General features: G+C 67.0%; 52 protein-coding genes (1 of these 52 running past the window's edge). 18 read left to right on the top strand and 34 right to left on the bottom strand.

Annotated features, from left to right (window positions below; translation table 11 throughout):
- The 3 genes from ACOJB8_RS34990 to ACOJB8_RS34980 form a co-directional block, all read left to right on the top strand.
- Positions 1-1,378, top strand: partial view of an efflux transporter outer membrane subunit gene (locus tag ACOJB8_RS34990; protein ID WP_475016761.1) — the 3' portion only. Its footprint begins 128 nt before the window's first position; only the last 1,378 of its 1,506 coding nucleotides appear in the window; its start codon lies beyond the left edge, outside the window; its stop codon occupies positions 1,376-1,378.
- A gap of 148 nt (positions 1,379-1,526) precedes the next feature.
- Complete coding sequence (locus ACOJB8_RS34985) at positions 1,527-2,216, top strand: heavy metal response regulator transcription factor (protein ID WP_042265081.1); 690 nt, start codon at positions 1,527-1,529, stop codon at positions 2,214-2,216.
- A complete protein-coding gene (locus ACOJB8_RS34980; RefSeq protein WP_342950231.1) occupies positions 2,213-3,652 on the top strand; it encodes a heavy metal sensor histidine kinase in 1,440 nt (479 codons plus the stop codon). Before ACOJB8_RS34985 ends, ACOJB8_RS34980 begins: the two co-directional genes overlap by 4 nt.
- Before the next feature lie 30 nt (positions 3,653-3,682).
- On the opposite strand, the gene ACOJB8_RS34975 is transcribed toward ACOJB8_RS34980, so the two are convergent.
- Together ACOJB8_RS34975 and ACOJB8_RS34970 are read right to left on the bottom strand one after the other, a co-directional pair.
- Entirely contained in the window at positions 3,683-4,774 is a 1,092-nt protein-coding gene (locus ACOJB8_RS34975) for an AI-2E family transporter (RefSeq protein WP_069268711.1), read from the bottom strand.
- Between the two features lie 102 nt (positions 4,775-4,876).
- Positions 4,877-6,034, bottom strand: coding sequence for a metallophosphoesterase (locus ACOJB8_RS34970; protein WP_069268712.1), 1,158 nt, complete (start codon positions 6,032-6,034; stop codon positions 4,877-4,879).
- 446 nt (positions 6,035-6,480) lie between these two features.
- Between ACOJB8_RS34970 and ACOJB8_RS34965 the strand changes: the two genes are divergently transcribed.
- The gene (locus tag ACOJB8_RS34965) at positions 6,481-6,816 is read left to right on the top strand and encodes a hypothetical protein (protein ID WP_069268713.1); all 336 of its coding nucleotides are present in this window, start codon (positions 6,481-6,483) and stop codon (positions 6,814-6,816) included.
- Between the two features lie 115 nt (positions 6,817-6,931).
- Positions 6,932-7,528 carry an alpha-ketoglutarate-dependent dioxygenase AlkB family protein gene (locus tag ACOJB8_RS34960; RefSeq protein ID WP_475016746.1) on the top strand — a complete coding sequence of 199 codons (597 nt, stop codon included), beginning with the start codon at positions 6,932-6,934 and terminating at the stop codon, positions 7,526-7,528.
- 134 nt (positions 7,529-7,662) lie between these two features.
- Here the strand turns inward: ACOJB8_RS34960 and mdcH are convergent, their stop codons facing one another.
- Genes mdcH through ACOJB8_RS34920 form a run of 8 tightly spaced genes read right to left on the bottom strand, consistent with a single transcriptional unit; the run spans position 7,663 to position 14,665 of the window.
- Complete coding sequence (gene mdcH, locus ACOJB8_RS34955) at positions 7,663-8,601, bottom strand: malonate decarboxylase subunit epsilon (RefSeq protein WP_475016744.1); 939 nt, start codon at positions 8,599-8,601, stop codon at positions 7,663-7,665.
- Positions 8,598-9,275 carry a malonate decarboxylase holo-ACP synthase gene (locus ACOJB8_RS34950; RefSeq protein WP_475016742.1) on the bottom strand — a complete coding sequence of 226 codons (678 nt, stop codon included), beginning with the start codon at positions 9,273-9,275 and terminating at the stop codon, positions 8,598-8,600. The genes mdcH and ACOJB8_RS34950 overlap by 4 nt, the downstream gene beginning before the upstream one ends.
- On the bottom strand, positions 9,275-10,090 hold the full coding sequence (gene mdcE, locus ACOJB8_RS34945; RefSeq protein WP_475016740.1) for a biotin-independent malonate decarboxylase subunit gamma: 816 nt from the start codon (positions 10,088-10,090) through the stop codon (positions 9,275-9,277). The genes ACOJB8_RS34950 and mdcE overlap by 1 nt, the downstream gene beginning before the upstream one ends.
- Entirely contained in the window at positions 10,087-10,968 is an 882-nt protein-coding gene (locus ACOJB8_RS34940) for a biotin-independent malonate decarboxylase subunit beta (protein ID WP_342950236.1), read from the bottom strand. Before ACOJB8_RS34940 ends, mdcE begins: the two co-directional genes overlap by 4 nt.
- A complete protein-coding gene (locus ACOJB8_RS34935) occupies positions 10,965-11,267 on the bottom strand; it encodes a malonate decarboxylase subunit delta (protein ID WP_342950237.1) in 303 nt (100 codons plus the stop codon). Before ACOJB8_RS34935 ends, ACOJB8_RS34940 begins: the two co-directional genes overlap by 4 nt.
- Positions 11,255-12,211, bottom strand: a complete 957-nt coding sequence (locus tag ACOJB8_RS34930; protein ID WP_342950238.1) for a triphosphoribosyl-dephospho-CoA synthase — start codon at positions 12,209-12,211, stop codon at positions 11,255-11,257. The genes ACOJB8_RS34935 and ACOJB8_RS34930 overlap by 13 nt, the downstream gene beginning before the upstream one ends.
- 5 nt (positions 12,212-12,216) lie before the next feature.
- Positions 12,217-13,890 carry a malonate decarboxylase subunit alpha gene (mdcA, locus tag ACOJB8_RS34925; protein WP_342950239.1) on the bottom strand — a complete coding sequence of 558 codons (1,674 nt, stop codon included), beginning with the start codon at positions 13,888-13,890 and terminating at the stop codon, positions 12,217-12,219.
- Positions 13,874-14,665, bottom strand: coding sequence for a GntR family transcriptional regulator (locus ACOJB8_RS34920; protein WP_342950240.1), 792 nt, complete (start codon positions 14,663-14,665; stop codon positions 13,874-13,876). Before ACOJB8_RS34920 ends, mdcA begins: the two co-directional genes overlap by 17 nt.
- Before the next feature lie 217 nt (positions 14,666-14,882).
- Here ACOJB8_RS34920 and ACOJB8_RS34915 point away from each other — a divergent pair, with 217 nt between their 5' ends.
- Positions 14,883-16,184, top strand: a complete 1,302-nt coding sequence (locus ACOJB8_RS34915) for an MFS transporter (protein WP_069268720.1) — start codon at positions 14,883-14,885, stop codon at positions 16,182-16,184.
- Between the two features lie 21 nt (positions 16,185-16,205).
- Here ACOJB8_RS34915 and ACOJB8_RS34910 read toward each other — a convergent pair whose 3' ends face one another.
- On the bottom strand, positions 16,206-17,132 hold the full coding sequence (locus tag ACOJB8_RS34910) for a DMT family transporter (RefSeq protein WP_475016736.1): 927 nt from the start codon (positions 17,130-17,132) through the stop codon (positions 16,206-16,208).
- A gap of 135 nt (positions 17,133-17,267) precedes the next feature.
- Here ACOJB8_RS34910 and ACOJB8_RS34905 point away from each other — a divergent pair, with 135 nt between their 5' ends.
- A complete protein-coding gene (locus ACOJB8_RS34905; protein ID WP_069268722.1) occupies positions 17,268-18,137 on the top strand; it encodes a LysR family transcriptional regulator in 870 nt (289 codons plus the stop codon).
- Here the strand turns inward: ACOJB8_RS34905 and ACOJB8_RS34900 are convergent.
- From ACOJB8_RS34900 to ACOJB8_RS34875, 6 genes are all read right to left on the bottom strand, one after another.
- On the bottom strand, positions 18,125-19,174 hold the full coding sequence (locus ACOJB8_RS34900; RefSeq protein WP_475016734.1) for an ABC transporter ATP-binding protein: 1,050 nt from the start codon (positions 19,172-19,174) through the stop codon (positions 18,125-18,127). The genes ACOJB8_RS34905 and ACOJB8_RS34900 overlap by 13 nt on opposite strands.
- 37 nt (positions 19,175-19,211) lie before the next feature.
- Positions 19,212-20,855: an ABC transporter permease gene (locus tag ACOJB8_RS34895; RefSeq protein ID WP_342950265.1), complete on the bottom strand. Its 1,644-nt coding sequence runs from the start codon at positions 20,853-20,855 to the stop codon at positions 19,212-19,214.
- 55 nt (positions 20,856-20,910) lie between these two features.
- Entirely contained in the window at positions 20,911-21,930 is a 1,020-nt protein-coding gene (locus ACOJB8_RS34890; protein ID WP_475016732.1) for an iron ABC transporter substrate-binding protein, read from the bottom strand.
- Between the two features lie 42 nt (positions 21,931-21,972).
- On the bottom strand, positions 21,973-23,280 hold the full coding sequence (efeB, locus tag ACOJB8_RS34885; protein WP_475016730.1) for an iron uptake transporter deferrochelatase/peroxidase subunit: 1,308 nt from the start codon (positions 23,278-23,280) through the stop codon (positions 21,973-21,975).
- A gap of 2 nt (positions 23,281-23,282) precedes the next feature.
- The gene (locus ACOJB8_RS34880; protein WP_475016728.1) at positions 23,283-24,443 is read right to left on the bottom strand and encodes an NHL repeat-containing protein; all 1,161 of its coding nucleotides are present in this window, start codon (positions 24,441-24,443) and stop codon (positions 23,283-23,285) included.
- A gap of 94 nt (positions 24,444-24,537) precedes the next feature.
- On the bottom strand, positions 24,538-26,052 hold the full coding sequence (locus ACOJB8_RS34875) for a carbohydrate porin (protein ID WP_069268727.1): 1,515 nt from the start codon (positions 26,050-26,052) through the stop codon (positions 24,538-24,540).
- 321 nt (positions 26,053-26,373) lie between these two features.
- On the opposite strand from ACOJB8_RS34875, the gene ACOJB8_RS34870 reads away from it, so the two are divergent.
- Entirely contained in the window at positions 26,374-27,240 is an 867-nt protein-coding gene (locus tag ACOJB8_RS34870) for an arylamine N-acetyltransferase family protein (protein WP_475016725.1), read from the top strand.
- A gap of 46 nt (positions 27,241-27,286) precedes the next feature.
- A complete protein-coding gene (locus tag ACOJB8_RS34865) occupies positions 27,287-27,991 on the top strand; it encodes a methyltransferase family protein (protein WP_246089213.1) in 705 nt (234 codons plus the stop codon).
- Positions 27,992-27,998: 7 nt separating this feature from the next.
- On the opposite strand, the gene ACOJB8_RS34860 is transcribed toward ACOJB8_RS34865, so the two are convergent.
- The 7 genes from ACOJB8_RS34860 to ACOJB8_RS34830 form a co-directional block, all read right to left on the bottom strand.
- The gene (locus tag ACOJB8_RS34860; RefSeq protein ID WP_141710897.1) at positions 27,999-28,778 is read right to left on the bottom strand and encodes a hypothetical protein; all 780 of its coding nucleotides are present in this window, start codon (positions 28,776-28,778) and stop codon (positions 27,999-28,001) included.
- An 86-nt stretch (positions 28,779-28,864) separates the two neighbouring features.
- Entirely contained in the window at positions 28,865-29,020 is a 156-nt protein-coding gene (locus tag ACOJB8_RS34855; RefSeq protein WP_321927253.1) for a hypothetical protein, read from the bottom strand.
- Entirely contained in the window at positions 28,995-29,999 is a 1,005-nt protein-coding gene (gene cydB, locus ACOJB8_RS34850; protein ID WP_254319536.1) for a cytochrome d ubiquinol oxidase subunit II, read from the bottom strand. Before cydB ends, ACOJB8_RS34855 begins: the two co-directional genes overlap by 26 nt.
- A gap of 37 nt (positions 30,000-30,036) precedes the next feature.
- Positions 30,037-31,476, bottom strand: coding sequence for a cytochrome ubiquinol oxidase subunit I (locus ACOJB8_RS34845; RefSeq protein ID WP_475016722.1), 1,440 nt, complete (start codon positions 31,474-31,476; stop codon positions 30,037-30,039).
- Between the two features lie 407 nt (positions 31,477-31,883).
- Complete coding sequence (locus ACOJB8_RS34840) at positions 31,884-32,072, bottom strand: 4-oxalocrotonate tautomerase (protein WP_028205614.1); 189 nt, start codon at positions 32,070-32,072, stop codon at positions 31,884-31,886.
- 42 nt (positions 32,073-32,114) lie between these two features.
- Positions 32,115-32,891 carry a class II aldolase/adducin family protein gene (locus ACOJB8_RS34835; protein WP_475016720.1) on the bottom strand — a complete coding sequence of 259 codons (777 nt, stop codon included), beginning with the start codon at positions 32,889-32,891 and terminating at the stop codon, positions 32,115-32,117.
- 10 nt (positions 32,892-32,901) lie between these two features.
- Complete coding sequence (locus ACOJB8_RS34830) at positions 32,902-33,849, bottom strand: urea transporter (RefSeq protein WP_475016718.1); 948 nt, start codon at positions 33,847-33,849, stop codon at positions 32,902-32,904.
- A 196-nt stretch (positions 33,850-34,045) separates the two neighbouring features.
- Between ACOJB8_RS34830 and ACOJB8_RS34825 the strand changes: the two genes are divergently transcribed.
- On the top strand, positions 34,046-34,627 hold the full coding sequence (locus ACOJB8_RS34825) for a putative glycolipid-binding domain-containing protein (protein ID WP_342950252.1): 582 nt from the start codon (positions 34,046-34,048) through the stop codon (positions 34,625-34,627).
- Positions 34,628-34,645: 18 nt separating this feature from the next.
- Here ACOJB8_RS34825 and kch read toward each other — a convergent pair whose 3' ends face one another.
- From kch to ACOJB8_RS34805, 4 genes are all read right to left on the bottom strand, one after another.
- Entirely contained in the window at positions 34,646-35,827 is a 1,182-nt protein-coding gene (gene kch / locus ACOJB8_RS34820) for a voltage-gated potassium channel protein (protein ID WP_342950253.1), read from the bottom strand.
- A complete protein-coding gene (locus ACOJB8_RS34815) occupies positions 35,824-36,708 on the bottom strand; it encodes a mechanosensitive ion channel family protein (protein WP_475016715.1) in 885 nt (294 codons plus the stop codon). The genes kch and ACOJB8_RS34815 overlap by 4 nt, the downstream gene beginning before the upstream one ends.
- Positions 36,709-36,831: 123 nt before the next feature.
- Positions 36,832-37,368, bottom strand: a complete 537-nt coding sequence (locus ACOJB8_RS34810) for a GNAT family N-acetyltransferase (RefSeq protein ID WP_368619142.1) — start codon at positions 37,366-37,368, stop codon at positions 36,832-36,834.
- Positions 37,369-37,465: 97 nt separating this feature from the next.
- A complete protein-coding gene (locus ACOJB8_RS34805) occupies positions 37,466-38,389 on the bottom strand; it encodes a DMT family transporter (protein ID WP_069268737.1) in 924 nt (307 codons plus the stop codon).
- 123 nt (positions 38,390-38,512) lie between these two features.
- Here ACOJB8_RS34805 and ACOJB8_RS34800 point away from each other — a divergent pair, with 123 nt between their 5' ends.
- The gene (locus ACOJB8_RS34800; protein WP_475016712.1) at positions 38,513-39,931 is read left to right on the top strand and encodes an aminotransferase-like domain-containing protein; all 1,419 of its coding nucleotides are present in this window, start codon (positions 38,513-38,515) and stop codon (positions 39,929-39,931) included.
- 18 nt (positions 39,932-39,949) lie between these two features.
- Here the strand turns inward: ACOJB8_RS34800 and ACOJB8_RS34795 are convergent, their stop codons facing one another.
- A complete protein-coding gene (locus ACOJB8_RS34795; protein WP_475016710.1) occupies positions 39,950-41,254 on the bottom strand; it encodes an MFS family transporter in 1,305 nt (434 codons plus the stop codon).
- Between the two features lie 258 nt (positions 41,255-41,512).
- Positions 41,513-43,078, bottom strand: coding sequence for an MDR family MFS transporter (locus tag ACOJB8_RS34790; protein WP_475016708.1), 1,566 nt, complete (start codon positions 43,076-43,078; stop codon positions 41,513-41,515).
- 97 nt (positions 43,079-43,175) lie between these two features.
- Between ACOJB8_RS34790 and ACOJB8_RS34785 the strand changes: the two genes are divergently transcribed.
- The 3 genes from ACOJB8_RS34785 to ACOJB8_RS34775 all read left to right on the top strand — a co-directional run bounded on the left by ACOJB8_RS34785 (position 43,176) and on the right by ACOJB8_RS34775 (position 46,165).
- Positions 43,176-43,904 (top strand): TetR/AcrR family transcriptional regulator, encoded by a 729-nt coding sequence (locus ACOJB8_RS34785; protein ID WP_475016706.1) that lies wholly within the window; start codon positions 43,176-43,178, stop codon positions 43,902-43,904.
- 89 nt (positions 43,905-43,993) lie between these two features.
- Positions 43,994-45,529, top strand: a complete 1,536-nt coding sequence (locus ACOJB8_RS34780) for a cryptochrome/photolyase family protein (RefSeq protein ID WP_475016759.1) — start codon at positions 43,994-43,996, stop codon at positions 45,527-45,529.
- Positions 45,530-45,754: 225 nt separating this feature from the next.
- Positions 45,755-46,165, top strand: coding sequence for a response regulator (locus ACOJB8_RS34775; protein WP_069268743.1), 411 nt, complete (start codon positions 45,755-45,757; stop codon positions 46,163-46,165).
- A 108-nt stretch (positions 46,166-46,273) separates the two neighbouring features.
- Here ACOJB8_RS34775 and ACOJB8_RS34770 read toward each other — a convergent pair whose 3' ends face one another.
- Together ACOJB8_RS34770 and ACOJB8_RS34765 are read right to left on the bottom strand one after the other, a co-directional pair.
- Positions 46,274-46,897, bottom strand: coding sequence for a Fur family transcriptional regulator (locus ACOJB8_RS34770; protein WP_475016704.1), 624 nt, complete (start codon positions 46,895-46,897; stop codon positions 46,274-46,276).
- A gap of 57 nt (positions 46,898-46,954) precedes the next feature.
- Positions 46,955-47,581, bottom strand: coding sequence for a glutathione S-transferase family protein (locus tag ACOJB8_RS34765; RefSeq protein ID WP_069268745.1), 627 nt, complete (start codon positions 47,579-47,581; stop codon positions 46,955-46,957).
- Between the two features lie 217 nt (positions 47,582-47,798).
- Between ACOJB8_RS34765 and ACOJB8_RS34760 the strand changes: the two genes are divergently transcribed.
- The gene (locus ACOJB8_RS34760) at positions 47,799-49,475 is read left to right on the top strand and encodes an ATP-binding domain-containing protein (RefSeq protein ID WP_475016701.1); all 1,677 of its coding nucleotides are present in this window, start codon (positions 47,799-47,801) and stop codon (positions 49,473-49,475) included.
- A gap of 12 nt (positions 49,476-49,487) precedes the next feature.
- Here ACOJB8_RS34760 and ACOJB8_RS34755 read toward each other — a convergent pair whose 3' ends face one another.
- Positions 49,488-50,435, bottom strand: a complete 948-nt coding sequence (locus ACOJB8_RS34755) for a phosphoribosyltransferase (RefSeq protein WP_342950261.1) — start codon at positions 50,433-50,435, stop codon at positions 49,488-49,490.
- A 295-nt stretch (positions 50,436-50,730) separates the two neighbouring features.
- Here ACOJB8_RS34755 and ACOJB8_RS34750 point away from each other — a divergent pair, with 295 nt between their 5' ends.
- Both ACOJB8_RS34750 and ACOJB8_RS34745 read left to right on the top strand, forming a co-directional pair.
- Positions 50,731-51,255 (top strand): putative pterin-binding protein, encoded by a 525-nt coding sequence (locus ACOJB8_RS34750; protein WP_069268754.1) that lies wholly within the window; start codon positions 50,731-50,733, stop codon positions 51,253-51,255.
- Positions 51,256-51,307: 52 nt separating this feature from the next.
- Complete coding sequence (locus tag ACOJB8_RS34745) at positions 51,308-53,158, top strand: ATP-binding response regulator (protein ID WP_083245637.1); 1,851 nt, start codon at positions 51,308-51,310, stop codon at positions 53,156-53,158.
- Positions 53,159-53,195: 37 nt separating this feature from the next.
- Here the strand turns inward: ACOJB8_RS34745 and ACOJB8_RS34740 are convergent, their stop codons facing one another.
- Entirely contained in the window at positions 53,196-54,050 is an 855-nt protein-coding gene (locus ACOJB8_RS34740) for a helix-turn-helix domain-containing protein (protein ID WP_069268748.1), read from the bottom strand.
- Between the two features lie 321 nt (positions 54,051-54,371).
- Here ACOJB8_RS34740 and ACOJB8_RS34735 point away from each other — a divergent pair, with 321 nt between their 5' ends.
- Positions 54,372-55,013: a C39 family peptidase gene (locus ACOJB8_RS34735; protein WP_368619137.1), complete on the top strand. Its 642-nt coding sequence runs from the start codon at positions 54,372-54,374 to the stop codon at positions 55,011-55,013.
- Positions 55,014-55,118: the final 105 nt, after the last annotated feature.

Raw genomic sequence — 55,118 nt, 5'->3', positions numbered from 1 at the left:
CGATTCCGCCGATTCATACTGGCACGCGGCGCAGCCTTCGCATGCGCCGCTCGATCCGCAGTGGTGGAAGGCATTCGACAACGCCGAACTCGACACTCTGGAAACCGCGGCGCTCGCCGAGAACCAGACGCTGCGCGTGGCCGCCGCGCACTACGCGCAGGCACGCGCGACGCTCGCTTCGGTGTCCTCGCAGCAAAGCCCGCAGGTCGGGCTCGACGCGGGCCTCGCGCGCGAGCGCATTTCGGCGAACCGGCCGCTCACGAACTACGCGACGCCCAACACGTCGACCGTGCAGAACCAGGTCACCGTCGGCGCGACCGTGAGTTACGAGCTGGATCTGTTCGGACGCATCCGGCGCATGGTGGAGTCGGCGCAGGCGTCGACGCAGCAGGCCGGCGACGATCTCGCCAACGCGCGCCTCGTGCTCAGCGCCGAACTCGCCACCGACTATTTCGCCATGCGCGAACTCGACAACGAGATCGACGTGGTGAACCGCTCGGCGCAACTGCAGCAAAAGGCGCTCGATTTCGTGACCGCGCAGCACGATCTCGGCGCGGTTTCTGGTCTCGAACTGCTGCAGCAAAAGGCCCAGCTTGCGGCGACGCAAACTCAGGTGCATCTGCTCGAAAACCAGCGACAGCAGGAGCAGAACGCCATTGCCGTGCTGGTCGGCAAGCCCGCGCCCGAATTCACGATCGCGCAGAAGGTGACGCCGCTGCCGGTGCCGGCGCTTCCCACCGGGCTGCCGAGCGAGCTGTTGCAGCGGCGGCCCGACGTGGCCTCGGCCGAGCGGGCGATGGCCGCGGCCAATGCGCAGATCGGCGTGGCACGTTCCGCGTACTTTCCGGACATCACCCTTTCGCCCACTTTCGGCTGGGAATCGACGCGTTTTGGCGGCCTTTTCTCCGTGCCGAGCCTGATGTGGTCGGTGGGCGCGACGGCCAGCGAGGTGCTGTTCGACGGCGGCAAGCGCGCGGCGGGCGTGGATTTCGCCCAAGCGGGCTACGAGTCGGCGCAGGCGTCTTATCGTCAGACCGTGCTCACCGCGTTCCAGGAGGTGCAAAATGCGGTAACGGGCCTTTCGGTGCTGGAACGTGCCTCGACCGACGGTCAGTCGGCCGTGGACGACGCACGCAAGTCGTTCGAACTCGCCAACGACCGCTATCAGGGCGGCCTCGTCGCGTTCATCGACGTGCTCAACGCGGAGCAGCAGTTGCTTGCCAGCGAGCGCCAGGAAGTGCAGATTCACGGCCAGCAGGTCGCCACGGTGGTCTTTCTCGCGAAGGCGCTGGGCGGTGGCTGGAGCGCCGACGACCGCGAGCTGGCCTGCAGCGCGGGCACGTGCCGCGAAGTGCCGAAGGCCGAGGGCAGAAGCTGAGTCGCACGCAAGGGCTGAAAACGGGGCATACGAGAGCTACAAGAGGGCTTGAGCGGGCCCGGCACCAGGGTATATAAAAGCGCGCAACGGCGGTCGCGGGCCGCGTCGGCCGGCACCGCCAGGGCAGCGCGCGAAGAGGAGGGCGGGCATGAAAGTATTGGTAATCGAAGACGAGCGCAAGGTCGTCGACTACTTGCGTAGCGGACTCACGGAGCAGGGCTGGGTCGTGGATGTCGCCATGGACGGCGAGGAAGGCGCGTGGATGGCCACGGAGTACGACTTCGACGTGATCGTGCTCGACGTCATGCTGCCGAAGCTCGACGGCTTCGGCGTACTGCGCGCCGTGCGCACGAAGAAGGACACGCCGGTCATCATGCTGACGGCGCGCGACCGCGTGGACGACCGTGTGCACGGTCTGCGCGACGGCGCCGACGACTATCTCACCAAGCCGTTCTCGTTCCTCGAGCTCGTCGAGCGGCTGCGCGCGCTCACGCGGCGCGCACGCACGCAGGAATCCACGCTGATCTCGGTGGGCGATCTCCAGGTGGATCTCATCAGCCGCCGCGCGACGCGTGACGGTGTGCGCCTCGATCTCACGGCGAAGGAATTCCAGTTGCTTTCGGTGCTCGCGCGGCGGCGCGGCGAGATTCTCTCCAAGACGCTCATCACCGAGCTGGTCTGGGACGTGAATTTCGAAAGCAATGCGAACGTGGTGGAAACGGCGATCAAGCGGCTGCGCGCCAAGCTCGACGGCCCGCACGCGGCAAAGCTGCTGCACACCATACGAGGCATGGGCTACGTGCTCGAAGTACGCGAGGAAGGAGGCCAGACGTCATGAAACGCTCGATCTCGCTGCGGCTGTCGGCGATGTTCGCAGCGGTGTCGCTCATCGTGTTCACGCTCACGGGCGCGGGCCTCTTCTTCCTGATGCAGCGTCAACTCTTCAACGAATTGCGCGAAACGCTCGACACGCGTGCGCGCATTGCGAGCCTGATCGTTTCGCACGCACCGGACGTGCAGAAGTGGGCCTTCGTGCAGGAAAAGCTGCGCGACCTCTCGCCTGCTGACAGCCGCATGCATTACTACGTCGAAGGCCCCGATCCGCGCTTTCGTTTCGGTACGCCCATCGTCGGCAAGGTCACCGGCGACGTCGGCCCGAATCATCTGCTCGTGCGCCCACCCGGCTGCAGCTACGACATCATCACGACGACCTTTATCGTACCCGCGAGCGGCGACCGGCCTCAGGTGAAACTCGTGGTCGGCAGCGACTGCGTGCGCACCGAAGGCATGCTGCGGCGCTTCGGCATTGCGCTCGGCGTGCTGATCGCGCTGTCCACCATTGCAGTCGCGCTGCTGAGCCGCGCGGTGACGCGCTTCGGACTCGCCCCGCTCACGCGCCTCTCGCGCGAGGCCTCGCAGTTGAGCCCGTCGAACCGGCGCCAGCGTCTGCACTCGGACGAACTGCCCGAGGAGTTGCACGAACTCGCCACATCGTTCAATGGCGCGCTGGAGCGTCTCGACAAGGCCTACGAGCGGCTCGAATCATTCAACGCCGATGTGGCGCACGAGTTGCGCACGCCGGTGAGCATCCTGATTGGCCAGACCCAGGTGGCACTCACGCGCGACCGTTCGGTCGAACAGCTGCAACAGACGCTGCAATCGAATCTTGAGGAATTCGAACGATTGCGCGTGATCGTGAACGACATGCTGTTCCTCTCGCGCAGCGATCGCGGCGAACGCGCGACCGACCTCACGGAAGTGTCGTTGCGCTCGGAGATCGAACGCATGCTCGATTTTCTGGAGATGCCGCTGGAAGAGGCACAGCTGCGCGTGGAAGTGCAGGGCGATGCGCGGGCTTGGGTGAATACATCGCTGATCGGCCGCGCCGTGAGCAATCTGTTCGTCAACGCGATCCAGCATTCGCAGCCCGGTACGACGTTGCGCGCGACGGTCGCGCCGCAGAACGGTCACGTCGAGATCGCCGTGTCGAACCCCGGCGAGCCGCTCGATCCGGTCACGCGCGAGCATATTTTCGACCGCTTCTACCGCATTCAGGAGGCGCGCTCGAACAGCCACGAGAATCACGGGCTCGGGCTGTCGATCGTCAAGGCCGTGGCGGAAATGCACGGCGGCACGGTGTTCGTGCGCAGCGCGGACGGCATCAACACGTTCGGTTTTTCGGTTGCCGTGGACGGCGCCGAAGCGCCCGAAGCGCCTGTTGCCGGTGTTGCACGCCAGGGCCGCGCCGGCGTGCCGCTGCACGTTTCGCCATAGCGCAGCCCTAATGCTGCCCGAAAGCCGCGCTTAGACGGGCTCGTCTTCCACGGGCGTGCTTTCGTTTTCGATGTTGTGCTGGTCCTTGCGCAGCAGGTCCCAGCAGCTGATGAAAAGCGCGGCGACGAGCGGCCCGATCACGAAGCCGTTGATGCCGATGAGCGAAATGCCGCCGAGCGTCGAGATCAGCACGACCCAGTCAGGCAGGCGCGTGTCCTTGCCCACGAGCACGGGGCGCAGCACGTTGTCGACGGTGCCGATCACGACGGAGCCGAAGACGATCAGCCCGACGCCCTTCGCCACCGCGCCCGTGGAAAGGAAGTAGATCGCAATGGGCCCCCACACGAGCGCCGCGCCCACGGCGGGCAACAGCGAGAGCAGCATCATCACGAAGCCCCACAGCAGCGCCCCCTGAATGCCGAGCACCCAGAGCGCGATACCGCCCAGGCCGCCCTGCACGACCGCCACGGCCACGTTGCCCTTCACCGTTGCGCGGATCACCGTCGTGAACTTGCGCATGAGATGCAGCTTGTGCTGCTCGTCGAGCGGAATGGCGTCGCGCACGAGCCGCGAAATTTCGCGGCCGTCGCGCACGAGGAAAAAGAACAGATAGAGCATCACGCCGAAACTCACCAGAAATTGCAGCGTGTTCTGCCCGAAGGAGAAAGCACGCGTGGCGACGAACTGGCTGATCTCTGCGGCGCCCGCCGAAAGGCGCTGCTGCAGCCCGGGCAGATCCATGAGGTCGTAGCGCGCTAACAGGTTCTGAATCGACTCGGGCATGGCATGGACGATCTGCGTGAAGTAGGCGCCGAAGTCGAGGCTGCCGCTTCGCACCCCCTGATAGGCCAAGGCGACCTGCTGCACCAGCGTGGCCGTCACCAGCGTGAGCGGAAAGATCACGATGACGAGGCAGATGGTGAGCGTAATGAGCGCGGCGATATTGCGCCGCCGCCCGAGCCGGGCAACGAGCCGGCGCTGCACGGGCTGGAAGATCAATGCAAGTATGGCGCCCCAGAGCACCGTGCTGAAGAACGGCGCGAGGATGAAGCAAAGCGCGATGGACACCGTGAACAACAGCAAATAGAACGATGTCTGGTGAAGCTGCTTGTTGCCTTCCATGTGCGATGGATTCCAGTTAAAGCGGCAGGCGGACGAACGGCGGCATCGTCCGATGATACCGGCAAGGCCGCGCGGGCCGTCGGGCGCAGCGCGCCCAGGGGTTCACTGTGCGCCCACCAGCCGCACGCGCGTGATTTCCGAAGGCGCGCCAAGGCGCTTGGGCGGCCCCCAGTAGCCCGTGCCGCGGCTCGTGTAGACCCACAGGCTGCCGAGCTTTTCGAGGCCCGCAGTGAACGGCTGCTGCAGCCGCACGAGAAAATTCCACGGGAAAATCTGGCCGCCGTGCGTATGGCCGGAGAGTTGCAGCGTGAAGCCCGCATCGACGGCGGCGTGGGCCGTGCGCGGCTGGTGCGCGAGCAGCACGCGCGTGTTGACGTCGGCGGGCGCGCCGCGCAGCGCTTCGGCCGGATCGCTGCGGTGCGCGGGATCGAACTGGCCGCCCGTGTAGTCGGTCACGCCGGCCAGCACGAGCCGCGCGCCGCCATGCTCGATCACCACATGCTGGTTCATCAGCACCGTGAGGCCGATGCGGCGGAACTCGGCAATCCAGGCGTCCGCGCCCGAGTAGTACTCGTGGTTGCCGGTCACGAGATACACGCCATGATGCGCGTTGAGCTTGCCGAGCGGCGCGGTGTGCGCGGCGAGATGCGCCACGCTGCCGTCCACCACGTCGCCCGTGATAGCGACCACGTCGGCGTCGAGCTGGTTCACGGCGCGCACGATGGCGTCGACGTAGCCGTGCTTGATCGTCGGGCCGACGTGGATGTCGCTCAGTTGCACGATCGTGAAGCCGTCGAGCGCGGCGGGCAGGCCGCGAATCGGAACCTCGACGTTGCGCACGCGCGCGCGCCGCCGCGCGTTGAAGAAGCCGAACCCGGAGGAGAGGAACGCAAGCGCGATCACCGCGGCGGCGCTCACGGTGCGCCAGCCGGCGAGATCGATGGCTTTGGGCCACAGTGCCTCCACGGTCATGGCCGAGGCGAGCACGATGTCGCGCGCGATCGTCAGCATGAGCAGCGACGAGAAGAAGCCCATGGCGAGCATGCCGATCCAGGCGAGGCGGTCGCCGAGCGGCTGGCGCTTGAAGCGCCGCGCGAGCATGCCGGGCGGGATGAACAGCACCGAGAGCACGAGCCACAGCACGGCGAGCCACTTGCCGGCGGCTGGCACGCTCAGGTCGGGAATCAGGCGAAAGCCGACATAAACATGCAGCAGCACGCCGATGGCGATGAAGCGGACCAGAAAGGAGAGTCGGGGCATGGCGGCGCGAACGGATGGGAGCGGACCGGCGTGGGCTGGCGTGCCGGGCTCGGCGCGCTGCAGCAAAGCCCAACCATCGAGGCCCGGTCGAAACCCGGCCGACCGGGCAGTAGAGGTAGGCTGCGTTGCATTTTACCGGCGCAGCAGACTTCGTGCCGATAGATGGCGGCGGATTGGGGTTTGCGCGCCGCGATGCATCATCGACGGCTTTACCTCTCGTGCATCGACATACATGCATGCGTGTATGCGTGGGCCTTGACGCTTTCCCGCCCCCCGACTGTGGCAGTGCGGCATTTCCCTGGATTGCCAGCGCGATCGCACCCGTCGCACTATGTTCTCGTTGGGGCCGAGCGCACTCTATTAAACGTCCATTGAATCGGCCCTTGCGATGGACTATGCTCGAAATGAGGCCCGCGTGGTTTCGGGCGCTCTGGGGGAGACGGATCATGAAAGGAATCCGGCCGGTCGCACATGGGCTGCATGAGGGTTTGCATGGTCGTCACGTCGGGCACGAGGGCAGCCATGTCATGCTGCCGATGGTCGTTCTGTCGATCATGGCCATCGCGCTGTATATCGCGGTCAAGAACATCGACATTCTCGAAATTGGCCGAAGCGCGTTGTTCGATGTCGTGATGGTGTTCGTCGCGCTCGGTATTGCGGGCATGTTCGGCGTGCTGGGCGCCTGGCTGCGATCCCGCACCACCGACGAACCCGCCGAAGGCTTCTGCTTCGTCGGCGCGCTCATCGGCGCGGCGGTGTTCTACATCGCACTGCTCACCTGAATCGCCTGTTTGTCGTTTCTGTTGATTCGCAATCCTGCGGGAGGCGAGGGCGGGCGGCGGCCGGGTCCGCGCCATGCGAAACTGTGTGCTTTCTCGCTCGATAGAAGCACTCCCGATGTTCGATCTTTTCGACGATACGCCTGCCCCTGACGTGGCATGGCATCCGGCATGGCTCGCGCCAGAGGCGGCCGCCGACGCGCTCGCGCGCATCATCGCCGAGGCCGACTGGCGCCAGGAACGTATTCGCACGCCCGGCGGCTGGGTGGACCAGCCGCGCCTCACGGCCTGGCAGGGCGACGAAGGCGCGGTGTACGTCTATTCAGGCATCCGAAACATCCCGCAGCCGTGGACGAGCCAGGTAGCCGAGCTGCGCGACGCCATCTCTGCGCTTTGCGGCGTTCGCTTCAACAGCGTGCTGCTCAACCGTTACCGCACGGGAACGGACAGCATGGGCTGGCACGCGGACCACGAACCCGAACTCGGCCCCGAGCCGGTGATTGCCTCGCTGAGCCTCGGTGCGACGCGGCGCTTCGACTTGCGCCACAACGCGACGGGCGTGGTGCGTTCTTTTCAGATGACGAGTGGCAGCCTGCTCGTGATGCAGGCCAAGACCCAGGCGCAATGGCGGCATCGCGTGCCGAAGGAGCCCGCCGTGAGCGGCGAACGCGTGAACCTCACGTTTCGCGTGGTCACGCCGGGTTTGCGGAAATAGACGTCTAGATCGCTGTGGAAGGGTATTAAATCGCCGATGTTCAGTGCGCGGACTACGCTCGCGCGAGTGGCTGCGCACTAAAAATAAAATAAGAATTTATGCGCATAAACGCCAACTCGGCATTTGCGCAGCGATCAGCCGTCCTGGCCGAGCCGGCGCCGCACGATTGCGACGAGACGCTCCAGCGGCAAACTCGAGCCCGCGAGCGCGCTCACCTCGGAATAGTGCTCGCGCGCGATGTCCGTGAGCACCTGGCCGGGCGGCGCTTCGACCAGCACGCTTGCGCCCGACTCGATCATGACGGTGAGCGCGTCGTACCAGCGCACCGTGTAGCGCATATTGGTGGCGAGATCGGCGCGGACGGCGTCGGCGGTGTAGAGGGGCCGGCCGCCGCGATTGTCGACGTAGACGCTGCGCGGCGTACGAAACGGTATGTCGCGCGCCCACTCGGTGAGCGCATCGGCGGCATCGGCTAATAGTTCGCAATGCGAAGGAACGGCCACTGCGAGCCGTTGTGCCTTGCGCGCACCAGCTTCGAGCGCGCGGGCCGCAAAGGCTTCGAGCGCGCCGTCGGCGCCGGCCACGACGATCTGGCGCGGCGCGTTGACGTTCGCCACGTACACTCGCTCGCCGCCTTCGCTCGCATGCGCATCGGCGAGCGTTTCGACCTGCGTTTCGCTCAGCCCCGCGACGGCCGCGAGGCCATAGCCCGAGGGCCACGCGTTTTCCATCAACTCGGCGCGTTTGCGCACCATCCGCAGTGCGTCGCCAAACGCCAGCGCCTCGCAGCTTACCGCGGCCGCATAGGCGCCCACGGAAAGCCCTGCGCTGAATTGCGGCGCGAGTCCTTCGTGCGCGAGCGCACGCGCCACGGCCACGCCCGCGACCACGAGGCCGATCTGAACGGCAATCGTGGAGCGTAAGGCGTCGTCGCTATCGAGGGTGAGGACGTCGAAGCCGAGTGCCGCCGACGCCTCGTCGAGCGTCGCCCGCACGGCGTCGTGTTGCGGCAGCCTGTGGAGGAAGCCGGCGTTTTGCGCGCCCTGACCCGGAAAGAGCAGGGCGAGCGTCATGCGGCTTGCCACGGGTCGGCGACGAGTCGCGCGCCGCTGGAAGCGCGTGCCAGCACGCGCGGCTTGGGCGCCGCGAGTTCGGCGAGCGCGACACCGCCTGCGGGCGTTTCGAGTTGCGCGTCGATGCGTGTGCCTGCGCGGCTGGCGGCTTGCGCGAGCGTCTGCGCAAGCGACTCGATCGCCGCGCGTGAGACGCGTTGCGGCAGGCGAATCAGGATGTCGAGATCGCTCGATGCGGTGAGGGTGGGTACGCCCGTGGCGAGCTCGAAGCCGGCGCTGCCCGTTGGCCCCCAAACGTAACTGCGCAATGGCGAGGCGCCCGTGCGCAGGGTAGCAAGCGCGATGAACGCAGGCAGTGCGCGGCGTGCGCGAAGCGGCTCAACGCCGAGCAGATCCTCCGGACTGGCAGATGATTCGATATCCTCAGTATTGAGCCAGGTGCCGAAGCGCTCCGAACGTACGCTGCCGCGCACGCCCACAGCCACGAAACCCGCCGCCGCGCACGTGCGCCGCACGACCACCCAGGGCGCGCGCGCAAGCGCGCCGCGTACCCAATCCGGCTCGTCGCCTGATGGGGTGTGGCGCGCGATGCGCAGCAGGTCGTGCGCGCGCCAGCGCGAGTCGTCCACGCGCGGCGCATCGGCAGCGAACGGCGGGGCGGCGCACACGCGCATCAGCTAGCGTCCCACTGTTGCGCCAGACGCTTGCGCACCTCGATCGATGCCGCACGCGTACGCTGCGCCGACGCGCCTTGCAGACGATGCGCGAGGCCGCTCTTGTCGCCGCGTGCTTCCCGCACCCTCTGTGCGAGCACATCGCGCACGCGTGCAATCTGCGCATCGCTCGGCGCGTCGGCATCGACGCCTTCGATCAGTTCGTCGAGCAGACCGAGCTTCGCGAACGGAGCCATCGAATACGACATCGGCACGATCTTTTCGCCCAACTCGTCGAGGTCCTCGACGCTGCGCCGCGTGACCCGCGCCGCCGCTTCCTTGCCCATGGCGTGGACCATCGTGCCGGGCGCGTCGAGCGCGACGATGCGGTTGGCCTGATAGCCGTGCGCGAGGAACGCGCCCGACATGGCGGGCCCGACGATCAGCGCCACTACGGGATGCCCCGCGAGCCGCGCGCTCGCGTAGGCGTCCACGGCCGAGGCGCAGGCGAGGTGAATGCCGAGCATTTCCTCGCGATAGCCGTAGGCCTGGCTCTTCACATCGACGATCGCAATGATGGGGCGGCGCTTGCCGCTCGCGGCGTCCTCGGCAATCGCTTCGCGCACCGCCTTCGCGAGACGCCAGCCCTGTTCGAGGCCCACCACGTTGTCGCGCGCACGCGGAAAGCGGTTCGCGGGATCGGGTGCGACAGTGATGAAGCGCGCGGTCTCGTCGTCGAGCGGCGCGTCGGCATATTGCACGCACGCGCCTTGTGTGTCTACGCCCGCGAGGGCGCGCAGCCAGCGTACGCCGCGGCTCGTCGTCGTGTCGTTCATGCGTTTTCTCCGCGCAGGTTCAGGGGCGAAGCGGTGAACACCGCACGCATCGTTTCTGGGGTGACGCTGGCGGGATCGATCTGCGCGAGTTTCGCGAGCGTGGCATCCACATCCGCCGAGCGCGGCGTGTGGGGCGCGCCTTGTGCAAACGCCGCGCGCACGGCGGCGCGCACGTCGTCCACGGCGTCTTCGACGAGCGCATCGGCGAAACCTGTTTGCGCGCGCTGCTCGCCGCCGATCAATTGCCACACCTGACGGCGATCGCTCGAATCGAGTTCCTCGATGCCGGCTTCCTGCTCGATCACCTCAGGGCCATTCATGCCGAGGCGGCCTTGCTTCGTCATCACGAGCGTCGAACACAGGGCCGCCGCGAGCGACATGCCGCCAAAACAACCCACCATGCCCGCGATCACGCCGACCACGGGCACATGCGCGCGCAACGCTACGATGGCCGACTGGATCTCCGCAATCACAGCGAGGCCGAGATTGGCCTCCTGCAAACGCACGCCACCGGTTTCGAACAGGATGACGGGCCGCACGATCTTGCCGCGCTCGCAGTCGGCGAACGCCAGTTCGAGTGCGGCGGCGATCTTGCTGCCCGACACTTCGCCGATGCTGCCGCCCTGGAATGCCGATTCGATCGCGGCTATGACAGCGGGCTGCCCGTCGATGGTGCCGCGCGCGATCACTGCGCCGTCGTCGGCCTGGCAGACGATGCCCTGCAACGGCAGCCACGGCGATTCGATACGGTCGAAGGGCCCAAGAAGTTCGCGGAACGTGCCCGCGTCCAGCACGGCGGCCGCGCGTTCGCGCGCGCTCAATTCGATGAAGCTCTCGCGCAGCAGCGCGCCGGGCATCGGTTGATTCGTGCTGCTCATGACTGCGTCTCCTGCGCGGCTTCCACGGCTTCCGCGAGACGGAGCGCCACCACGCCGGGCGTGGCGCCGAAGTCGTTGATCTCGATGAGCGCCGCGCCGTCGTAGCGCGTGAAGAAGCGGTCGAGCACGCTCTTCCAGATGTGGCTATAGCCGTCCACGCTCGTATGCACGACCACGCGTGCCTGCATGTCGCTCGCGGGCTGCAGCAGCACTTCGAGATCGCCCGAGCCCACCACGCCCACGTGGGCGCGCGTCGTCACGGCGCGTTGCGCCGGATAGTCGAATGTCAGTTGTTCCATGAAACCGTCCTCCCGCCCATGCGGTGCTGAACCAGTCTGTCGATGAAAAGCGTCGCGGCAAGCAGATCGGCCGCGCCACCCGGCGATGCGTTGAGTGCGAGCAACGCGCGTTCGAGCGCATCGAACGCGGCGCGGCCGGCTTGCGTGGCAAGGCCGCCCGCGTCCCGTACGCGCTGCGCGCCCGCTCGAGCGGCCTCGCGCCCGGCGAGCCCCGCGCGATGCAGCACGCAGGTGTCGTCGAGCGAGGCCATGATCGCGAGCAAGGCGTCCACGCGCGCGTGGGCTTCGTCGTGGCCTCGCGCGCGCGCGGCGTGCAGTGCGGGCAGGCCCACGCGCACGACATGCGGAAAACCCTCTTGCGCTTCGCTGCGCGCACCGCCTACGTTGTAGCGCTGACGCACGCGCTCGCCGTTGCTTTGCACGGGCTGCGCGAGCAGGTCGTCGAAGCGCGCGATCTGCGCAGCCGTTTCACAGATGTGCGCCGCGTGGGCAAATTCGCTGTCGCTGCTTTGCGGCGTATGCACGATCGCCGCGCCCGCCACCAGCAGACCGACAATCCAGATCGCGCCGCGATGCGCGTTGCTGCCTTGCGTCGCGCGCATCATCGCGGCTTCGCCGGCACGGCCGATGCGTGCGAGATCGGTGCGCAGCGCGGTGCCGGGCGCGGCCCGGCGCGAAGCGCGCGCGAGCGCTTCGAACGTGGGTTCGAGCGCATGCGCCGAGCGCAGCATCGTCGCGAGATCGAGATCGCTGTGTGCGCCGCTACCGCGTGCGTCCACGAGCGCGGGCTTGGGCGTGAGGCGCGCCTCTTCGATCAGCGCGTCGCGGGCGAAGCGGGCGAGCTGCGCGTCGCAGGAGGACGGCCGCGAGTCGCTGGCGCACGGGAGCCGCCGCGCGAGACCCGCCGAGCCCTCGGCAAGCACCGTAAGAGGAAGCGTACGCATCGCGCTTACCAGCTACGGAATCGGGCCGGCGGCGTATAGAGCCCGCCCGACCACGTCACCAGATCGTCGATGCTGCGTGCCGCGAGCAGCGAGCGCTTGGCCTCGCCGCGCAAAATGCCGAGATCCTCGGGGAACTGCACGATGCCGCGGCGGCGCAGTTCGTCGGTTTTCAGCTGCTGGGCGCGCAGGCCGATCGGCGTCACGCCCGCCACGGCCGCGAGCGCGGCGCGGCGCTCGTCGATGCCCTCTGCGCGATGCAGGTGCGCAATGCCTTCTTCGGTCACGACATGGCTCACGTCGTCGCCATAGATCATCACGGGCGCGACAGGCATGCCGCTCTTCTGGCCCACGGCGATGGCGTCGAGTTCGTCGACGAAGGTCGGCTCGCCGCCTTTCTTCCACGTTTCCGCCAGTTGCACAACGAGCTTGTGGCCGCGCGAAACCGGGCCGTTGTCCTTGAGCAGCTTGAGCCATGCTTCGCTCGCATGGCGCCGACCACGCGGATCGTGGCCCATGTTCGGCGCGCCGCCAAAGCCCGCGAGCCGGCCGCGCGTGACGGTGGACGAATTCGCGTCCGCGTCGATCTGCAGCGTCGAGCCGATGAAGAGATCCACGGCGTATTGCCCCGCGAGCTGGCACAGCACGCGGTTCGAGCGCAGGCTGCCGTCGCTGCCCGTGAAGAACACATCGGGCCGCGCGGCGATATAGGCTTCCATGCCCACTTCGCTGCCGAAGCAATGCACGCTTTCCACCCAGCCCGATTCGATGGCGGGAATCAGCGTGGGGTGCGGATTGAGCGTCCAGTTGCGGCAGATCTTGCCCCTGAGGCCCAGCGATTCGCCGTACGTGGGGAGCAGCAATTCGATCGCGGCGGTGTCGAAGCCGATACCGTGATTGAGCGCGGCGATTCCATAGGGCGCGTAAATGCCCTTGATGACCATCATCGCGGTGAGCACCTGCAAGTCGCCGATGTGGCGCGGATCGCGCGTAAAGAGCGGCTCGACCGCGAACGGGCGGTCGGCCTGCACGACCACGTCGACCCACGAGCCGGGAATGTCCACGCGCGGCAGTTCATCGACAATTTCGTTGACCTGAACGATCACGATGCCCTGGCTGAACGCGGCGGCCTCGGCGATGGTCGGCGTGTCTTCGGTGTTCGGGCCGGTGTAGAGATTGCCGTGGCGGTCGGCTTTCTCCGCGCACAGCAGCGCGACCTGGGGAATCAGGTCGACGAACATGCGTGCGTACAGCTCGACATAGGTATGGATCGCGCCCACTTCGAGCTGGCCGTCTTCGAGCAGTTGCGCGACGCGCAGGCTCTGCGGCCCCGCGAACGCGAAGTCCACGCGGTGCGCGATGCCGCGCTCGAACAGCGTCAGATGCTCGGGGCGGCTGATGCTCGAAATGAGCAGGTGAACGTTGTTGACCTTGGCCGGATCGGCCTTGGCCAGCGAGCGCGAGAGGAAGTCGGCCTGCTTCTGGTTGTCGCCTTCGAGCGCGACGCGGTCGCCCGGGCGGATCAGCAGTTCGAGCGCATCGGTCATGCGCGAGGCGGGCAGGACGCCGTCTTCGAGCCAGCCCGACACGGCGGCGAGGCGGCGGGCCTTGTCGTCGCGGCGCGTGGTCCACGAACGCGGCGCGAGGTCAGGCGAGGTTGGCGTATCAGCTTGAGGCTTCATCGGCAGTTCGGCTCCGTGAGCGGGAAGAGGCGGCGCGCGGTTTTGCGGCGGCGGTTTGCACCGAAGGTGGCACTGAAGTTGCCACTGCAGGCAGCGCGGCGCGCTCGGTCAGGAAACGGTAGATGAGTTCGCCCGTGCCGAGCAGGTGCTCGGCCACGAGCTTTTGCGCGGTGAGCACATCGCCGCGCTTCACGGCGGCGAGAATTTCGGCGTGCTCACTATCGGATTCGCCCTTGTATTCGGGAAAGCCGAATTTCAGGCGCAGATAGCGTTCGCCGCGGCGATGCAGGGCGGTGAGCATCTCCATGAGCTGCGGGCGGCCGGCGGGCGCGTAGAGGTTCATGTGGAAGGCCTCGTTGCGCGCGACATAGAGCGACGGATCGCGTTCGCGTTTCGCGGCGGCGGCCAGCGCGGTCACTTCGCGCAGCGTGGCGCTCGTGTGATTCGGAATGGCGAGGCCGAGCGCGAGGCTTTCGAGCGCGGAGCGGATCTCGTAGATCTCGCGCGCTTCGTCGGCGGAGAGCGAGGCCACGCTCGCGCCCTTGTTTACCTCGATCTTCGCCCAGCCTTCGCTCGCGAGCTGGCGCAGCGCCTCGCGCACGGGGATCGCGCTGACCGAGAAATGCCGCGCGATCGCGTCCTGGCGCAGCGGCGCATTGGGCGCGAGCTTGCCCTCGACGATCGCGCTGCGCAGGGCGTCGGCGATCATGCGCGAGGTGCTGGTGCGAGGCGCTGCCGCGCCTTCCAGGGGAAAACCATTCGTTGCGTCGCTCATGAGATCAAATATTATATATAAAACGACCAAGGCGAAAGCCTCGAAAACCCGCAACGCTGAAACACCAGATTCACTATAGACGGGTAAGAAGAACGGGGGCTTACAGGGAGTTCCTGAAGAGGGCCGGCACTGCCGCGGCCTGCATTTCCGCGTTTCGCGGCGTGCGTGCGCATCTTGCTGCGTGGGCTGGCGAGGCATCAATGGAGAGAGGAGCATCATGAATTCGATCACCGAGTCCGCACGGCGAACTCGCACCAAGACACCGCTCAACCGGTCGCAGATCGCCGGTTTCTGGGGCGCCTGGGCAGGCTGGACGCTCGACGGGATGGACTCGTTCATCTACGCACTCGTGCTCACGCCCGCGCTCACGGAGCTGCTGCCGCGCTCGGGCTATGAGGCGAGTGCGGCGAACATCGGGCTTGCCGGCTCGATCCTGTTCGCGCTCTTCCTCGTGGGCTGGGGGCTGTCCTTCATCTGGGGGCCGCTTGCGGACCGCTTCGGGCGCACGCGCGTGCTGGCCGGCACTATCTTCATGTTTGCGATCTTCACGGGACTTTCGGCTACCGCGCAGAGCGTCTGGTCGCTCGGCATCTATCGCTTTCTCGCGGGCGTGGGCATCGGCGGGGAGTGGGCGCTCGCGGGCACTTACGTGGCCGAATCGTGGCCCGAAGACCGTCGCAAGATGGGCGCGGGCTATCTGCAGACCGGGTACTACGCGGGCTTCTTCATTGCGGCCGCGCTCAATTACACGGTCGGCGTGCACTTCGGCTGGCGCGCCATGTTCCTCACGGGTGCGGTGCCGGTGGTGGTGGCCATTCTCGTGCTCACGCGTGTGGAGGAGCCGGCCAAGTGGCAGAAGTCGGAGGCGAGCCATGTGCACCGCGGCCACCCGCTGCGTGAAATCTTCGGCGATGTCTACCGCCTGCGCACCGTGGTGGCGTGCGCGCTGCTGACCATCGCGATCATCGGGTTGTGGGCAGGCGCGGTTTATGAGCCGTCCGCCGTGATCCAGCTGGCGACGAAGGCGGGCGCGAACAAGTCCGAGGCGATCCGCACGGCTTCTATCGCCACGGGCATCCTGTCGATCGGCACGATTCTGGGTTGTCTCGCACTGCCGCCCATGGCCGAGCGCATCGGCCGCAGGTGGACGCTTGCCGTCTATTTCGCTGGCATGGCCGTGACGATCGCGGCGAGCTTCGGCTGGGCGTTCTACCTGCAGAACGGGCTCGTGCCGTTCATCGCGCTGCTCTTCGTGCTGGGTTTCTTCGGCGGCAACTTCGCGCTGTTCAGCCTGTGGCTGCCCGAACAGTTCGAAACGCGTGTGCGTGCTACGGCGTTCGCGTTCTGCACGTCGTTTGGCCGCTTCGTGGGCGCGGGCGTGAACTTCCTGCTTGGCGCGGCCGTGCTGCGTATGCATACGCTCGGCGTGCCGGTGGCGCTCACGGCGCTGGCCTTCGTTCTCGGGCTTCTGATCATTCCGTTCGCGCCGGAAACGAAGGGTCAAACGCTGCCTTCATGAGCCCGATATGCGGCGCGTTGGTTAGCGCCGCGCCTTCACGAGCCTCGGCGGCAACAGGCGCCAGCCGAGATTGACCCCGAGGCTCGCCGCCACGATCAGCGCCATGCCCGCAAGCTGCGGCACACTCAGTGCGCGACCGTAGACGATCGCATCGACGGCGATCGCAGTGAGCGGATATACGAACAGCAGCACGGCGATCACGGGCGTGGTCAACATCGGCAGCGCGCCGTAGATCAGCACGTACGATAGCCCCGTGTGCAGCACCCCCATGCCCACGAGCCAGCCCCATTGCGTGGCCGAGATATGCACGAGTTCGAGCGGCGCAAAAAATGGCGCGATGAGCGGCAGGCACACGGAGCCCACCACGCATTGCGTCAGCGTGAGCAGATGCGGGCGAAAGTTGCGCAGGCTCTTGGCGATCAGTGTGACGCTTGCATAGAGCACCGAACCGCCCAGCGACTCGCCAATGCCGATCATGTAGCTCGTGCGATCGGCCACATGGGCTTCGGCGAGCACGCCGGAAGCGAGCACGAGCCCCACGAATGCGATGCCGATCCAGCCCAGCCGGTCGGCGCCGAGCCGCTCATGAAAGATCGCCGCGCCCATCAGCACGACCCAGAACGGCTGCACATGGAACACGACCGTCGAAACGGCAATGCTCGTGCGATGGATCGCGTCGAAGAAAGCCACCCACTGCGTGACCATCAGCACGCCTGAAATCACCGCGAGCGCGAGCGTGCGGCGCGTGAACTGCCGCGGCGAGAGCCAGCCCTTGTACGCGCAGTACCCGGCGAGCGCGAGCATGCCGAAAAAGCAGCGGAAGAACACGAGCGTGAGGGCGCCGAGATGCGCCTCCTCGACGAACACGCCGATCGTGCCCATCAGGAGGCCGCCGCCCGCGAGCATGAAGACGCCTTGCTGACGGTTGCCGTGATGTTCGGATTGCATGGCCGGAGCGGGGGGATCGAAAGGGGTTGGAGACAGGGTAAGTATTCGCCGGTTGCGGGGCGCGGGCAAACGAATTAAATTGAAGAATTCCATCAACGCAGCTTATGAATAGGCCGCGACCCGGCCAGCCAGCGTATGAACCCCGAATTCGACATCGATTTGCTACGCACCTTCGCCGCCGTCGCGGATGCGGGCAGCTTCACGAAGGGTGCCGTGGCCGTGCATCGATCGCAGGCGGCGGTGAGCATGCAGGTCAAGCGGCTCGAGCAGATGCTGGGCACCACGCTATTTACGCGCGATACGCGCAATCTCGCGCTCACGCGCCCGGGCAACACGCTGCTCGAATATGCGCGGCGCGCGCTCGATCTGCAGGAGGAGGCGTGGGCGGCGCTGGTGCGGCCCGAGGTGACGGGGCGCGTGGTGCTCGGCGCGCCTGACGACTATATGGCGTCGCTGCTGTCACCGGTGTTGCGGCGCTTCTCGACGCTTTATCCGCATGTGGAGATCGAGATCGTCTGTGCGCAGAGCGTCGCGCTCGGGCCGATGCTGGCGGACAACAAGATCGACATCGCGTTCGTCACGCGTGACCGCAAGATGCGCGGCGAGTTCGTGCGCGCCGAGGAGATGGTCTGGGTGGGGTCCGCCACCGATCCCGCACCGCTTGCCATGTCGCCGTTGCCGGTGGGGCTCTACGAGCATGGCAGCGTGGCGCGCGCGCATACCGTGGCGGCGCTCGACGGCGCGCACATCCGCTACCGCGCTGCATATAGCAGTGCGAGCTTGATGGGTTTGACGGCGACGGTGGAGGCGGGCATTGCGATCGTCGCGCTCACGCGCTGCAGCGTGCCGGCGCGCTTCGCGATCCTCGGCGAGGCGCAGGGTCTGCCGAAGATCGAGCCACTGGAAATCGTGGTGGCGCGCAGTGTCAAATCGAACCGGCCGACTTGCGACTACCTCGCGCAGCAGATGGTGCAGGACCTTTCGGTGCCGCGTCAGCGCGGATAGACGCTCACTTCTCCGCCCACCGCGAGCCGCACGCGCTCGCCTTCGCGCGGCGTGCGATAGCCGGGCACGCGCGCTCGGACCGTTGCGTGCGCATCGATCAATTGCAGCGTGAGCGCGGCGTCCTGGCCCTGGAAGGTGATGGCCTGCACCACCGCTTCGAGCGCGCCGTCGCGCTGGTCGGTTTCGGGGAGCACGTCGATCTGCTCGGGGCGCAGCAGCACATCCACGGCGCCTTCTGCCGCATGCTGGTCTGGCTGGATCGGCAGCGCGCCGAGCACGCAATGCGCCCGCCCGTTGGCCACCGTTCCCCGTAGTAGCACCGCCTCGCCGATGAAGGCCGCGAGTTCGCGCGTGGCCGGGCGGCGATACAGCGTTTGCGGCGGCCCGCTCTGCAGCAGCTTGCCGCGCCACAGCACGGCGACCTCGTGGCCGAGCGAGAGCGCCTCGGCCTGGTCGTGCGTGACGAGCACGGCGGTCGCGCCGGCGGCGGCGAGCGCGCGCGCCACGGCTTCGCGCGTTTCGACGCGCAGCGCGGCGTCGAGCGACGAGAATGGTTCGTCAAGCATCACGAGGCCGGGCGAGGGCGCGAGCGCGCGAGCGAGCGCCACGCGCTGCTGCTGGCCACCCGAGAGCTGTTGCGGCGCGCGCAAAGCATAGGATTCCGGAAGACCGACGAGTTCGAGCAATTCGGCCACGCGATGCTGCGTGCGCCGCTGCGCACGCGGCAGGCCGAACACGATGTTCTCGGCAACCGTGAGGTGCGGAAAGAGCGCACCCTCTTGCGGCACGTAGCCGATATGACGTTGCTCGGTCGGCAGATGCAGCCGGTCTGCGGCGACGCGGCGGCCGTCGATCTCGATCGTGCCGGCGTCGGCGCGTTCGAAGCCGCACAGCACGCGCAGCAGCGTGGTCTTGCCGCTGCCCGACGGCCCGAGTAGCGCGACGAGCGAACCCGAGCGCACGGAAAGATCGATGCCGTGCAGGACCGGATGGCCGTCGAAGGCCTTTTTCAGGCCGGAAATGCGAAGTGTGCTCATGGGCTAACTTGGGGCTAACTTTCGGGCTAACTGAGGCTCAGGCGTCGTCGGGCGGCGCGTTGATCGTATCGACCGGCATATTGACCGTTGCATGGCCCGCGAGCGCGGAGCGGCCCGCAAACGCGAACAGCAGACCCGAAGCGGCGAGCGAAAGTGCGGTGAGGAGCGCGGCATAGGGCGCGGCGGCCGCGAAGGCGAGCGTCGAGGTGTCGGTCCAGACCTGCGTGGCGAGCGTGTGCGTGCCGATGGGCGCGAGCAGCAGCGTGGCGTTCAGTTCGGTGACCACCGAGATGAATACCATCGAGGCCGCCGCGCCGAGGCCGGGACCCGCGAGCGGCAGCACGACGCGGCGCAACGTTGCGAACCATCCCAGGCCGAGCGCGCGCGCCGTATCTTCGAGGCGCTGCTGTGCTTGCAGGAGCGCCGCGCGCACACTAACGAGAGCCAGCGGCAGACAGAGGATCGCGTACGCCGTAATCAGCAGCGTGGTGCCCTGGTAGAGCGGTTCGAGCGCGCGCACCGCGAGGGAAACGATGGCAAGCGCAATGACGAGACCGGGCACGCCCTGCGCGATGAAGGCCGTGCGTTCGAGAAACGTGGCGGCGCGGCCGGGATGGCGCGCGAGCAAATACGCGAGCGGCAGCGCGAGCAGCGTGGTGAAAAACGCGGCCGTGAGTCCGAGGCGCAGCGAGGCGAACGTGGTCGAAACCAGCAACTCAGGCGAGACATCGGCGGGCGTGATGGCGGCGGCGCCGGGCTGCGTGAGCCAGTAGCCGATCATCGCGAGCGGCACGCCTAGCGTCGCCACATTGAGCGCGACGAAACCCGCCGCCATAGGCCAGCGCCAGCGGCCGAGCGCATGGCGCACGCTCACGCGGCGCGCGCCGCGATCCACGCGCTCGTAGCGCGCGCGTCCGCGCACGCGGAACTCGAGCACGAGGCACACGAGGCAGAGCAGGATCAGCACGCAGGCCAGCAGCGAGGCGCCGCCGCCATCGAAGCTCGTGCGGTATTCCGCGTAGATTTCGGTGGTGAACGTGCGAAAGCGCAGCAGTGTGAATGCGCCGAATTCGGAGAGCACGCCAAGCGCGACGAGCAGCATCGAGCCGAACAGCGCGGGACGCAGTTGCGGCAGCACGACGCGCACGAAAACAGCCCAGCGGTTGCAGCCGAGCGCGCGCGCCGATTCTTCGAGTGCGGGATCGAGGCCGCGCAGCGCGGCGGCCACGGGCAAATAGACGAGCGGGAAGTAGGCCGTCGTGATGACGATGAACGCGCCGAGGAAGTCCTGCAAATCGAGGCTCAGCGAGACCCACGCGTAGCTCGTGACGAACGCGGGCATGGCGAGCGGCGCGGCGGCGAGGAGCGCCCAGGCGCGCCGCCCCGGCACGTCAGTACGCTCGACGAGCCACGCCACCGCGGTGCCGAGCACAGCACAGGCGAGCGTGGCCGAAACGGTAATCGAGAGCGTGTTGACGAGCAACTCGCCAACCAGCGGCCGGAAGATCAGTTCGGCGGCGTCGGCCAGACCAAAGGACAGCGCGCGCCAGAACGTCAGCGCGAGCGGCAGCAGCACCAGCAGCGGGCCGAGCGCGGCGGCGGCGAAGAGCGCTCGCGGCGCACGCCGCCGCGCGCGCAGGGGCGGGACCCCCGCGACATCGACTTGATGAGACTTTGGCACGGCTTGCGCCGTCGTCACTGCTTCGCTCACGATATTGCTTCGTACTCCATGACGATTACAGCAGGCCAGCCTGACGCAGCAGCTTGCCCGCCTGGCTGTCGTCGCCGAGCTGCTGGATGGTCAGCGCGGGCGGCTTCAGCTGCTCGAACGGCTTGTTGATGGGGTCGCTCGCCACGCCGGGACGCAGCGGGTACTCGTAGCTGATGTGGTCCTGCGCCATCAGCTTCTGCGCGCGCTCGCTCACGAGGTAGGCGAGGAACTTCTGTGCCCCGTCCACATTGTGCGCGGACTTCATCACGGCGGCACCCGAAACATTGACGAGCGCGCCCACGTCGCCATCGGCGAAGTGCGCGACGGCGCTTTGCGTCTTCTTGTCGCCGATCTGCGCGTGCAGGCGGTCCCAGTAGTAGTTGTTGATGATGCCGGTGGCGACCGCGCCGCGATTCACGGCAGCGACCACGCCTTCGTCGTCGTCGAAGATCTGCGAGTTGGTCTTGAGACCCTTGAGCCATTCGAGCGTGGCGGCCTCGCCCTTCACGGCGAGCACGGCGTCGACGAGCGGCAGGAAGTCGGCGTCGCTCGGCGCGATGCCGACCTTGCCCTTCCATTCGGGTTTGGCGAGATCGAAAATCGACTTCGGCAATTGCGCGGGCTGCACCTTGGCCGTGTTGTACGCGAGCACGTTCTCGCGCGCGGTCACGCCCACCCATTGCCCTTGCGGCGAGTTGAAGCGTTCGGGCACGACCGCCAGCGTCGCTTTCTGCACGGGGGCGAGCAGACCCTTTTCTTCCAGCAGCATCAGTTCAGGCGAGTTTTCCGTGAAGTAGACGTCAGCGGGCGTCTTCTCGCCTTCGGCGACGAGCTGCGCCGCGAGCGCCGGGCCTTCGCCGCTGCGGATCTTCACGTCGATGCCGGTCTGCTGCTGGAAGTCTTTCGCAAGCTGGTTCACGACCTGCTCGTGCTGTGCGTTGTAGAGCGTGATCGAGGCCGCGTGCGCGGCGAGCGGCAGCATGCCGGCAAGCGCGAGCGAGAGGGTGGCGGCGCGCAGCGGCGCGCGCATCATGGAAAATTTCATATTGCTTCGTTGTCCGTTGTTATCGATTGATCTAAAGCGATCTCAGGCGCTGAACAGCTCCGCGCCGATGAACGAGCCCGCCTTCGCGCCGGGCGGGCACGCGAAGATCGCGCTGCCCACGTGCGTCGTGAACTGGTTCATCATGTCGAACTTCGCGAGCTTTTCGTTGATCGGAATGAAGCCCGTACGCGGGTCGCCCTGGTGGGCAATGAAGATGAGGCCCGCGTCATATTCGGTTTCCTGGCGCCACGGCGGCCAGCGCTCGATGTAGAAGTCCGTGCTGTCGTTGTACGAGTACGAGCGGCGCAGGATCTGCGCGCCGTTGTTCGACGCGCGATTCGAGAGACGCACGTGCGAGTTCTCGGGAATCTGCGGATTGCCGTCCTTGTCTTGCGCCTCGAGATCGACGTTGTCGAACTCCTTCATCTGGCCGAGAGGCGCGCCGCTGTATTTGTGGCGGCCGAACACCTGCTCCTGGAAGCCCAGTTCCATCTGGTCCCAGTGCTCCAGCGTGATGCGGATGCGGCGCACCACGGTATAGGTGCCGCCCTGCATCCAGGGCGCGTCGGCGGCGGTGGCCCAGACGAACTGGTTCATCGCCTTCGGGTCCGTGGTCGGCGGGTTGTTCGTGCCGTCCTTGAAGCCCATGAGGTTGCGCGGCGTTTGCGCGCGCGGGCCCGAGAGAAAGCCCGCCTGGCCCCAGCGCATCGTCAGGATGCCGTAGCCCTGGCGCGCGAGCTGGCGCACCGCGTGGAAAGCGACTTGCGCATCGTTGGCGCACGCCTGCACGAAGAGATCGCCGCCGGTTTTTTGCGCGATCAGCTGGTCGCCGTTGAAGCGCGGCAGGTCGACGAGTGCGGCGGGGCGCTTGCGCGCGAGACCGTAGCGATCCTTGTCCTGCGACGTGAAGAGACCGGGGCCGAAGCCGAAGGTGACCGTGAGGCCCGCCGGGCCGAGGCCCAGCACGTCGCCGGAGTCGGCCGCGGGGTGGTCGTCGCCGGTGTAGTCGAGCGCGGCAGCGGGCTGCGCCTGGCTCATGCGCGCCGCAGACTCGGTCCACTTGCGCAGCAGGTTGATGACGTCGTCGCGCGAGGTCGTCGTGAGGTCGAAGGCCGCGACATACGTGTGCGCCTGCTGCGGCGTCACGATGCCGCCCTGGTGCTCGCCGTAGAACGGCTCGACGGCGAGCATCGGGTCGGCGGGCATCGCGTGATGCTTTGCCTCGGCGGCCTGGGCGAGGCCGCTCGTGGCCGCGCCTGCGCCGAGGCTCGCGCCGAGCGCAGCGCCGGCTTTCAGGAAGCCGCGACGCGCGGGGCGCGATGGTTGGTTAGGGGTATCGTCGGAGGACATGATTATTTAGCCAGCACGAGAGTGTTCACGTCGTCTTCCACGTAGTAGAAGCCGTCGCCTGCCGGGGTCAGCGCGATGCCGAAAAGATCGCCGTTGCCCGGAGGCGTTTGCGCCTTGTCCGTATCGATCCAGCGCGCGTACAGCTGCTTTGCCGCGGCCGGGTCGATCTCGACGACCTGGCCGTTCAAGGCATTCGTCACGAGCAGGTGGCCCTGCGGCGTGGTGATCATGGCGAGCGGACGGTGCAGCAGGCCGTCGGCGGTCAGTTGGCGGCCCACGCCCGCGCTCGTGTCGCGCGTGAGCGGGTCTTCGATTACGTTGATGCGGTTGCCGATCGCGTCGGACACATAGAGCAGCTTGTTGTCCGCCGAAAGCGCGAGGCCGGTCGGGCCGACGAGGAAAACGCCCTTGTCCGCCTGCGCGCCGAAGCCGCTCGCCACCACGGTTTCGCTCTTCAGGACCGGCGCCTGGCCGCTCGGGATGTCGAGGTCGAGCCGCAGCACCGTGGCCTGCTTGAACACGGGCGGATTGCCGTCCGCGCCGCCGACGCCGAAGCCCGCATTGCTCACGAACAGCGTGGCGTGGTCGCCGTTGTCGACCACGGCCATGTTGCCCCACGGGTCATTGATGTTGGGACTGCTGATGACCTTGGCAATCTTGCCGCTGCTGTCGAGCACGATCATGCAGCCCGCGCCCTTGGTGCCGGTCGTGCCGTCGTTGCTCGGCGTGCTACCCACGATGACCCAGCCCGACTTGAGCATCGTCATCGCGGTCGAAAGGCCGACGCCGCCCGGGCACTCCTTGAGATCGCGCGGAATCGTCGCGAACAGCGACATCTGCTTCGTGTCAGGGTGATAGTCGATGATCGTGCTGCCGGTGCCCTGCAGGTTGGCCGCGTTGTTGAAGTTGTCGACCAGCACGTCGCCTTCTTTCACCGCGCCGGAGGAAACCGGCGCGACGAAGATCGCATACGGGTTCTGGTCGCCGTTGTCGGGCACGGTGTTGATGAGCGTGGTGTGATGCTTGACGGTCTCGAGCAGGCCCTGCGGGTCAGCGTGAGCGGCGAGCGGCGCGCCGGCGAGCGCCGCCGCGGCGGCAAGCGCGAGCGCGGAGCGGACCGCGTGGGCCGTGCGTTGCAGGAGCGTGCGCGTAGCGTGTTTCATACTGAATCTCCGTGCCTCGCGCGGCCGGCGCGCACGCCGGCAGGAAAACGCGAGGACTTGGGGTTGAACATGGGTCGGTTGCGCTTGCGTGGGCTTAGAACGTGATGTTGGTCCGCACGCCGATCACGAACGTATTGCGCAGCGGCGCGGTCGGATCCTGCGGATTCTGGCCGGCGCCTGCGTTGAACGTGTATTGCGCGTCAGCCTGGAGAATCCACCACGGCGTGACCTGATACTGATAGGTGGCTTCGAGCGCGGTTTCCTGCGTGCGCACGCCGTACGGACCGCCAGTAAACATCTGCTGGTCGAGGTCGAGGTTGTGCACGTTGTTGCCGACCTTGATGTAGGTGGCGGCAAGGCCCACGCTGTCGTTATCGCGTCCCTTGAACGGCGCCTTCATGACGATGCCGAGGTTGGCCGCGAGGCTCACGAGATTGCGGTCGCCGGGCGCGCCCATCACGCGCGCGAATACGCCGATGCTGCGCGGCTCGTCCGGATCGGGACGCCAGATCATCTGGTCGGCCACCGCATAGAAGCTGTAGTTGCCCTGGTGCTGCGCCGGGATGCCGGTCGAAGCCGGATTCGCGAGCGAAAGGCCCGTGTTGTCGAAACGCTGGTCGGCAAACGAGTTGGTGTTGTACCAGAAGCCAACCTTGTAGGTGCCGGGCAGGCCGTGATTGTCCGCACTGACCAGCTCGCCTTCGGACGGCTGGTTGATGGCGTACTGCAGCTCGCCGATCCACAACGTGCCGTTGCGCAGATTGAAGTTCGTACCACTAAGGTTGTTCGGATCGTTGCCGAGCGGGTCGCCTGAGAACACGCCTGCGAGTGCCGTCAACGAAGGTGTGATCTGCCCGCGCACGCGCACGCCGAGACCGGCGAGCGGATAGGCGGGACCGCCCGAGGGCATGTCGTACGAAGGCAGCGCCGGCCAGCCGAACATCGTGTTGATGAAGAGCGCCCCGTACTGGCTCACGATGAATTCCTGGTCGAGACTCTGCTGACCGATCTTCACGTCGAGGCGCTTGTTGAAGAACGATTGCTGGTACCACAGCTCCCACAGGCGCGTGGTCGGCGTCGCTTCGATGCCGCTCGCCGTGTTCAGCGTGCCGAGGTTCGACGTGCTCAGGTTGGTGCCGTGGATCTGCAGGGCGCTCACGTTGAAGAGGCCGCCCGGAATGCCGAGCGCCTTGCTCGTGTCGACCTGAACCGTTGCCGTTGTGAGGCCGTCGTACGCGCCGCCGGTCTTGAGGCCGCCGCGCAGGTTCGCGAGGTACTCGCTCGTCTCCGTGAGCTGGAACGTCACCCCGTATTTGCCGAGCCACGGCCGCAAGCCGCCCATGTCGCCGAGCATGTTCTGGCGCGTCCAGAAGCCCGTCCAGAAGTTCGACGGCTGCGCCTGAATGGCGAGGTCGGCTTCCGGCGCTTCTGGCGCGGCGTCGGGGTTCGCGTTGCTTTGGGCGCGTGCGGCTCCGCTCGCGAAAGTCACGCTCGCGGCAAGCACGGCAATGGCGCGCCACGCCGGTGCGCGCCGACGCGCCGGGCGGCCCGGCGCTGCGCTGCGCGAGCAGGCGAGCGCAGGCACGCGGACGGTTCGGGTCAATTCCATCGTATTCCTTACTTATTGAAATGTTCGCTTGATTGATCGCGTTGGCGTTTGTTATTCGCAAGCCGCTGAATACCCGACATCTCCAGACGGCGCCATCGTACTAACAGTAAATGCGAGCGTCAACAAAAACGAGAATGATTCGCAACCGTCTTACGCCTGTTTTACGCAGGATCACAGGATTTCTTGCGAAGTGCTTTCATTTGTGTATTTACAGATTACAGATCGTTAGCGTTTGATGAATCAGTCAGGCGAATGAAGTCGCTTATCATCGCGTGTGCGTACGCATGTTTTGCCGCACAAACTTCAAGACAAGCTGGCTCCATGACCGACATTTCCCCAGGCAACGAACTCGATCTCGACGCGTACTTCGCCCGCATCGGCTACGACGGTCCACGCACCGCGACACTCGCCGTCCTGCGCGAACTCCAGCGTCTGCACCCGCTTGCCATTCCTTTCGAGAATCTCGATCCGCTGGCGGGACGGCACGTATCGATCAAGCTCCCGGACATCGTCGCGAAACTCGTGACGAAGCGGCGCGGCGGCTACTGCTTCGAGCACAACACCTTGCTCGCGCACGTGCTCATGCAACTGGGTTTTACGGTCACCCCGCTCGCCGCACGTGTGCTGTACGGTCGTGAGCCCGGCGCGCGCACGCCGCGCACGCATATGCTGCTGCGCGTGGAGGCGCAGGGCGATACCTGGCTCGTCGACGGCGGCTTCGGTGCCGCGACGCTGCGCGCGCCGCTCTCGTTCTCGACCGATGCGGAACAGCCGACGCCGCACGAACCGGCGCGGCTCGTGACGTTGTCGGCGAACGAGCGCAAGCTGCAATTGCACGATGGCGAGAAGTGGTTCGATCTCTATCGCTTCGAATTGACGCCTGCCGAGTGGGTCGATTACGAAGTGGCGAACTGGTACACGTCGGCGTCGCCCGAGTCGTTCTTCACGTTCAGTCTGATCGCGTGCATCGCGCGCGAAGGCGGCCGCGCGATCCTGTTCAACGAGCGTTTTACCGAGCGCGATGCGCAAGGCCAGGTGAGCGAGGAGCGTAACCTCGCCAATGGAGCGGAACTCGCGCACTGTCTGCGCGAACGCTTCGGCATCGATCTCGCGGGCGGCGACGCGGGGCAGCGTATCGATGCCGACGCGCTATATGCGCGCATGACGTCGCACAGCGCCACGCAGTAGGCGCGAGCGAACGCGAGTCAGCGTCCCCGCGCGCAAGGAGGGCATCATGACTGAGCTGAAAATGACGAAAGCGCTAATGGCGAAGCTGTTCGTGCAAGTCGTAGTCTGGTTCGGATTGATGGGCGTGCTGTTGTTCGTTTCGGCGGGCACGCTGGCGTGGACGGCGGCGTGGCTCTGGCTCATCGAGTGGGCGTTATGCGGCGTGTGGATCGGCCTGTGGCTCGGGCGCGAAGATCCGGGTCTCCTGGTCGAGCGGCTCGCGCCGTTCGCGCAGCGCACGCAACAGCCGTGGGACCGCGTGTTCATGCTGTGCGTTTCGGTGGGCTTTTGCGCGTGGCTCTGCCTGATGGGAATCGACGCCGTGCGCATGGGCTGGTCGCGCGTACCGCTATGGCTCAGCGTGCTCGGCGCCATCTTCATCTTCGTCGATATCTACGCGACGCGCGCCGTGTTCGCGGCGAACCGCTTTGCGGCGCCCGTGGTGAAGATTCAGAGCGAACGCGGGCACACAGTCAGCGATACCGGACCGTATGCCTATGTGCGCCACCCGATGTATGGCTTCGCGTTGCTCTTTCTCGTCGGCACGCCGCTCATGCTCGGTTCGTGGTGGGGGCTTGCGTGCGTGCCCGTGATGGTCGTGGGGATCGGCTATCGCGCGGTGCGCGAAGAGCAAACGCTGGCGGAAAATCTGCCCGGCTACCGCGAGTATCTGGCGCGTGTGCGTTATCGCTTCGTGCCGGGCATCTGGTAGTGAGAGATTAGCTGGTGGAGGGCGAAGTCAAGGCTTGCGCGTAACGCCGATAAAGCCAGGCAAGTGCCGTGGTGGTGAGCAGCGCAAACACGATATTGCCGATGCTCTGGCCAATGGCGAGCGCGGTGAGCCACCCCGGCTGCCGCACGATTTCAGGCGTGACGCCCGCGAGGCCCATACCGATCAGCACGATCAGGCCGCACACCGCAATGGGCAGCGCGGCGACGAAGGTGACGCCAAAGAGGCTCCAAAAATGCCCGCGGCTGTCGCGCCAGGCGGCGCTGAAGGCGATCTTGCTGCCGACGGCGAGCGCCGGAAAGAGCAGCGAGAGGCGCACCGCCACGAACATCCAGATCGCAATGACCACCAGAAAGAGGAACGCGGCGCCGCCCTGGTATTGAGGCCGCAGCACGACCCACAGCAAGAGCGCGAAGGCGCCGAGCGCGACCGCCAGAATGAGACCGACCGCGAAAATACGCAGGAACGGCCTGGCCCCGGCCGGCATGAGCGGCGCGCTGCGCTCGCCTAGCAGCACGAAGCGCGAGATCTTGAGCGTGAACCAGAGGTAGAGAAGCGAATTCAGGAGCGAGGCGAGATTGCCGAGCGCAATGAGTCCGGCGGAAGGCGTTGCGCCTTCCGCCGGTACGGGCCGCCCGGCAAGCCCGAACCAGCCGAGCGCCGCGTAGATCACAAACGTTCCCGCAAGGAGAACCGGCATTTGCACGGCGGCCTGCCAGGCGCTCGCCCATGCGCGCTTGACGCATTCCATGAAGGTCATCTGTTGCATGAGGTTTTCGCACGGGTAACAGAGAGCCTACAGTCTAACGCGGCGCCGCGAAATCGAGGGCACTCGTGCGAATCCGCGCGTGCAACTCACTTCACTGCGAACAGCGTGAGGTTCATGAAGACCTTGAACGCGAACCCGAGCGAGACCGCCGCGCCCACGCCCGCACACCAGAGGAGTACGAACCATAGCCAGCCGGGCAGCGCGCGGCGCACCGTGTTAGTGGTAGTGATGGGTGTCGCCATGACGCACCTTGCCTCTAAAGACCCAGTAGCCGAGCATCGTGTACGCGAGGATGATCGGCAGAATGAACGCTGCGCCCGCGAGCGTGAACATCTGGCTCTCGCGCGGCGCGGCCGCTTCCCACAGCGTGAGGCCCTGCGGAATCGCATACGGCCACAGGCTCACGAGCAGGCCCGCATAGCCGAGCAGCACGAGACCGATAGCTGCGATGAAGGGCGTCTTGTGATGGCGCGCATGCACGGCCCAACGCATCCACGCGGCGCAGGCGAGCACGAGCAGCGGCACCGGCGCGAGACGCCAGAAGAGGCCCGAACGGAACCAGCGTTCAGCGATGGCCGGGTCCTGCAGCGGCGTCCACAGGCTCACGAGCGCGATGAAGCCGAGCAGCATGACCGTGAGCGGCCAGACGAGCTTGCGCAGGCGGCGCTGCAGGTCGCCCTCGGTCTTCGCCACGAGCCAGCAGCAGCCGAGCAGTGCATAGGTCGCGACGAGCCCGAAACCCGAGAGCAGGCTGAAGGGCGTGAGCCAGCCGAAGGCGTCGCCGGCGAACTGGCCGCCGTCCATCGGAATGCCTTGCAGGAACGCGCCGAGCGCGATGCCCTGGAAAAACGCCGCGCCCGTCGAGCCGCCGATGAACGCGAGGTCCCACAAGTGCTTCGTGCGATTGGCCTTGGCGCGGATCTCGAACGACACGCCGCGGAAGATCAGGCACGCGAGCATGAACACGAGCGGCAGGTAGAGCGCGGAGAGCACGGTCGAGTACACCACGGGAAACACGGCGAAGAGCCCCGCGCCGCCGAGCACGAGCCAGGTCTCGTTGCCGTCCCACACGGGCGCGACCGTGTTCATCATGAGATCGCGCTCATCCTCGTCGGGAAAGAGCGGAAACACGATGCCGATGCCGAGATCGAAGCCGTCCAGCACCACGTAGAGAAGAACGCCGAGCGCGATGATCGCGGCCCAGATGACGGTGACATCCATTTGCTTGCTAGCCTCGTAACGATGAATGCGGGGAGCCTCAGGCGTCGATCAGCTGATCGGCGGCGGACATGGGGCGGCGCGCGGTCTGACTCGCGCTGAGCGCAGGGTGGGCCACGCGCGGTTCACGTGGCTCGCGGGGCGCATGCGGCTTCGGGTCGGGCAGCGCGGGACCTTTGCGCAGAAGTTTGAGCAGATAGTAAATTCCCGTGCCGAATACGAGGAAGTACACCGCCACGAAAGCCATCAGCGAAATGCCCACCTGCTGGGCGGTGAGCGGCGACACTGCCTGCGCCGTGCGCATTACGCCGTAGACCACCCAGGGCTGACGGCCGGCTTCGGTCGTGACCCAGCCCGCGAGCAGCGTGATGAAGCCCGTCGGTCCCATGGCGAGCACGAATCGCTGGAACCAGCGCGATTCGTAGAGCGTGTCGCGGCGGCGCAGCACCCAGCCGATCACGCCGAGCAGGATCATCAGGATGCCTAAACCGACCATGACGCGGAAGCTCCAGAACAGCAGCGGCGAATTGGGCCGCTCGTCGGCGGGGAAGGACTTGAGTCCCTTGATCTCGCCGTCCCAGCTATGCGTGAGGATCAGGCTGCCCAGGTGCGGAATGGAAACGGCGTAGCGTGTCGTCTCGGCCTGCATGTCGGGAATGCCGAACAGATTGAGCGCGGTGCCGCCTTGTTCGGTGTCCCAGATGCCTTCGATCGCGGCGATCTTGGCGGGCTGATATTCGCGCGTATTCAGGCCGTGCGCATCGCCCACGAAGGCTTGCACCGGCGCGAGCACGAGCAGCAGACCGAGCGCCATCGAGAACATCTTCTTGATGGCGGGGTCGCGGCGTCCCTTGAGCAGATGCCACGCGCCGCTCGCGGCCACCACGAGCGCGGCCACGATGAACGCGGCGATCGCCATGTGCGCAAGACGATATGGGAACGACGGATTGAAGATGATCTTGAACCAGTCCACCGGTACGACATGGCCATCGACGATCTTGAAGCCTTGCGGCGTCTGCATCCAGCTATTCGAGGCGAGGATCCAGAACGTGGAGATGAGCGTGCCGATGGCGACCATCAGCGTCGCGCCGAAGTGGGCACGCGGGCTCACGCGGTTCCAGCCGAACAGCATGATGCCGAGGAAGCCCGCTTCGAGAAAGAACGCGGTCATGACTTCGTACATCAGCAGCGGCCCGGTGATGGGGCCCGCGAACGACGAGAAGCCGGACCAGTTGGTGCCGAACTCATAGCTCATGACGACGCCTGAGACGACGCCCATGCCGAAGGCCACGGCGAAGACCTTCGACCAGAACAGGCAAAGGTCCTTGTAGAACGGCTGGCGCGTTTTGAGCCAGCAGGCTTCGAGCACGGCGATGAAGCTCGCGAGGCCGATGGAGAGCGCCGGAAAGACGATGTGAAACGAAACGGTGAAGGCGAACTGCAGCCGGGCCAGGTCGAAGGCGGAAAGTGACGTGTGCATGTACGTGCCTGTTGCTTGCTTACCGGGAAAAGCGCGGAAGAAACGTCGCACGGCGAGGCAGTGGGGGCGCTGCGCTTCTCGTGCGATGGACGTAAGCGTAGGGGAACGGCGAAGGTTTTGCTGCGCTGCGACGTGCGCCAGCGTGTCGCAGTCGTCAATATCAAAGGGACGAAAACCTGCGCTAACGCATTGATACAGATCAATTTAGATTAAACACTCGTTGCGCAGCGGGGATGTGCGCAGAGCGTCGCGATGCGTCAATACACCGCGCTGCCGCATCGGGTGCGGCAACGTGCCTCGGCGTGCGGCGTCAGGATTCGTGCGGGGGAGAGTTCAGGCGCGCCTGGCGGCGCGAGCGACGCGTACGGCGCCAGGCGGTAAAGATCAGGAATGCGATAGAAGTGGCGTCAGCGCGGATCGCTCCACAGCTTGCCGGCCGTCGCCCAGTTTTCCGGCTTCACGTCGTGGAAGATGATGTCGACGGATTGCGGCTCGACGCCGAGCACCTTGCAGGTGGTCTCGGTCAGGGCGGCGGCGAGCTGGCGTTTTTGTTCGACGCTGCGGCCCTCGAACATTTCGATGTGGAACGTCGGCATGCGGGTCTCCTTGAAAGTGAGTGAAGCGATGGATGGGCGCGATCAGTCGCGGTACGACGAATCGATGCGATCGAGCTTGCGCAACAGCGCGGGCCATTCGAGCACGCCTTCGATCGCGCCGCCGTCGCGCAACTGCTCGGCCGTGCGTTCGGCCACCCCGGGCGGCGGCACGACGAGCGGCACGCCGCCGGCCTGAGCCTGCAGCTGGATTTCGCAGGCCTTGATGAGCGTCGCCATCAGCACGTAGGCTTCGGCCACTGTGCGGCCGGTGGTGAGCGTGCCGTGATTGCGCAGCAGCATGGCCGGCTGCGCGCCGAGGCTCGCCGTGAGGCGCGTGCCTTCGGCAGGCGTGAAGGCGAGGCCTTCATAGTCGTGCCACGCGAGCTGGCCGTAAAAACGCAGCGCGTGCTGCGAGGCGGGCAGGAGGCCGTCGCGCTGGATCGATACGGCAATGCCCGCCGTATTGTGCAGATGCATCACGCACACGGCGTCGGGCCGCGCAAGATGCACGGCCGCGTGCAGCGCGAAGCCGGTGGCGTTCACGGGGTGCTCGCTTGCGCCGACGATACGGCCGTCGGTGTCGATCTTCACGAGGTTCGAGGCGCGCACTTCGTCGAAGGCGAGGCCGAACGGATTGATGAGAAAGCGGCCCGCCTCGCCTGGTATGGCGGTGGAAACATGCGTGTAGATCAGGTCGTCCCAGCCGTTGAGTGCGATGAGGCGGTAAGCGGCGGCGAGATCGACGCGCAGTTGCTGCTCGGCGGTGGAGCGCGGCGCGGTCTCGGCGCAGATGCTCGTCGGACGATGGGCGAAAGACATGGCGATTCCTTCAGCGGACGATGGGCTCTTCAGGCGGCGTCGATGGCGCGGGGCGCAGGCGTCGCGCTGCCGCGTGCACACTCCAGCTTGCCAGCACGAACGGCGCGGTCAGCGCTGGCAGTCCGCAGCGCACGGCGGCCAGATGCAGGGCTGCGGCGAGCATGGTCGCACAGATCGCGGCGCGTGTGCCGAGCGCGCAGACCGCGAGCGCGGCAAGCGCGCCGTTGAAGCCGGCGAGGCCCGCGCCGAAGGCGTCCGGGCTCGCGCCGCACGCGAGTTCGAGCGTGCTCGCGAGCGCCGCGCCGCCGAGCGCATAGGCGGCCGCGCGCCGCGACGACCAGGCGAGGCCCGCGAGCACGCACAGGCCCGCCGCCGCGCCCGAGGCAAAGGTGGTCTGCGCGAGGCCGCTCAACACGCCGGCGGCGGCGTGTGCGGCCGCGGCGAGCGGTGTGCCGTGCGGGGCCAGCGGGGCTGCGGCGATTGCGCTGGCGACGGGAGCGCTGCCCGGGTGCAGCGGCAGCCAGCTCCAGGTCGCGATGAGGCAGGGGACGGAATACAGCCCGAGCCGGGCGCGTGCGAGGTGGCGGTCCAATGGCCCGGCGATCCACGCGCTCGCACCGCCCGCGATGAGGGCAAGCGCGGCCGCCGTGCCCGCATCGCCGACGAAGGTGAACGCCGCGAGCGCGGCGAGCGCGCCGTTGTAGCCTGCGAGGCCGTCGCGGATCGCCGCGTCCGCATGGCCCGCCACGACCGCGCAGACGTTGGCCGCCGCGGCGCCGAGCAGGGCGGCGAAAGCCAGCCGCCAGTCGGTGAGCGCGAGCGCTGCGAGCAGGCACGCGCCCGTTCCCGCATGCGCCTGCAGCACGATCTGGCCGAGGCTGCGCAAAAGCGCACCGACGGCGGCGGTATCGGCGGTACGGGCGGTGGCGCCGGAAGCGGCGCAAAATCGGGCGGACATGGCGAAGGCGTGGCGGGCGGGTACGGGCCGGTGCGGTCGCCGTGCGAGGCGCAGGGCCGGCCAGAGTGCGAGCATAGGGGATGCGGACCGCCTCGCGCATGCGCGTGGGTTGATAGTCGCTATTTGTTGACGGGTTACGATACGCGCAAGGCGGTTGTCGTGATTATCCAGAGACAGTCTGCACGGGAGGCGAACGATGCGTGAAGTGCGTTGGGCATCCGAGACGGGCGAGGGTATCGAGCATCTGGCGTTCGATGCGCATTGCGGCCCGAAGTTTGGCGAAAAAGGCGACACGATCCGCGCGGAAAGCGTGGTCATCGGCGAGCGCTACGGCAAGTCCTATGGCCTGTGTTACGCCATCGAGTGCGACGCGCAGTGGCGCGTGCGCTGGGCGGCGTTTCGCGTGATGGGCGGCGGCTCGCTCGTGCTCCACAGCGACGGCAAGGGCCACTGGACCGACGGCGAGGGGCGCGCACTGGAAGCGCTCGACGGCTGCATCGACATCGACATCGCCGCGACGCCGTACACGAACACGCTGCCGATCCGGCGTCTGGGCCTCGCGCGCGGCGAGCGCCAGCCGATCCGTGTGGTGTACATCGCCGCGCCCGAACTGGAGCCCAAGCCTGTCGAGCAGGCCTATGTGTGCATCGAGCGCGACCGCGAGTATCGCTACGAAGGCATCTTTCGCGACTTCACGGCGAACCTGCGCGTGGATGAAGATGGGCTCGTGATCGACTATCCGACGCTGTTCCGGCGTCTGCCGCCGCCGGACCGATAGCACGCGGCGACACCACGCTTACACCGCGCCGCCTGGACTCTTGCCGAACAGCAGTTGTTCGACCAGCGTGTTGTCGATGGTTTCGTTGTTCAGCGTGCGAGCGAGCAGTTCGCCCGCGAGCAGTTGCGGCGAAAACACCATATCCGGCTGCAACAGGCGCAGCCGCTGCAGGTTGCGGCTGTCGTTGACGAGCGCCACGGTGCGCACCTTCGGCGCGATCTCCTTGATGGCGAGAATCACGAAGGCATTCTCGGCGTCGTCCGAGCGCAGCGCGAGCGCGGCGAGCGCGGTTTCCGCGCCCGCGTTGTGCAGCGTGGCGGTGTCGCTCGCATCGCCGACGATGAGATCGGCCTCCGGTGGATAGTTGTGCGGAATATTCGGCGCGACGATCACGGTCGCCGCGTAGCCGCGCTTGAGGAGCCCTGCGTACACGCTATGTGCGAGCGGCGACGCACCGACGATCAAATAGTGGTTCTTGCGGGTCACGTTGGAAATGCCTCCCTTCACGATGCGTTTCAAATGGCCGCCGATCACGGGCCCGATCACAGCGCTGATCGACGTCGCGAACACGGTGATGCCGAGCACGATGATCGAAGCCGTAAAGAGCCGCGCGGTGTCCGAGCGCGGCACGATATCGCCGTAGCCGACCGTGGACATCGACACGATCGAGAAGTAGAACGCCGTGACGAGGTTGCGGATAGGCGGGTCGAAATCGTCGCCGAGATACAGCGAGCCGAACACCGCATAGACGATCAATGAGCCAATGCTCAGGAATGCGAACAGCGAGCCCGCGGCGACGCTCGCGCGATCGAAATGGCGCCAGTAGTAGATCAGCGCGCAGGCAAGCGCGAGTGAGAAGCCGGCGAGCGCGTGGCTGCGATAGTCGCCCCACAGACAGATGCTGGCCGCGCCGGCGAGCAGCACCAGTGAAAGCACCCAAGCCACGCGCGCCCGCAGCGCGATGCCGAACGACATCATCGTGAGGCCGGTCGCGACGAGCGCCTGGGGCAGCGCGAGCACGCCGAACGCGTTGATGAGCGTGATCCAGTCGTCGAACCAGTTGCCGCGCGCGTGTTCGAGCGCTTTCTGCGCGACCGGGCGCACCAGCAGCAGGCCGTCGATCACCAGCAGCACGGCCAGGTAGCCGTGCGGCACGAGCCCTCTGGCGTAGCCGCGCGGGCGGCGCGCGTACGCGCTCATTGCTGCGCGTGTTGCGTCGGCTGTGTCGGTTGCTCGGGCTGCGCCGGTTGCGTCTGCACGATGTGCAGCTCGCGCGTGCGCAGGGGCAGCGAGCAGTGCGCGTCATTGAGCACCTGGCGGACCTTGCGCGACAGTTCCCAGCGCATCTCCCAGAAGGTGTCGATATTCGACCACACGCGCACATTGAGCACGGCGGTGCTGTCGTCGAAACGCGTCACCATCACCTGCGGCGCGGGCGAGGCCAGCACGCGCGGGTCGGCGGCGGCGAGCGTGCGCAATGCGTCGATGGCGCGGTTCACGTCGTCGCGCACCGACACTTCCACTTCGAGGTCGAGCCGACGCGTGGGATTGCGGCTGTAGTTGCGGATCGAATTGCTCCACAGCGCGCTGTTCGGCACGTATTCGCAGATGCCGTCCGGTTTCGTGAGGCGCGTGGTGAAGAGGTTCACTTCCTCGACGGTGCCCGCGACGCTGGCGCCGGCGCTGCCATCGATATAGTCGCCCACCTTGAACGGCCGCAGCAGCAACAGCATGATGCCGGCCGCGATGTTCTGCAGCGTGCCTTGCAGCGCGAGACCGATGGCAAGACCGGCCGCGCCGAGCACCGCGACGATGCTGGCGGTCTGGATGCCGATTTGCGGGAGCGCGCCGATCACGGCAACGAGGCGCACGCCCCACACGGCGGTGTCGCGCACGATGGGGCGCAGCGTGGGATCGATGCCGCCGCCGCGCCGCTTGATCCAGTTGCCCACGCGCCGGGAGAGCCACCAACCGAACCAGAGGATCGCGAAGGCCGCGCACAAGCGCAGCGCGAGCGCGGAGAGCGCGTCCCACAGGAAGCCCCAGTTGGACGGGTGCAGGTGTTCGAGGAGGGGTTGCATGGCGAATCAGTCCTTGTCTGCGGAGCCGTGGGTCCGGCTCCGTTGCGAAAGGACGTATTGTACGAGCGGCGTTTCGCTGGCGGCGCGCGTGTGGCGTGCCGCCATGCGTTTGAGCGCCGGGCGTCAGCCCTTGGGCGGTGTGTCCGCGCCCGGCCCGAGCGTGCGCTGCATGAGCGCGGTGTCGCGCCACTCGCCGTGCTTGAAGCCGACACCGCGCAGCGTGCCGGTCAGCGAGAAGCCCAGGCGCTCGTGCAATTTGAGCGAGCCGCCGCGCGGGTCTGCGACCACGGCGATCATCTGCCGCCACGGGCCCGCCTCGCAGCGCTCGATCAGCGCGTTGAGCAGCGTGTGGCCGAGTCCGCGGCCGCGAAACGCCTCGTCGATATAGATCGAATCTTCGACCGTGAAGCGGTACGCCGGACGCGGCCGGTAGGGCGTGGCGTAGCAGTAGCCCGCCACCTGGCCGTCGATCTCGGCGACGAGCCAGGGCAGGCCATGTTCGCGCACGGCGGCGTGGCGACGCAGGAGTTCGTCGAGCGTGGGCGGCGTCTCCTCGAACGACGCCGTGCCGTGCAGCACGTGGTGTGCGTAGATCGCGGCGATGGCGGGAAAGTCGTCGGCAGTGGCGTCGCGCACGAGCGCGTCGGGGTGTGGGTTCATCGGTTGGAGCGAGCGCGAAGGCAAATGAGAAGGAGGTTTGCGTTCCTCACTATGCCTCGCGCAGGCGCGCTTTTGAAGCGTGCCAAAAAAGCCCGGTCTAGACGCGCTGCGTGCCCGCGCGATTCGCGACAGCGGAAGCGCCGCCTGCGCGCCCGAAGCGCCGTGCGCCGGCCACGCACGCGATCACCACGGCGGTGACGGCGATCATCGCGGGCGGCACGGCTTCGTGCAGCAGCAGCGCCGCGAGCACGAAGCCGAAGAACGGCTGCAGCAACTGCAACTGCCCGACGCCTGCAATGCCGCCGAGCGCGAGCCCGCGATACCAGAACACGAAGCCGATCAGCATGCTGAAGAGCGACACATAGGCGAGCCCCCACCACGAGGCCGCGCCCACCGCTGCGAACGACGCGGGCCGCAGCCACCACGCGAGCGGCGCCATCACGGGCAGCGAGATCACGAGCGCCCAGCAGATCACCTGCCAGCCGCCCAGGCGCCGCGAGAGCCGCGCGCCTTCCGCATAGCCGAGCCCGCACACGATGATCGCGCCGAGCATGAGCGCGTCGCCGAGCGGCGAGGCGTCGATGCCATGACGCAGCGCGAACGCCACCACGGCGGCGCTGCCCGCCGCGGAAAAGATCCAGAAGGCCGGCTGCGGACGCTCGCCCGCACGCAACACGCCGAACACGGCCGTGGCGAGCGGCAGCAAGCCGACGAACACAATGGCGTGCGCCGAACTCACGTGCTGGAGCGCGAGCGCGGTGAGGAGCGGAAAGCCCACCACCACGCCGAGCGCGACGATGACGAGCGGCCAGACCTCGGCGCGCGCGGGCCGTGCGGCGCGCAGCGCAAGAAGCAGCAGCACGCTGATCATGCCCGCGATGGTCGCACGCACGCTGGTGAGGAACACGGGGGCGAAGCCGAGCACGGCGAGCCGCGTGGCGGGCAGCGAGCCGCTGAAGATGAGGACGCCTGCGAGGCCGCAGAGCCAGCCATCGGTGGTGGAATCGAGCGTTTTGCGCATGGATGGGCTTGGGCAAGAGGAGCATCGGTGATCGGTCCGCTGATGATGCGCGCCGCGCCGTGCGAAGGTAAGCTACAGATCAGTACAATTTGTTCAAACTGTATTGAACACGGAGCAGTACAGATGAAAGACAGAGCGAGGACGCAAGCCCTGCCCATGACGCGCGTCGAGCAGGTGATGCAGGCGCTGCGCGAGCGCATTGCCGCGCGCTCGCTGGCTGCGGGCGCGCGCGTGCCGTCCATCCGGGCGATGAGCGGGCAGCTTGGCGTGTCGAATTCGACGGTGGTGGAGGCCTACGAGCGCCTCGTCGCCGAAGGCGTGCTCGTCGCGCGGCGCGGCGCCGGATTTTTCGTGGCCGGGCACGCGCCGCCGCTCGCGCTCGCCGCGCTCGGGCCGCAGCTCGACCGCGAGATCGATCCGCTCTGGCTCACGCGCCAGTCGCTGCAGACCGAGGCTGACGCGCTGCGTCCCGGCTGCGGCTGGTTGCCCGCCTCGTGGCTGCCGCAGGACGCCGTGCGGCGCGCGCTGCGCGCCCTTGCACGCGACCCGCGCGCGCCGCTCACCGATTACGCGTCGCCGCTCGGCCTGCCGGCGCTGCGCCAGCAGCTGGCATGGCGGCTCGGCCAGCACGGCGTGGAGGCCGCGCCCGAGCAGATCGTGCTGACCGATGGCGGCACCCAGGCGCTCGACCTGCTGTGCCGCTTTCTGCTGGAGCCGGGCGACGCCGTGCTCGTGGACGACCCGTGCTACTTCAATTTCCAGGCGCTGCTGCGCGCGCATCGCGTGCGCGTGGTCGGGGTGCCGTACACGCCGACGGGCCCGGATCTCGCCGCGTTCGAGCGCACGCTGGCCGAATCGCGCCCGCGCCTTTACGTGACGAACTCGGCGGTCCACAATCCCACCGGCGCGACGCTCGCGCCCGCGGTCGCGCATCGCCTGCTCAAGCTCGCGGAGGAGCACGACCTTCTGATCGTCGAGGACGACATCTTCGCCGACTTCGAAATCGAGCCCGCGCCGCGCCTCGCGGCCTTCGACGGGCTCGCGCGCGTCGTGACGATCGGCAGCTTTTCGAAGACGATGTCTGCCGCGGCGCGCTGCGGTTTCATCGCGGCGCGCGCCGACTGGATCGAGCCGCTCGTGGATCTCAAGCTCGCGGTCTCGTTCGGCAACGGGGAGATGGTGGCGGAACTCGTGCACCGCCTGCTCGTGGACGGCACGTATCGGCGGCACCTGGACGGCTTGCGCGCGAAGCTCGCCGACGCCATGGGCGAAACGCTGCAGCGGCTTTCGGCGCTGGGCCTGAGCGCATGGACGCGGCCGCAGGCGGGCCTATTCGTATGGGCGCAGTTGCCGGACGGACTCGACGCGGCGCAGATCGCGCGCGAGGCGCTGGGGGAAGGCGTGGTGCTCGCGCCGGGCAACGTGTTCAGCGTGTCGCGCAGCGCGAGCGATTTTCTGCGTTTCAATGTTTCGCAGTGCAATCGTCCCAAGGTCTACGAAACATTGCAGCGTGCGATGGAGCGGGTGGCGCAGCCGGCATGAAGCGGCTGCGCCCGAGCATCACGGTTCGTGACGCAGATAGCCTTCCTTCGACGGATCGCGCATGCGCCACGAGACGACCAGCGAAATTGCGCACAGCGCGGTCACGTACCAGTAGAACGTGGACTCGCTGCCTGCCGACTTGAACCACAGCGCGACGTATTCGGCTGAGCCGCCGAACAGCGCATTTGCTACCGCGTACGAGAGGCCCACGCCCATCGCGCGCACTTCGGGCGGAAACATCTCCGCCTTGATGAGGCCGCTGATCGACGTGTAGAAGCTGACGATCGCGAGCGCCACCGTGATCAGCGCGAACGCGGCCACGGGGCTCGCCACGTCTTTGAGCGCATGCATGAGCGGCACTGTGCCGATCACTGCGAGAGCGCCGAACAGGATCATCGACGTGCGGCGGCCGATCTTGTCGGACAGCGCACCGAACACCGGCTGCATCAGCATGTAGACGAAGAGCGCGCAGGTCATCACGCTGCTCGCGGTTTTCGCGTGCATGCCGGCCGTGTTCACGAGGTACTTCTGCATGTAGGTCGTGAACGTGTAGAAGATCAGCGAGCCGCCTGCGGTGAAGCCCACCACCGTCAAGAACGCGCCCTTGTGTTGCCAGACGCCGCGAATCGTGCCTGCGTCGCGTTTGTGGCGCGACTCGCTCGTCGAGGTTTCGTCGAGCGATTTGCGCAGATAGAGCGAGATCAGCGCGGCGAATGCGCCGACCACGAACGGAACGCGCCAGCCCCAGGCCTTCAGTTCTTCGGTGGAAAGCGTCTGCTGCAGGATCACGAGCACGAGCAGCGCGCAGAGTTGGCCGCCGATGAGCGTGACGTACTGGAACGACGCGAAGAAGCCGCGTCGGCCCTTGAGCGCGACCTCGCTCATGTAGGTCGCGCTCGTGCCGTACTCGCCGCCCACCGAAAGCCCCTGGAAGAGCCGTGCGACGAGGAGCAGGAACGGGGCGAACGCGCCGATCTGCGCGTAGGTGGGCAGCATGGCGATCACGAGCGAGCCGCCGCACATCATGAGCACCGAGATCATCATCGCGCTGCGGCGGCCGTGGCGGTCGGCGATGCGGCCGAACAGCCAGCCGCCGATCGGGCGCATGAGGAAGCCCGCGGCGAACACGCCGGCGGTGTTGAGCAGCTGCGTGGTGGTGTTGCCGCTCGGGAAGAACGCGGGCGCGAAATACAGCGCGCAGAACGAGTAGATATAGAAGTCGAACCACTCGACGAGATTGCCCGACGAGGCGCCGACGATGGCGAATACGCGTCGCCTCGTGTCTTGCGCGGATAGCGTGGTTGGGTCGGTCTGGACGTCCATGGGCGGGTCTTCTCCTGGTTTGTGTGTTTTATGGCGAACGGCCGTCATGCGGCCGTCGCGAGAGTTGAAACGCGCGCCGCCGGGTCCCGGCGCGCGATGCCCGCGATTTTAGCTAACTGTAATTAAATGTGTGGAAAATGTAATGGCGGTGTGAACGGGGCCTGAACGGGCGCCGTCAGGCCGACTAATGCCGGTTCTCAGGGCAAAAAAAGCCAGCGGGGAGCCGCTGGCTGGAGGGGAAAAGCAGGCGAAGCGCGCTCAATGCTGCTTGCGCAGCGGCACGTCACGCAGCAGCCACGACAGCGCGAACGAGAACACCACCACGACCGCAGCCGAGAGATAAACCGTGTGCAACGCCCCGGCGAACGCATCGAGATACTGCGCGTGCAGCGCGGGCGGCAGATGGTGGATCACGTCGGGCGTGAGCGGCTGCGGTAGTTCCACGTCGGCCGTGAGCACCTTTTCGAGCCGCGCGTGCAGCCCGTGGGAGAACACGGCGCCGAACGCGGCCACGCCGACCGAGCCACCGATCGAGCGGAACAGCGTCGCGCCCGATGTGGCCACGCCCATATGGCGAAATTCCACGGCATTCTGCACGGCGAGGATCAGCACCTGCATCACCATGCCGAGGCCGCAGCCGAGCAGGCCCATATAGACATACATGAGGTGAATCGGCGTGTCGATCTGCAGGCGCGCGAGCAGCATCATCGCCACGGCCACGAGCGCCGTGCCCACGATCGGGAATATGCGGTACTTGCCGATCTTGCTGATGATGCGGCCCGTGATGATCGACATCACGAGCACGCCGCCCATCATCGGCAGCATCTGCATGCCGGCCTGCGAGGGCGTCGAGCCCTTCACCACCTGCAGATAGAGCGGCAGGAACGTAACCGAGCCGAACAGCGACACGCCCACGATGAAGCCGATCAGGCTCGCGAGCACGAAGGTGCGCTGGCGGAAGAGTTCGAGCGGCAGGATGGGCTCGGCGGCGTGCTTTTCCTCGTGGATGAAGCCCGCGACAGCGACGATGCCGAGCAGCAGCGTGAGCCAGAGCGTAGGCGACGTCCACGGCAGCAGCGAGCCGCCCTCGCTCGTGAAGAGGATCAGACAGGTGAGGGCGGCGGCGAGCCAGCCCGCGCCCATGTAGTCGATCACGTGCTTCACGTGCGCGGCGCGCGGCTTGAACACCGCGCCGATCACCACGAGCGCGATCGCGCCGAGCGGCAGGTTGATGTAGAAAATCCAGCGCCACGACAGATGCTCGACGAGAAAGCCGCCGAGCAGCGGCCCGATCACCGTGGCGATGCCGAACACGCCGCCGAACATGCCCTGATACTTGCCGCGCTGAGCGGGCGGAATCACGTCGCCGATGGCGGCCATCGTCACGACCATCAGGCCGCCGCCGCCAATGCCCTGCAAGGCGCGCAGCACGATCAGCTGCTCCATGTTCTGCGCCACGCCGCAAAGTGCCGAACCGATCAGGAAGATCACGATGGCGGCCTGCAGCACGATCTTGCGCCCGAACAGGTCGCCGAACTTGCCGTAGAGCGGCACGACGATCGTCGAGGTGAGCAGGTAGGCCGTGACGACCCACGAGAGCCGGTCGAGGCCGCCCAGTTCGCCGACGATGGTGGGCAGCGCCGTCGAGACGATGGTCTGGTCGAGCGCGGCCAGCAGCATGACGAGCAGGAGCGCCGGAAACAGCAACCGGATCGGTGGATGGCCGCCGGTATCGGCAGCCGGGCCCGACGCCAGCACCGCTGCATTCGCGTGAGCGCCGACCCCCGCCGTAGCGGGCACAGGGTGTTTCGTGCTGGGTTTCATCGTGTCCGTCTATCTTGAAATTAATTAATTCGGAGGTTAATATTAGGACAATTATTCCAGTTGGTCAAAATTCATTTTGTTACCGGGCAGGACACCTATGAACGCGCCAGAACCTTCCTTCGACAGCGCAGGCGGCACGCCAGGCCGGGCCGCCGCGCGCCGTCCCGGCCGGCCGAGCGGCGGCGTGGGCGGGGCGGAACAGCGCGCGCGTCTGATCGAAGCCGCACTCGCGCTGTTCGCACGCCAGGGCATCCTCGACACCTCGCTCGCTGCCATCGCCCGCGAGGCGGGCGTGACGCCGGCGATGGTCCACTACTACTTCAAGACGCGCGATCAACTGATCGACGTGCTGATCGACGAGCGTTTCGTGCCGCTGCGCGAGTCGCTTGGCGACATCTTCGCGGAGCATCCCGACGATCCCGTGGCGGCGCTCACTGCGCTGGTGCAGCGCTTCGTGGCGCTGGGGCAGCGCAATCCGTGGTTTCCGCCGCTGTGGGTGCGCGACGTCATCAGCGAGGGCGGCGTGCTGCGCCAGCGCATGCTCGAGCGCCTCGGCCGCGAGCACCAGGAAACGGCCCACACGGCCATTGCGCGCTGGCAGCGCGAGGGCCGGCTCAACGCGGCGCTGGAGCCTGCGCTGCTGTTCCAGTCGCTGATGGGCCTGACGCTCTTGCCGCTCGCCACCAGCCAGATGTGGCGCGGCGACGCGCAGCAGCCACACGTGGGCGTCGAGGCGGTCGCGCGCCATGCGGTCGCGCTCATCACCCAGGGCGTGGGGCCAGGGCGCATCGACGCACGCACCGATACGGGCATTGATACGGATTAGCCGCCAGCGCGCGCCGTGGTACGCTCCGGGACCTTTGCGGCACGCCCCGTGCGCGGTGCCGCGCGAATGTTTCCCGGTCGAGGTCCGGTCTGTCTTCTTCTGCTGCTGCTTCCCGCGCTTCTGCGCATCGAGCCCCCGCCATCGTCTGGTTTCGCGACGATCTCCGGCTCGCCGACCAGCCAGCGCTCGCGCAGGCCGCGGCGAGCGGCCTGCCGCTGATCTGCGTCTGGATCCACGATTCGCATGCCTCGGGCGAGCGCCCGGAGGGCGGGGCGGCGCGCTGGTGGCGCCATGAATCGCTGCGCGCGCTCGAAGCGGCGCTGGCTTTGCGCGGCGGCCGCCTGCTGCTCTTGCAGGGCGACGAAGCGGCGACGCTGGACGCCCTCGTCACCGAAACCGGCGCGCAAGCCGTGTACTGGAACCGCCGCTACGGCGCGGCGCAACGCGAGGTCGATCGCGCCCTCAAAGCCTCGCTGCGCGAGCGCGGCGTCAGTGCGGAAAGCTTCGGCGCCCAGCTCCTCAACGAGCCATGGACGGTGCTCAATCAGTCCGGCGAGCCGTTCCAGGTCTTCAGCGCCTACTGGCGCGCCTGCCTGCGCATGGGTGATCCGCCGCCGCCGGAAGGCGAGCCCGAACGGATGATTTTTCAATCGCTGCCAGCACGTCTTACCCAACGTGCATCGAAATTCGACGCGCTCGGCCTGGCGCCTCGCGCGCCCGACTGGTCGGGCGGCATGCGCGCGGCCTGGCCTGCGGGAGAGGAAGCCGCGCTGGAGCGCCTGCGCGCGTTCCTCGCCACCGACCTCGACGCCTACGGGGGTGAGCGCGACGAACCCGGCGACGCGGCCACGAGCCGCCTCTCCCCGTATCTCGCCGTCGGCGCGATTTCGCCGCGCCAGGTCTGGGCGGCGCTCAAGGCGGCGCAGCACGCGCACGGACGTGGATCGGCGCGCCGCGCTGCGAGCGCCGAAAAGTTCGCGAGCGAGTTGGGCTGGCGGGAGTTCTGCCATTACCAGCGGTTTCACTACGCCGATCTGGCGACGCGCAACCTGCGTCCCGCATTCGACGCCATGCCGTGGCGCAAGGACGCCGCTGGCCTGAAAGCGTGGCAGCGGGGGCTGACCGGCTATCCGCTCGTCGATGCCGGCATGCGCGAACTCTGGCACACAGGCTGGATGCACAACCGCGTGCGCATGGTCGTGGCATCGTTCATGAGCAAACATCTGCTGATCGACTGGCGCGCGGGCGAGTCGTGGTTCTGGGACACCCTCGTCGACGCCGACCCGGCCAGCAACCCGGCCAACTGGCAGTGGGTGGCGGGCTCGGGCGTGGATGCCGCGCCGTATTTCCGCATCTTCAATCCGGTGCTGCAGGGCCAGAAGTTCGACCCGCGCGGCGACTACGTGCGGCACTGGGTGCCGGAGCTGGCGGGCCTGCCCGATGCGCTCGTGCACCAGCCGTGGAAGGCCAGCGCGCAGCAGCTCGAGGCGGCGGGCGTGCGACTCGGCAAAACTTATCCGGAACCTGTCGTCGAGCACGAACTGGCGCGCCAGCGTGCACTCGAAGCCTATGCACAAACCGGCAAGGCCAAGGGCCTTGCCGCTGCGCGACAGGATCCAAAGTAGGACAAAAAACAGGGCGGCAAAGCGTGAGCGCGGCCGTCATCGGGCTGTCTTGTGATGCGGCTATCGTGCGCGGCGCGGATGGGCGCACGCGCGGCACGCAGGAACCGGACGGCATTAAGATTGCTCTATCAGGACGGCCCGCGTTGCCGTGCGCCCGGCGTGACTCCGGGCCCGTAGCCTTGCGGCACTCGGCCTGACAGACAGAAAGGCATGTAAGCAAACACAATGAACGCAGTACACAAGCTCGACCGGACGACCATCGTCCTCGTCGAAGACGACCCGCACAGCCGGGCGTCACTGACTTCGCTACTCGAGGCGGAGGGTGCGCATGTCGTGGCGGTCGAAGACGCCGAAACTGGCGTCGAAGCGGCCCTGAGCCTGCACCCCGACGCCGTGGTCTGCGATCTCGACCTGCCGGCGATGGACGGCTTCTACCTGATCCAGCGTCTGCGCGATTACGAAATCCGCGGCGACCATGCTCCGACCGTCGCGGTCGCGCTCACGGGCCACACCGACGAAAGCTGGCGTTTGCGCAGCATCGGCGAAGGCTTCCAGCACTTCATGACCAAGCCGGCCCGGCCGGACGAACTGGTGACGCTGCTGAGCGACGCGATCGACGCGCGCCAGTCGCTATGACGCCGCGCGCGTAGCGCGGCGCGAAAGGTGTGGGTGCTGACGGACTGAAGCGCCGCGACATGCGGCGCGGGCGATCTGTTGCCTGCGCTGAACGGCGGGCAAGAACGGTTAGCTAACGGACGAGGGCTGCGCAGTGGCTTCGGGCGCCGCAGCGGCGCCCGGCTGTGCGGCCTTGTCGGCCGAATTGGCCTGACTCTCCTGGCATTGCGCGCAGAGGCCTTTGAGCTCGATACCGTCGCCGGCGAGCCGGTAGCCCGCGGCCTCGATCTGCGCAACCAACGCCTGGCGCAGCTTGGGCTCGTGCAGTTCGGTGACGTTGCCGCACTGCTGGCACACCACGAGAATGCCGTGCTGACACTGCGTGAGGTCGTGGCACACGGCGAACGCGTTGATCGATTCGATGCGGTGGATGAGCCCCGCCGACAGCAGGAAGTCGAGCGCCCGGTAGACCGTGGGCGGCGCCGAACCCGGATGGATCTGGCGCATTTCGTCGAGCAGCGAATACGCCTTGGTCGCGCGTCCCGAGGCCAGCAGCAACTCCAGCACCTTGCGGCGGATCGGCGTGAGCTTTTCGCCGCGCTCGCGGCAATAGGCCTCGGCCATCGCGAGCGCGGACTCGACCGAAGCGCCCTTGACACCGTCGTGCGAGTGGGCATGGCCGTGCGCGTGGTCGTGCGCCTCGGTGTCGCTATGCAGGGCCGGGGCGTCCGGGGACGGTTTTGCTGTCTTCATGCTTGCGATTATACGGGGCGCGCCGCCGGGCCGCCCGCGCCCCCATGGAGTGACGGCTCAGGTGAGCGGCAGATCGATGTACTTGCGGAAGCCCTGACGCTGCGCGATGCGCTGATACCAGCGTTCGACATTCGGCAGCGGCTCGCGCTCCACGCCTTCGAGTCCGAACCAGCGCCGCGCGTACGCGCCGAGTACGATGTCGGCGAGCGAGAAGCGCTCGTTTTCCATGAAGAAGCGGCCTTGCAGATGGTGGTCGAGCAGCCGCCAAAGCGGGGTCAGCTGATCGAAGTCGGCCGCGAGCTTCGCCGTGTCGCGCTTTTCGGGCGGCGTGCGTACGAGCGCGAGGAACACAGGGCGCTCGATGGGCGCGAGCGTGCCGATCGACCAGTCGAGCCAGCGCTCGATCGAGGCGCGCACCTTCGGGTCGGTCGGGTAGAGCAGGCTCGAAGGGCCGTACTCCATCGCCAGATAGCGCAGGATCGCGTTCGACTCCCACAGCACGAAGGTGCCGTCGGTGATCGTCGGGACCTTGCCGTTCGGATTCATGGCGAGATAGGAAGGCTCGTTGAGATGGCCGAACGAGCCGCCCGCGTCGATGCGCTGGAACGGCAGCACGAGTTCATCGCAACACCACAGGACTTTCTGGACATTCACCGAATTGGCGCGTCCCCAGATCGTGATCATCTGGCGCGTACTCCTTGCAAGAGGAAAAAGGGTCAAGCCTGGCGCAGGCCGCCACGATACACGATTCTCGCGCGGTTTATTTGTGCAGCCAGGCATTTCGTAGAATAGGCGCTGCGCGGCGCCCGGAGTTCCGCCGCCGCGCCCGCTTCGTGCGGCAGCGCTCCCTCGCTTGCCTGCGCGGCCGCCACGAACCTCAACATCCGTCCGAGACCCGCCCATGGCCCGCATTGTCCCCGACGACTGGCAGCATATCGAAGCCACCGGCGCCGCCGCGCGCGAGCGCGAAACACTCGTCGCGCTCGCCCGCGGTTTGCCGAACGGCTACACCGTCTATCACGGCGTGCACTGGACGCGGCTCTCCGAAGGCTTTTCGGTCTTCGGCGAGGCCGATTTCGTGATCGTCAGCCCGGCTGGGCGCGTGATGATCGTCGAGCAGAAAACCGGCTTTTTGCGCGAAACGCCAGGCGGGCTCGTCAAGGCGTACATGCAAACCGAGCGCAACGTGGCGATCGCGCTGGCACGCACGGTCGAGGGGCTGCACCGGCGCTTTACGGCGTCGTTCGGCGCGGGCACCTACGTGCTCGAAGAGCTGTTCTATTGCCCCGACCACGTGGTGCGGGAGCCGGCCATCGCGGGCGTGAACCCGGCGCGCATCGTCGACGCCACGCGCAAGGCGCAGCTCGCCGCCATCGTGCTCGAAGCCATGCCCGCCGACGAGCCGCGCCTGCCGTGCGCCGCCAGGATCCATCATTTTCTCGCCGACGAACTTTCGCTCACGCCCGACACCAGCGCGCTGCTCGGCGCGGCCGGCACGCTCGTCACGCGGCTCGCGGGCGGCCTCACCACGTGGGCGCGGCGCCTCGAATTCGCCCCGTTCCGGCTGCGCGTGATCGGCACGGCGGGCTCGGGCAAGACGCAACTGGCCGTGCAGGTCATGAAGGACGCGGTGGCGCGCGGCGCGCGCACGCTCTACGTGTGCTTCAACCGGCCGCTTGCAGATCACATCGCGCAGCTCGCGCCGCCCGGGGCAAAGGTGGCGACCTATCACCAGCTGTGCGACTGGGTCGCGCGCGACGGCGGCCACGTGCCCGACTTCGCGAGCCCTGGCGCGTTCGACGACCTCGTGCAGCGCTTCGGCGAGATGCCGATTGCCGAGCGCTGGCAGTTCGACGTGCTGATCGTCGACGAAGGGCAGGATTTCCACGAGCCGTGGGTCGGCGCACTCGGGCGTCTGCTGCGGCCGGACGCTGCATGGTGGTGGCTCGAAGATCCGCTGCAGAACCTCTACGTGCGCGAGCCGCTCGCGCTGGCGGGCTGGACCGTGCTGCGCGAGACCACGAACTACCGCAGCCCGCGCGACATCCTCGCATTCCTGCGCGACGTGGCCGGACCGACCGTGCCCGCCATCGCGCAGCTCGCCGCGGGGAGTCCGTTCGACGGCTCCGAGGTGACGGTGGCGAGCTGGGACGAGCATGAAGCCGGACCGGGCGCGGAACCTGGGGTGGTTCTGGTCACGAAACGCGCGATTACGCAGGCGCTTTCGCTGGGCTTTCGCAAGCAGGACATCGTCGTGCTTTCCTGGCGCGGACGCGAGCATTCGCTGTTCGCGACGCTCGATCAGCTCGGCCCGCACCGGCTGCGCAGCTTCACCGGCCAATACGACCTGTTCGGCAATCCGCAGTACCGCGAGGGCGATGTGCTGCTCGATTCGATCTACCGCTTCAAGGGCCAGTCCGCGCCGTGCGTGATCCTGACCGAGGTGGACTTCGAGTCATTCGACGAGCGCGCCGCGCGCAAACTCTTCGTCGGCGCGACGCGCGCGGCCATGAAGCTCATCGTGGTGGCGTCGCCGCGCGCCGCGCGATTCATCGAGGGCCGGCGCGGCGGCGTCTAAGCGCCGGCTCGCTCAGCTCCAGGCCGAGGCGCCGATCAGCGTGCCCGTGCGCGCCTGGGCGTTCCACCAGATCACGCGCAGGAGCGGCGCGGTCTGCGCGATCAGGATGGCCTGCACCGGATCGCTCTCGATGAAGTGCGTGACGCCGCTGCGGATGGCCGCCGCGGCCTTGTGCGCAGCCACGGCCGCGGCCGTGTCGTCGTGTTCGTCCGGCGTGCGCATAATCAGTTCGAGGTGCCCGAAACCGTGGCGTTCGAGCCAGGCGAGCGTGCGCTCGCGGTCGATCTCCGGACGCCCCGTGATGATCGCGCGCGTGCGTTTCATGTCGATGCCGGGCAGGCGCTCGAACGGCACCAGCTCATCGCGCTCGGCGAGCGCGGCGACGAGGTCTTCGTCGTAGCGCGCAATCGGGAGGTCGGGGAGCAGGACGCCGTCGAGATCGATGGCGTAGACGGCGTACTCGTGGTCGTCGGCCATGCGCGTGCCGTCGCCGTCGCCATCGCGGATCCAGTCGGCGCGATAGCGGTCGGTGTAGGCCTGGCGCTCCCAGGGGAACAGCGCGAAATAGCCGCTCGCGTCGATCGAATAATCGGGGCGCAAACGGCTGAGGTCGTCGTAGGCGCCGGTGAGCGTGCGCACGACGAGCCCGTGCTCGCTCAGGAACGCGATGCAGTCCACGAGCGTATGGCCGCGCCCCGCGATGTCCTCGCAGAGCAGCACTTTCGAGCCCGGTTCGGGCAGCGGCAGCGTGGAGTCCCAGCGCACTTCGCGCGTGGCGCGGTCATAGCGCAGGAATGCGACAGCCGCACCCGTTGCGTGCGAAACCATCAGCGCAAGCGGCGCGCCGCCGCGCAGGATACCGACCACGAGGTCGAATTCCTCCGCGATCAGCGCCGGCTGCAGCGACTCGACCCAGTGATCGAGCTGTTCGTAGGTGAGCGGAACGACAGGTTTATCCATGGATTGAATTGGGTGTCGAAGCGCGTAATCGGCAAGCGCGCGGCAACTGCGCAATGCGCGTTTCCGATAGCGGTGTACGAGAAAAAGACGGCTATTGTCAGCACAATGTTTGACGATATTATGCCTATGCTCACCAGCGCCTGCTGGCATGGCGGGTGGAGGTAGCAGGAAAACGAGGGAAACGCAGCAGGAAAAAGCGGCGCATTACCGCAAAATGTCGCGTAGCGCCGCGCAAAGACACACGAAAACGACGCGAATCATCGCGCGAAAGGGCTCGGGCAAGATGTGGCATGGGATGGGATGGCCAGGCTGGCGGCGCTGGGCCGCCGTGGTGGCGCTCGCGGGTGCGGCGCCGTTTTTTGCACCTTCCGCGCAGGCGGCGGGTTCTCCGGGTGCGCTCTCGCTCGACGTCGATGGCGAGGTGCGCGTGACCAACAACGCGTCCCACACGGCGTATCACTTCAGCGAGGCGCAGCTGCTCGCGCTGCCCGCGCATTCGATCACGACGGCCACGACCTGGACGCCGCGCTCGACCTTCACGGGCCCGCTGCTTTCGGACGTGCTCGAGGCCGTGGGCGCCTACGGCAGCGAGATCGAGATCCATACGCTCGACGACTACACCTGTGTCGTACCCGTGGCCGACGCGGCGCGCTATGGCGTGGTGGTCGCCTATGAGATGAACGGCCAGCGCCTCAAGGTAAGCAATTTCGGCCCGTTGTTCCTGATCTACCCACGCGACCAGCATCCGCTCGAGCTCGACGGCGCGGCCGGTGACTCGAAGTTCGCGTGGCAGATCAAGTCGATGACGATCAAGCGGTGAGTAGCGGGTGATACAACGTCCCTTGCGACGCCTGCTGCAGGCGATCATCTGGATGGCGGCGCTCGCGCCGCCCGTGGTGGCGGTCGGCTATCTGCTCTACGCGAACCTGCTCAATCCGCAGGTCGTGCAGCGCATCACGGGCAATTACGACGGCCTGTACTGGGACGCCGCGCAGCTCCAGATCGCCTACGCACGCTTCGAGAGCCAGCTGCTGATGTTCGCGGACGGCATCGACCGCGATCTCGACAAGGTGCGGCTGCGCTACGAGGTGCTGCAGTCGAAGCTCAACGTGATGAAGGGCTCGACGCTCTCGCTCGACTCGACGCCGGGCCTGAAGCGCCGCCAGGACGCCGATCTCGCCATTCTGGCCGCGACGATCTCGCCATTCGAGGCCGAAATCGCCACGCTCGCGGACAACCCCGAACGCGCGGTGCCGATGCTCATGGCGCTCGACCTGCACTGGACACAGGTGACCGACCTCGCGCTGAACCGGCGTTTCGCCGACGTGACCGAGCGCGAGGCGATCCGGCACGATTTCATCGCCAAGCGCCGCGAACTGTTCGCTTCGGGGCTCGTGCTGCTCGTGCTTTCGGCGGCGGCGGGCGTGCTGCTCGTGATGAACGGCTACCGGCGCACGCGCCTCCTGCACCAGCAGCGCGCGGCGCTCGAAGCCGAGCACCAGGCGAGTCGCGCCGCGCGCGAGGCGAGCATGGCGAAGGACGCCTTCCTCGGCATGATCAGCCACGAACTGCGCACGCCGCTGCACGCGATCGTCTCGTCGATCGAGCTGCTCGGCTTCAACTCGCATTCGGAAGCCGACCGCAAGGTGATCCAGCGTCTCGAAACCGCGGCTCGCCAGCTCGAAGCGCAGATGAAGGACCTCACCGACTACGCGCGTCTCGGCGCAGGCAAGCTCGAATTGCGCCAGGAAGAGTTCGAGCCGCGCGAACTGCTGCAGTCGATCGTCGATGAGAACGAGCAGGCGGCGCGCTCGCGCGGGCTCGTGTTCGAGCATGCGTGGGTGGGCCCGCAGCGGCGCGTGGTGGCCGACCCGCATCGGATTCGCCAGATCGCCGGCAACCTCGTCACGAACGCGATCCGCTACACGGAGCGCGGCAAGGTGCGGCTCGAATTCTGGCTGCAGGCGCCGGCGCGGGTTCCGCGGCCATCACAGGACGCAGAGGGCGCGCCGAAACCGGCTGGCGGCGACACGCTCGTGATCGTCGTCGGCGACACGGGGCCTGGCGTGGCGCCGGACCAGATTCCGCTCATCTTCAAGGAGTTCACGCAGCTCGACACGTCGCGCTCGCGGCGCTATGAAGGCGCGGGGATGGGGCTCGCGATCGTGCGCGGCCTCGTCGAGCTGTTCGGCGGCACGATCGAGACGCAAAGCCGCGTGGGCAAAGGCACGACCTTCACCGTGCGCATTCCCGTCACGCCGGTCGAGCCGCCGGCGCCCGCGGCCGTGGCCGAAGCGGCGCTGCCCGCGCGGGCGCTGCCGCAGGTGCTCGTCGTCGACGACAACCCGCTCGTGCGCGATTCGCTCTGCGAGATGGTCGCGCACATGGGCTACCGCGCGCTCGCGGCCAGCGACGCCGACAGCGCGCTCGCGCTGCTCGCGCACGAGGTGTGCGACGTGGTGCTGCTCGACCTGCACATGCCGGGCCGCGACGGCTACGACTTCGTGGCGGGGCTCGAGACCGCGCAGGATGTGCTCGCGCAGCCGCGGGTGATCGCGGTGAGCGCCGACGTGGCGGGGCTGGCGGCGCTTCCGGACACTGCGGGCAAGACGCCGGGCGGCGAGGGCGCGCCGTTTTTCGACCGGCTCACGAAGCCGGTGCATTACGAGGTGCTGCGTGCGGCGTTGCAGCGCGCGCTGAGCGCGCCGCGCGCGGCGGTGTGAAAGGCGCGGGAGCGGGTTGAGCGAGCAAAACGCGGCGTTAGCCGCGGTTGAGCCGCTTCGAAAGATCGGCGACGAGAATCGCCATGCGCGCCGGCTTTTCGTAGCAGGCCACGTTGTAGTGGCGTACGACCTGGCTGATCTCCGATTCGCTGGCCTTGCCGGTCAGCAGTTCGCCGGTGAGCACGAAGATGGGCGCATCGGGGTTCTCGGAGGCGCGCACGCTGCGGATCGCCTCCGCGGCGGTCTGGCTGCCGAACAGCCAGTCGATCACCACGCCGTCGAACACGTTGTTTTCGAGCGCTTCGTTGAATGCCGCGAGGCCGTAGAGCGCGAGCGCCGTGTAGCCGCTGTGCTCGAGGTAGTCGCGCAGGTTGTCGGCGGAGGAGCGGTCGTCGTCCACGACGGCGATGAGCGGCTTGTCGGACTCGGCGCGGCGCGGGTAGATCTCGATCTTGTGGACTTCGCGCGCGTTCTGGTAGAGCGCGCCGTCCGGGCGCACCACGCGCCACTGGCCCTGCTTTTCGTAGGCGACGAAGTCGGGGCGGCTGCCCGCCTCGACCGGTGCGCCGATCCAGGCGGTGCAGGGCAGTTCGGCGGCGCTCACGCAGAGGATCGCTTCTTGAGCGCTGGCCCCGACCATGCCGGGGTCGAGCAGCTGCGCCCCGAACAGCTGGCCCGCGGGTTCGCCGAACGCTTCGGCCACTTTCTTGATCTGCGCGAGCGTCCACGGGCTGTTGCCGCGCAGCTTGCGGTGCCCCTGTGAAAAGCTCAGGTCAAGAATCCGGCACAGCTCGGTCGTTTGCTGACGCTTGCCGATGCCGTGACGGCTCATCAGCTCGCGTACGCGCTCCGCCACCGAGGCCGAGTCGGTTGTGTATGCAACGTTCGACATACTGCTTGAAGGGGGATTCGTGGATTCAGTTTCTGATTGATCATGCCGTGGCGCCGCGGGGCCGGTTTGACCGGACCTCCTGCGGCCTGCGCACGGGAGCACGATATTCTAAACGCATAAAATGCCAGGCGACGGCGTTATTTTAGCGAAATGTAATGCGGCGCCGAATACGGGAATGTAAGCGTATATTCGGCTTCGTTTACACATGGCTTGCGATATTCGCGGCATTGCGGGGACGGCGCGCGACTGCGAAGATGCACGATTTTGAACGCCGTGCGCTCGCGCGCGGCGAATCAACCTTACTGGGGCGAGGGGTATCGATTGGACGACGTGCGCAACGGCGGGACATGGCGGCATGAAGGCGTGCCGTATTACAGCCAGTGGGGCAGCGCCGACTGGGTGGCGCCTATCGTCGAGCGTGGCGCCGACCCGTGCGAGGACCCGCGCTGGCGGGCGAGCGGCTTCACCGAGGCCGACGCCTATCGCTTCTGGGCCAAGCGCTTGTGCGGTCTGACCTGCCTCGAATCGGCGCTCGACTATTGGGGAGTCGCGCATGCGCCGCGCGCGCAGATGCTCGAAGAGGCGTTGCGGCACGGTGTATATCGCGTGCGCGAAGATGGCGGCGTGGATGGCTTGATCTACCGCCCGTTCGCCGGATGGGTGGAAGCCGCGTTCGGCGTGCACGTGGAGGTAATGATCGACGAGGACATTGCGGCGAGTGCAGGGCGCGTTGATGCCGAAACGCTCGCCATCGTTTCCGTGAGCCCCGAGATCCGCTATCCCGAGCGGATGGACCCCGGCCGGGGCGGGCATCTGATCCTGCTGCACGGACGTGGCGATGGCGGTGTGTGGTTTCACAATCCTTCGGGCATCGCGCCGTACCAGGCTGACGCCTGGCTGCCCTATGAGACGGTTGCACGGTTTCATGCCCGGCGGGGTATGGCGCTTAGGCGGCCGTGCTGATCGCGCGTGGGTTTGGTTTTTTTTGTGGTTCCTGGCTGCTTTGGCCTTTTCTTGTTTTCGCGTCGGTATGCAGGCGTTGCCCCTGTGCGGGGCGGCACCTACTTT

The sequence above is a fragment of the Paraburkholderia sp. BR10141 genome (assembly GCF_056155635.1).
This window is presented reverse-complemented; position numbering and strand designations above follow the sequence as displayed.

What these genes read in the sequence shown, in the direction of transcription:
- ACOJB8_RS34985 (WP_042265081.1), top strand. Translation starts at nt 1,527, where the DNA reads ATGAAAGTATTGGTAATCGAAGACGAGCGCAAGGTCGTCGACTACTTG.
- ACOJB8_RS34980 (WP_342950231.1), top strand. Translation starts at nt 2,213, where the DNA reads ATGAAACGCTCGATCTCGCTGCGGCTGTCGGCGATGTTCGCAGCGGTG.
- ACOJB8_RS34975 (WP_069268711.1), bottom strand. Translation starts at nt 4,774, where the DNA reads ATGGAAGGCAACAAGCAGCTTCACCAGACATCGTTCTATTTGCTGTTG.
- ACOJB8_RS34970 (WP_069268712.1), bottom strand. Translation starts at nt 6,034, where the DNA reads ATGCCCCGACTCTCCTTTCTGGTCCGCTTCATCGCCATCGGCGTGCTG.
- ACOJB8_RS34965 (WP_069268713.1), top strand. Translation starts at nt 6,481, where the DNA reads ATGAAAGGAATCCGGCCGGTCGCACATGGGCTGCATGAGGGTTTGCAT.
- ACOJB8_RS34960 (WP_475016746.1), top strand. Translation starts at nt 6,932, where the DNA reads ATGTTCGATCTTTTCGACGATACGCCTGCCCCTGACGTGGCATGGCAT.
- mdcH (WP_475016744.1), bottom strand. Translation starts at nt 8,601, where the DNA reads ATGACGCTCGCCCTGCTCTTTCCGGGTCAGGGCGCGCAAAACGCCGGC.
- ACOJB8_RS34950 (WP_475016742.1), bottom strand. Translation starts at nt 9,275, where the DNA reads ATGCGCGTGTGCGCCGCCCCGCCGTTCGCTGCCGATGCGCCGCGCGTG.
- mdcE (WP_475016740.1), bottom strand. Translation starts at nt 10,090, where the DNA reads ATGAACGACACGACGACGAGCCGCGGCGTACGCTGGCTGCGCGCCCTC.
- ACOJB8_RS34940 (WP_342950236.1), bottom strand. Translation starts at nt 10,968, where the DNA reads ATGAGCAGCACGAATCAACCGATGCCCGGCGCGCTGCTGCGCGAGAGC.
- ACOJB8_RS34935 (WP_342950237.1), bottom strand. Translation starts at nt 11,267, where the DNA reads ATGGAACAACTGACATTCGACTATCCGGCGCAACGCGCCGTGACGACG.
- ACOJB8_RS34930 (WP_342950238.1), bottom strand. Translation starts at nt 12,211, where the DNA reads ATGCGTACGCTTCCTCTTACGGTGCTTGCCGAGGGCTCGGCGGGTCTC.
- mdcA (WP_342950239.1), bottom strand. Translation starts at nt 13,890, where the DNA reads ATGAAGCCTCAAGCTGATACGCCAACCTCGCCTGACCTCGCGCCGCGT.
- ACOJB8_RS34920 (WP_342950240.1), bottom strand. Translation starts at nt 14,665, where the DNA reads ATGAGCGACGCAACGAATGGTTTTCCCCTGGAAGGCGCGGCAGCGCCT.
- ACOJB8_RS34915 (WP_069268720.1), top strand. Translation starts at nt 14,883, where the DNA reads ATGAATTCGATCACCGAGTCCGCACGGCGAACTCGCACCAAGACACCG.
- ACOJB8_RS34910 (WP_475016736.1), bottom strand. Translation starts at nt 17,132, where the DNA reads ATGCAATCCGAACATCACGGCAACCGTCAGCAAGGCGTCTTCATGCTC.
- ACOJB8_RS34905 (WP_069268722.1), top strand. Translation starts at nt 17,268, where the DNA reads ATGAACCCCGAATTCGACATCGATTTGCTACGCACCTTCGCCGCCGTC.
- ACOJB8_RS34900 (WP_475016734.1), bottom strand. Translation starts at nt 19,174, where the DNA reads ATGAGCACACTTCGCATTTCCGGCCTGAAAAAGGCCTTCGACGGCCAT.
- ACOJB8_RS34890 (WP_475016732.1), bottom strand. Translation starts at nt 21,930, where the DNA reads ATGAAATTTTCCATGATGCGCGCGCCGCTGCGCGCCGCCACCCTCTCG.
- efeB (WP_475016730.1), bottom strand. Translation starts at nt 23,280, where the DNA reads ATGTCCTCCGACGATACCCCTAACCAACCATCGCGCCCCGCGCGTCGC.
- ACOJB8_RS34880 (WP_475016728.1), bottom strand. Translation starts at nt 24,443, where the DNA reads ATGAAACACGCTACGCGCACGCTCCTGCAACGCACGGCCCACGCGGTC.
- ACOJB8_RS34875 (WP_069268727.1), bottom strand. Translation starts at nt 26,052, where the DNA reads ATGGAATTGACCCGAACCGTCCGCGTGCCTGCGCTCGCCTGCTCGCGC.
- ACOJB8_RS34870 (WP_475016725.1), top strand. Translation starts at nt 26,374, where the DNA reads ATGACCGACATTTCCCCAGGCAACGAACTCGATCTCGACGCGTACTTC.
- ACOJB8_RS34865 (WP_246089213.1), top strand. Translation starts at nt 27,287, where the DNA reads ATGACTGAGCTGAAAATGACGAAAGCGCTAATGGCGAAGCTGTTCGTG.
- ACOJB8_RS34860 (WP_141710897.1), bottom strand. Translation starts at nt 28,778, where the DNA reads ATGCAACAGATGACCTTCATGGAATGCGTCAAGCGCGCATGGGCGAGC.
- ACOJB8_RS34855 (WP_321927253.1), bottom strand. Translation starts at nt 29,020, where the DNA reads ATGGCGACACCCATCACTACCACTAACACGGTGCGCCGCGCGCTGCCC.
- cydB (WP_254319536.1), bottom strand. Translation starts at nt 29,999, where the DNA reads ATGGATGTCACCGTCATCTGGGCCGCGATCATCGCGCTCGGCGTTCTT.
- ACOJB8_RS34845 (WP_475016722.1), bottom strand. Translation starts at nt 31,476, where the DNA reads ATGCACACGTCACTTTCCGCCTTCGACCTGGCCCGGCTGCAGTTCGCC.
- ACOJB8_RS34840 (WP_028205614.1), bottom strand. Translation starts at nt 32,072, where the DNA reads ATGCCGACGTTCCACATCGAAATGTTCGAGGGCCGCAGCGTCGAACAA.
- ACOJB8_RS34835 (WP_475016720.1), bottom strand. Translation starts at nt 32,891, where the DNA reads ATGTCTTTCGCCCATCGTCCGACGAGCATCTGCGCCGAGACCGCGCCG.
- ACOJB8_RS34830 (WP_475016718.1), bottom strand. Translation starts at nt 33,849, where the DNA reads ATGTCCGCCCGATTTTGCGCCGCTTCCGGCGCCACCGCCCGTACCGCC.
- ACOJB8_RS34825 (WP_342950252.1), top strand. Translation starts at nt 34,046, where the DNA reads ATGCGTGAAGTGCGTTGGGCATCCGAGACGGGCGAGGGTATCGAGCAT.
- kch (WP_342950253.1), bottom strand. Translation starts at nt 35,827, where the DNA reads ATGAGCGCGTACGCGCGCCGCCCGCGCGGCTACGCCAGAGGGCTCGTG.
- ACOJB8_RS34815 (WP_475016715.1), bottom strand. Translation starts at nt 36,708, where the DNA reads ATGCAACCCCTCCTCGAACACCTGCACCCGTCCAACTGGGGCTTCCTG.
- ACOJB8_RS34810 (WP_368619142.1), bottom strand. Translation starts at nt 37,368, where the DNA reads ATGAACCCACACCCCGACGCGCTCGTGCGCGACGCCACTGCCGACGAC.
- ACOJB8_RS34805 (WP_069268737.1), bottom strand. Translation starts at nt 38,389, where the DNA reads ATGCGCAAAACGCTCGATTCCACCACCGATGGCTGGCTCTGCGGCCTC.
- ACOJB8_RS34800 (WP_475016712.1), top strand. Translation starts at nt 38,513, where the DNA reads ATGAAAGACAGAGCGAGGACGCAAGCCCTGCCCATGACGCGCGTCGAG.
- ACOJB8_RS34795 (WP_475016710.1), bottom strand. Translation starts at nt 41,254, where the DNA reads ATGGACGTCCAGACCGACCCAACCACGCTATCCGCGCAAGACACGAGG.
- ACOJB8_RS34790 (WP_475016708.1), bottom strand. Translation starts at nt 43,078, where the DNA reads ATGAAACCCAGCACGAAACACCCTGTGCCCGCTACGGCGGGGGTCGGC.
- ACOJB8_RS34785 (WP_475016706.1), top strand. Translation starts at nt 43,176, where the DNA reads ATGAACGCGCCAGAACCTTCCTTCGACAGCGCAGGCGGCACGCCAGGC.
- ACOJB8_RS34775 (WP_069268743.1), top strand. Translation starts at nt 45,755, where the DNA reads ATGAACGCAGTACACAAGCTCGACCGGACGACCATCGTCCTCGTCGAA.
- ACOJB8_RS34770 (WP_475016704.1), bottom strand. Translation starts at nt 46,897, where the DNA reads ATGAAGACAGCAAAACCGTCCCCGGACGCCCCGGCCCTGCATAGCGAC.
- ACOJB8_RS34765 (WP_069268745.1), bottom strand. Translation starts at nt 47,581, where the DNA reads ATGATCACGATCTGGGGACGCGCCAATTCGGTGAATGTCCAGAAAGTC.
- ACOJB8_RS34760 (WP_475016701.1), top strand. Translation starts at nt 47,799, where the DNA reads ATGGCCCGCATTGTCCCCGACGACTGGCAGCATATCGAAGCCACCGGC.
- ACOJB8_RS34755 (WP_342950261.1), bottom strand. Translation starts at nt 50,435, where the DNA reads ATGGATAAACCTGTCGTTCCGCTCACCTACGAACAGCTCGATCACTGG.
- ACOJB8_RS34750 (WP_069268754.1), top strand. Translation starts at nt 50,731, where the DNA reads ATGGGATGGCCAGGCTGGCGGCGCTGGGCCGCCGTGGTGGCGCTCGCG.
- ACOJB8_RS34745 (WP_083245637.1), top strand. Translation starts at nt 51,308, where the DNA reads ATGGCGGCGCTCGCGCCGCCCGTGGTGGCGGTCGGCTATCTGCTCTAC.
- ACOJB8_RS34740 (WP_069268748.1), bottom strand. Translation starts at nt 54,050, where the DNA reads ATGTCGAACGTTGCATACACAACCGACTCGGCCTCGGTGGCGGAGCGC.